The 55173-nt window shown below is 66.9% G+C and carries 55 protein-coding genes, 1 pseudogene and 1 riboswitch (1 of these 57 only partly in view); of the genes and pseudogenes, 27 read left to right on the forward strand and 29 right to left on the reverse strand.

Going from position 1 to position 55173, the window contains the following annotated elements; all coding sequences use genetic code 11:
• Both WBB14_RS05330 and ubiE read right to left on the reverse strand, forming a co-directional pair.
• Positions 1 to 207 (reverse strand): annotated as a pseudogene (locus WBB14_RS05330) (Tim44 domain-containing protein); the annotation flags it as partial.
• A 179-nt stretch (positions 208 to 386) separates the two neighbouring features.
• Positions 387 to 1163 carry a bifunctional demethylmenaquinone methyltransferase/2-methoxy-6-polyprenyl-1,4-benzoquinol methylase UbiE gene (gene ubiE / locus WBB14_RS05335; protein WP_424238894.1) on the reverse strand — a complete coding sequence of 259 codons (777 nt, stop codon included), beginning with the start codon at positions 1161 to 1163 and terminating at the stop codon, positions 387 to 389.
• 161 nt (positions 1164 to 1324) lie between these two features.
• On the opposite strand from ubiE, the gene phoB reads away from it, so the two are divergent.
• The 5 genes from phoB (at position 1325) to WBB14_RS05360 (ending at position 6038) form a co-directional block, all read left to right on the forward strand.
• Positions 1325 to 2023 carry a phosphate regulon transcriptional regulator PhoB gene (gene phoB, locus WBB14_RS05340; protein WP_006227196.1) on the forward strand — a complete coding sequence of 233 codons (699 nt, stop codon included), beginning with the start codon at positions 1325 to 1327 and terminating at the stop codon, positions 2021 to 2023.
• Between the two features lie 12 nt (positions 2024 to 2035).
• Positions 2036 to 3343: a phosphate regulon sensor histidine kinase PhoR gene (phoR, locus tag WBB14_RS05345; RefSeq protein WP_424238895.1), complete on the forward strand. Its 1308-nt coding sequence runs from the start codon at positions 2036 to 2038 to the stop codon at positions 3341 to 3343.
• Positions 3344 to 3417: 74 nt separating this feature from the next.
• Complete coding sequence (locus tag WBB14_RS05350; protein WP_424238896.1) at positions 3418 to 4107, forward strand: heavy metal response regulator transcription factor; 690 nt, start codon at positions 3418 to 3420, stop codon at positions 4105 to 4107.
• Positions 4104 to 5504: a heavy metal sensor histidine kinase gene (locus WBB14_RS05355; protein WP_424238897.1), complete on the forward strand. Its 1401-nt coding sequence runs from the start codon at positions 4104 to 4106 to the stop codon at positions 5502 to 5504. Before WBB14_RS05350 ends, WBB14_RS05355 begins: the two co-directional genes overlap by 4 nt.
• 75 nt (positions 5505 to 5579) lie before the next feature.
• On the forward strand, positions 5580 to 6038 hold the full coding sequence (locus tag WBB14_RS05360) for a DUF411 domain-containing protein (RefSeq protein ID WP_013391247.1): 459 nt from the start codon (positions 5580 to 5582) through the stop codon (positions 6036 to 6038).
• 58 nt (positions 6039 to 6096) lie between these two features.
• On the opposite strand, the gene WBB14_RS05365 is transcribed toward WBB14_RS05360, so the two are convergent.
• From WBB14_RS05365 to WBB14_RS05375, 3 genes are all read right to left on the reverse strand, one after another.
• The gene (locus WBB14_RS05365; RefSeq protein WP_424238964.1) at positions 6097 to 8508 is read right to left on the reverse strand and encodes a TonB-dependent siderophore receptor; all 2412 of its coding nucleotides are present in this window, start codon (positions 8506 to 8508) and stop codon (positions 6097 to 6099) included.
• A 191-nt stretch (positions 8509 to 8699) separates the two neighbouring features.
• On the reverse strand, positions 8700 to 9716 hold the full coding sequence (locus tag WBB14_RS05370; protein WP_424238898.1) for a FecR domain-containing protein: 1017 nt from the start codon (positions 9714 to 9716) through the stop codon (positions 8700 to 8702).
• Positions 9703 to 10221 (reverse strand): sigma-70 family RNA polymerase sigma factor, encoded by a 519-nt coding sequence (locus WBB14_RS05375; RefSeq protein WP_424238899.1) that lies wholly within the window; start codon positions 10219 to 10221, stop codon positions 9703 to 9705. The genes WBB14_RS05370 and WBB14_RS05375 overlap by 14 nt, the downstream gene beginning before the upstream one ends.
• A 231-nt stretch (positions 10222 to 10452) precedes the next feature.
• On the opposite strand from WBB14_RS05375, the gene serA reads away from it, so the two are divergent.
• The 5 genes from serA (at position 10453) to WBB14_RS05400 (ending at position 17164) form a co-directional block, all read left to right on the forward strand.
• Positions 10453 to 11652 (forward strand): phosphoglycerate dehydrogenase, encoded by a 1200-nt coding sequence (gene serA / locus WBB14_RS05380; RefSeq protein ID WP_424238900.1) that lies wholly within the window; start codon positions 10453 to 10455, stop codon positions 11650 to 11652.
• A gap of 176 nt (positions 11653 to 11828) precedes the next feature.
• Complete coding sequence (locus WBB14_RS05385) at positions 11829 to 12374, forward strand: sigma-70 family RNA polymerase sigma factor (RefSeq protein WP_424238901.1); 546 nt, start codon at positions 11829 to 11831, stop codon at positions 12372 to 12374.
• Between the two features lie 2 nt (positions 12375 to 12376).
• Positions 12377 to 13387 (forward strand): FecR domain-containing protein, encoded by a 1011-nt coding sequence (locus WBB14_RS05390; protein ID WP_424238902.1) that lies wholly within the window; start codon positions 12377 to 12379, stop codon positions 13385 to 13387.
• A 190-nt stretch (positions 13388 to 13577) separates the two neighbouring features.
• Positions 13578 to 16022, forward strand: a complete 2445-nt coding sequence (locus tag WBB14_RS05395; RefSeq protein WP_424238903.1) for a TonB-dependent siderophore receptor — start codon at positions 13578 to 13580, stop codon at positions 16020 to 16022.
• On the forward strand, positions 16022 to 17164 hold the full coding sequence (locus tag WBB14_RS05400) for a PepSY-associated TM helix domain-containing protein (protein ID WP_424238904.1): 1143 nt from the start codon (positions 16022 to 16024) through the stop codon (positions 17162 to 17164). Before WBB14_RS05395 ends, WBB14_RS05400 begins: the two co-directional genes overlap by 1 nt.
• On the opposite strand, the gene WBB14_RS05405 is transcribed toward WBB14_RS05400, so the two are convergent.
• Complete coding sequence (locus tag WBB14_RS05405; RefSeq protein WP_424238905.1) at positions 17161 to 18051, reverse strand: LysR substrate-binding domain-containing protein; 891 nt, start codon at positions 18049 to 18051, stop codon at positions 17161 to 17163. The two genes, WBB14_RS05400 and WBB14_RS05405, sit on opposite strands and share 4 nt — an antisense overlap.
• 152 nt (positions 18052 to 18203) lie before the next feature.
• Between WBB14_RS05405 and WBB14_RS05410 the strand changes: the two genes are divergently transcribed.
• The 4 genes from WBB14_RS05410 to WBB14_RS05425 are packed head-to-tail and all read left to right on the forward strand — an operon-like array spanning position 18204 to position 21164.
• Complete coding sequence (locus WBB14_RS05410) at positions 18204 to 18635, forward strand: VOC family protein (RefSeq protein WP_207468932.1); 432 nt, start codon at positions 18204 to 18206, stop codon at positions 18633 to 18635.
• Between the two features lie 24 nt (positions 18636 to 18659).
• A complete protein-coding gene (gene pxpB, locus WBB14_RS05415; RefSeq protein ID WP_424238906.1) occupies positions 18660 to 19391 on the forward strand; it encodes a 5-oxoprolinase subunit PxpB in 732 nt (243 codons plus the stop codon).
• Positions 19388 to 20383, forward strand: a complete 996-nt coding sequence (locus WBB14_RS05420; protein ID WP_424238907.1) for a biotin-dependent carboxyltransferase family protein — start codon at positions 19388 to 19390, stop codon at positions 20381 to 20383. The genes pxpB and WBB14_RS05420 overlap by 4 nt, the downstream gene beginning before the upstream one ends.
• Before the next feature lie 13 nt (positions 20384 to 20396).
• Positions 20397 to 21164: a LamB/YcsF family protein gene (locus WBB14_RS05425; RefSeq protein ID WP_424238908.1), complete on the forward strand. Its 768-nt coding sequence runs from the start codon at positions 20397 to 20399 to the stop codon at positions 21162 to 21164.
• 55 nt (positions 21165 to 21219) lie between these two features.
• On the opposite strand, the gene WBB14_RS05430 is transcribed toward WBB14_RS05425, so the two are convergent.
• Positions 21220 to 21921 (reverse strand): GntR family transcriptional regulator, encoded by a 702-nt coding sequence (locus tag WBB14_RS05430; RefSeq protein ID WP_424238909.1) that lies wholly within the window; start codon positions 21919 to 21921, stop codon positions 21220 to 21222.
• A 111-nt stretch (positions 21922 to 22032) separates the two neighbouring features.
• Entirely contained in the window at positions 22033 to 22671 is a 639-nt protein-coding gene (locus WBB14_RS05435; protein WP_424238910.1) for a trimeric intracellular cation channel family protein, read from the reverse strand.
• A gap of 222 nt (positions 22672 to 22893) precedes the next feature.
• Between WBB14_RS05435 and WBB14_RS05440 the strand changes: the two genes are divergently transcribed.
• Entirely contained in the window at positions 22894 to 23763 is an 870-nt protein-coding gene (locus tag WBB14_RS05440) for a universal stress protein (RefSeq protein WP_424238911.1), read from the forward strand.
• A gap of 86 nt (positions 23764 to 23849) precedes the next feature.
• On the opposite strand, the gene WBB14_RS05445 is transcribed toward WBB14_RS05440, so the two are convergent.
• From WBB14_RS05445 to WBB14_RS05460, 4 genes are all read right to left on the reverse strand, one after another.
• Positions 23850 to 25100: a muropeptide transporter gene (locus tag WBB14_RS05445; RefSeq protein ID WP_424238965.1), complete on the reverse strand. Its 1251-nt coding sequence runs from the start codon at positions 25098 to 25100 to the stop codon at positions 23850 to 23852.
• A 101-nt stretch (positions 25101 to 25201) separates the two neighbouring features.
• Positions 25202 to 25816, reverse strand: a complete 615-nt coding sequence (metW, locus tag WBB14_RS05450) for a methionine biosynthesis protein MetW (RefSeq protein WP_424238912.1) — start codon at positions 25814 to 25816, stop codon at positions 25202 to 25204.
• On the reverse strand, positions 25813 to 27072 hold the full coding sequence (metX, locus tag WBB14_RS05455; RefSeq protein ID WP_424238913.1) for a homoserine O-succinyltransferase MetX: 1260 nt from the start codon (positions 27070 to 27072) through the stop codon (positions 25813 to 25815). The genes metW and metX overlap by 4 nt, the downstream gene beginning before the upstream one ends.
• Positions 27062 to 27143: riboswitch (SAM riboswitch) on the reverse strand. It overlaps the preceding gene by 11 nt.
• 87 nt (positions 27144 to 27230) lie before the next feature.
• Positions 27231 to 27986: a GntR family transcriptional regulator gene (locus tag WBB14_RS05460; protein ID WP_424238914.1), complete on the reverse strand. Its 756-nt coding sequence runs from the start codon at positions 27984 to 27986 to the stop codon at positions 27231 to 27233.
• A gap of 168 nt (positions 27987 to 28154) precedes the next feature.
• Between WBB14_RS05460 and WBB14_RS05465 the strand changes: the two genes are divergently transcribed.
• The 5 genes from WBB14_RS05465 to WBB14_RS05485 all read left to right on the forward strand — a co-directional run bounded on the left by WBB14_RS05465 (position 28155) and on the right by WBB14_RS05485 (position 32831).
• Positions 28155 to 28436, forward strand: a complete 282-nt coding sequence (locus tag WBB14_RS05465) for a UxaA family hydrolase (protein ID WP_013391229.1) — start codon at positions 28155 to 28157, stop codon at positions 28434 to 28436.
• Positions 28437 to 28463: 27 nt separating this feature from the next.
• The gene (locus WBB14_RS05470; protein WP_424238915.1) at positions 28464 to 29639 is read left to right on the forward strand and encodes a UxaA family hydrolase; all 1176 of its coding nucleotides are present in this window, start codon (positions 28464 to 28466) and stop codon (positions 29637 to 29639) included.
• 179 nt (positions 29640 to 29818) lie between these two features.
• Positions 29819 to 30829 (forward strand): Bug family tripartite tricarboxylate transporter substrate binding protein, encoded by a 1011-nt coding sequence (locus tag WBB14_RS05475; RefSeq protein WP_424238916.1) that lies wholly within the window; start codon positions 29819 to 29821, stop codon positions 30827 to 30829.
• Between the two features lie 20 nt (positions 30830 to 30849).
• A complete protein-coding gene (locus WBB14_RS05480; protein ID WP_424238917.1) occupies positions 30850 to 31785 on the forward strand; it encodes a hydroxyacid dehydrogenase in 936 nt (311 codons plus the stop codon).
• Positions 31786 to 31823: 38 nt separating this feature from the next.
• Entirely contained in the window at positions 31824 to 32831 is a 1008-nt protein-coding gene (locus WBB14_RS05485) for an Ldh family oxidoreductase (RefSeq protein ID WP_424238918.1), read from the forward strand.
• 67 nt (positions 32832 to 32898) lie between these two features.
• Here WBB14_RS05485 and WBB14_RS05490 read toward each other — a convergent pair whose 3' ends face one another.
• The gene (locus tag WBB14_RS05490) at positions 32899 to 33795 is read right to left on the reverse strand and encodes an AEC family transporter (RefSeq protein WP_424238919.1); all 897 of its coding nucleotides are present in this window, start codon (positions 33793 to 33795) and stop codon (positions 32899 to 32901) included.
• A 181-nt stretch (positions 33796 to 33976) separates the two neighbouring features.
• Here WBB14_RS05490 and WBB14_RS05495 point away from each other — a divergent pair, with 181 nt between their 5' ends.
• Positions 33977 to 34228 (forward strand): helix-turn-helix domain-containing protein, encoded by a 252-nt coding sequence (locus WBB14_RS05495; protein ID WP_424238966.1) that lies wholly within the window; start codon positions 33977 to 33979, stop codon positions 34226 to 34228.
• Here the strand turns inward: WBB14_RS05495 and WBB14_RS05500 are convergent.
• Positions 34218 to 34757, reverse strand: coding sequence for a hypothetical protein (locus tag WBB14_RS05500; RefSeq protein ID WP_424238920.1), 540 nt, complete (start codon positions 34755 to 34757; stop codon positions 34218 to 34220). The two genes, WBB14_RS05495 and WBB14_RS05500, sit on opposite strands and share 11 nt — an antisense overlap.
• Positions 34758 to 34813: 56 nt before the next feature.
• Between WBB14_RS05500 and WBB14_RS05505 the strand changes: the two genes are divergently transcribed.
• The 3 genes from WBB14_RS05505 (at position 34814) to WBB14_RS05515 (ending at position 37914) form a co-directional block, all read left to right on the forward strand.
• Positions 34814 to 35707, forward strand: a complete 894-nt coding sequence (locus WBB14_RS05505) for a lysophospholipase (RefSeq protein WP_424238921.1) — start codon at positions 34814 to 34816, stop codon at positions 35705 to 35707.
• Positions 35708 to 35739: 32 nt separating this feature from the next.
• Positions 35740 to 37311 carry a glutamate--cysteine ligase gene (gene gshA / locus WBB14_RS05510; RefSeq protein ID WP_424238922.1) on the forward strand — a complete coding sequence of 524 codons (1572 nt, stop codon included), beginning with the start codon at positions 35740 to 35742 and terminating at the stop codon, positions 37309 to 37311.
• A gap of 81 nt (positions 37312 to 37392) precedes the next feature.
• Complete coding sequence (locus WBB14_RS05515; RefSeq protein ID WP_013391219.1) at positions 37393 to 37914, forward strand: lipocalin family protein; 522 nt, start codon at positions 37393 to 37395, stop codon at positions 37912 to 37914.
• Positions 37915 to 37929: 15 nt separating this feature from the next.
• Here WBB14_RS05515 and WBB14_RS05520 read toward each other — a convergent pair whose 3' ends face one another.
• The 12 genes from WBB14_RS05520 to WBB14_RS05575 form a co-directional block, all read right to left on the reverse strand.
• Positions 37930 to 38874: a succinylglutamate desuccinylase gene (locus WBB14_RS05520; protein WP_424238923.1), complete on the reverse strand. Its 945-nt coding sequence runs from the start codon at positions 38872 to 38874 to the stop codon at positions 37930 to 37932.
• 49 nt (positions 38875 to 38923) lie between these two features.
• Positions 38924 to 39913: a Bug family tripartite tricarboxylate transporter substrate binding protein gene (locus tag WBB14_RS05525; RefSeq protein ID WP_424238924.1), complete on the reverse strand. Its 990-nt coding sequence runs from the start codon at positions 39911 to 39913 to the stop codon at positions 38924 to 38926.
• Positions 39914 to 40063: 150 nt separating this feature from the next.
• Entirely contained in the window at positions 40064 to 40978 is a 915-nt protein-coding gene (locus WBB14_RS05530; protein WP_424238925.1) for a LysR family transcriptional regulator, read from the reverse strand.
• A gap of 31 nt (positions 40979 to 41009) precedes the next feature.
• Entirely contained in the window at positions 41010 to 41894 is an 885-nt protein-coding gene (locus WBB14_RS05535) for an alpha/beta hydrolase (protein ID WP_424238926.1), read from the reverse strand.
• On the reverse strand, positions 41887 to 42648 hold the full coding sequence (locus WBB14_RS05540; protein WP_424238927.1) for a GntR family transcriptional regulator: 762 nt from the start codon (positions 42646 to 42648) through the stop codon (positions 41887 to 41889). The genes WBB14_RS05535 and WBB14_RS05540 overlap by 8 nt, the downstream gene beginning before the upstream one ends.
• 143 nt (positions 42649 to 42791) lie before the next feature.
• On the reverse strand, positions 42792 to 43484 hold the full coding sequence (locus WBB14_RS05545) for an ABC transporter ATP-binding protein (RefSeq protein WP_424238928.1): 693 nt from the start codon (positions 43482 to 43484) through the stop codon (positions 42792 to 42794).
• Positions 43471 to 44241, reverse strand: coding sequence for an ABC transporter ATP-binding protein (locus WBB14_RS05550; RefSeq protein WP_424238929.1), 771 nt, complete (start codon positions 44239 to 44241; stop codon positions 43471 to 43473). Before WBB14_RS05550 ends, WBB14_RS05545 begins: the two co-directional genes overlap by 14 nt.
• The gene (locus WBB14_RS05555) at positions 44231 to 45217 is read right to left on the reverse strand and encodes a branched-chain amino acid ABC transporter permease (protein WP_424238930.1); all 987 of its coding nucleotides are present in this window, start codon (positions 45215 to 45217) and stop codon (positions 44231 to 44233) included. The genes WBB14_RS05550 and WBB14_RS05555 overlap by 11 nt, the downstream gene beginning before the upstream one ends.
• Positions 45214 to 46128 carry a branched-chain amino acid ABC transporter permease gene (locus WBB14_RS05560; RefSeq protein ID WP_424238931.1) on the reverse strand — a complete coding sequence of 305 codons (915 nt, stop codon included), beginning with the start codon at positions 46126 to 46128 and terminating at the stop codon, positions 45214 to 45216. The genes WBB14_RS05555 and WBB14_RS05560 overlap by 4 nt, the downstream gene beginning before the upstream one ends.
• On the reverse strand, positions 46125 to 47309 hold the full coding sequence (locus WBB14_RS05565) for an ABC transporter substrate-binding protein (RefSeq protein ID WP_424238932.1): 1185 nt from the start codon (positions 47307 to 47309) through the stop codon (positions 46125 to 46127). The genes WBB14_RS05560 and WBB14_RS05565 overlap by 4 nt, the downstream gene beginning before the upstream one ends.
• Positions 47310 to 47358: 49 nt before the next feature.
• A complete protein-coding gene (locus tag WBB14_RS05570) occupies positions 47359 to 48270 on the reverse strand; it encodes a fumarylacetoacetate hydrolase family protein (RefSeq protein WP_013391208.1) in 912 nt (303 codons plus the stop codon).
• Positions 48271 to 48358: 88 nt separating this feature from the next.
• Positions 48359 to 49483, reverse strand: a complete 1125-nt coding sequence (locus tag WBB14_RS05575) for a cupin domain-containing protein (RefSeq protein WP_424238933.1) — start codon at positions 49481 to 49483, stop codon at positions 48359 to 48361.
• A 197-nt stretch (positions 49484 to 49680) separates the two neighbouring features.
• On the opposite strand from WBB14_RS05575, the gene WBB14_RS05580 reads away from it, so the two are divergent.
• Together WBB14_RS05580 and WBB14_RS05585 are read left to right on the forward strand one after the other, a co-directional pair.
• On the forward strand, positions 49681 to 49926 hold the full coding sequence (locus tag WBB14_RS05580; RefSeq protein ID WP_013391206.1) for a hypothetical protein: 246 nt from the start codon (positions 49681 to 49683) through the stop codon (positions 49924 to 49926).
• A gap of 240 nt (positions 49927 to 50166) precedes the next feature.
• Positions 50167 to 51114, forward strand: a complete 948-nt coding sequence (locus tag WBB14_RS05585) for a Bug family tripartite tricarboxylate transporter substrate binding protein (protein WP_424238934.1) — start codon at positions 50167 to 50169, stop codon at positions 51112 to 51114.
• Between the two features lie 33 nt (positions 51115 to 51147).
• Here WBB14_RS05585 and WBB14_RS05590 read toward each other — a convergent pair whose 3' ends face one another.
• The 3 genes from WBB14_RS05590 to WBB14_RS05600 form a co-directional block, all read right to left on the reverse strand.
• Positions 51148 to 52068, reverse strand: a complete 921-nt coding sequence (locus WBB14_RS05590; RefSeq protein ID WP_424238935.1) for a LysR family transcriptional regulator — start codon at positions 52066 to 52068, stop codon at positions 51148 to 51150.
• 773 nt (positions 52069 to 52841) lie between these two features.
• On the reverse strand, positions 52842 to 53741 hold the full coding sequence (locus WBB14_RS05595; protein ID WP_424238936.1) for an MBL fold metallo-hydrolase: 900 nt from the start codon (positions 53739 to 53741) through the stop codon (positions 52842 to 52844).
• A 27-nt stretch (positions 53742 to 53768) separates the two neighbouring features.
• Complete coding sequence (locus WBB14_RS05600; RefSeq protein ID WP_424238937.1) at positions 53769 to 54149, reverse strand: alpha/beta fold hydrolase; 381 nt, start codon at positions 54147 to 54149, stop codon at positions 53769 to 53771.
• Between the two features lie 368 nt (positions 54150 to 54517).
• On the opposite strand from WBB14_RS05600, the gene WBB14_RS05605 reads away from it, so the two are divergent.
• A protein-coding gene (locus WBB14_RS05605) for a bestrophin family protein (RefSeq protein WP_424238938.1) crosses the window boundary here: on the forward strand, positions 54518 to 55173 show its 5' portion. The gene runs 346 nt beyond the window's last position; 656 of the gene's 1002 nt are visible here — the first part of the coding sequence; it begins with the start codon at positions 54518 to 54520; its stop codon lies beyond the right edge, outside the window.

Consider the following 55173-nt stretch of genomic DNA (forward strand, 5'->3'; position numbering starts at 1 on the left):
GGCGGCGGTGGCGCCAGCCGTGTTGTTGGCGGCGGCCGGAGGCGTGGTCGCCTGGCGCTGCTGGGTCACGTTGGAGGATTGGCGGCCGACGCTGCTGCCGCCACCGGCACGGCGGGCTTCGGCGTCAAACGACGCCGTCACCAGTGCCGCGCCGGAGATGGCGATCAGCGCCGCGGCGACAAACCGCGAAAGACAGAATTTGGACATAGGTTTGCTCCCTCGTACTCGCGCCCCTGCCGCCCCGTAGCAGCAGGATGTCCCGCGGACCGCGGGACCTTAGTCGCGACTTTTCTTACATTAATCTGAATACCGTAAGAATAACGGACAAGACGCCGCCCCACAAGTTCCCGCAGGGACGGTGAAAATATCCAGATGGCGGGCGCGGATCAGCCCAGCTTCACGCCTTCGTGCAGGGCGGCAATACCGGCGGTCAGGTTGAAGTACTGCACCCGGTCCAGCCCGGCCGTGCGCAGCATGTCGGCCAGGGTTTCCTGGTCGGGGTGCATGCGGATGGATTCCGCCAGGTAGCGGTAGCTGGCCTCATCCTTGGCGACCTTCTTGCCCAGCCAGGGCAGCACATTGAAGGAATACCAGTCGTAGGCCGGCGCCAGCGGCTTGGCCACGCGCGCGAACTCCAGCACCAGCAGCTTGCCGCCCGGCTTCAGCACCCGGGTCATTTCGGCCAGGGCGCGGTCCTTGTGGGTCATGTTGCGCAGGCCGAAGGCCACGCTGACGCGGTCGAAGTAGCCCGTGGGGAACGGCAGGCGCTCGGCATCGCATACGGCGGTGGGCACCAGCAGGCCGGCGTCCGTCAGGCGGTCGCGGCCCACCCGCAGCATGGAGTCGTTGATGTCGGTGAGCCAGACCTCGCCCGTGGGGCCGGCGCGCTTGGCGAAGGCGCGGGCCAGGTCGCCCGTGCCGCCGGCGATGTCCAGCACTTTCATGCCCGGGCGGATGGCGGCGCGGCCGATGGTAAAGGCCTTCCAGACGCGGTGCAGCCCGGCCGACATGAAATCGTTCATGACGTCGTAGCGCTGCGCAACGGAATGGAAGACTTCGGCGACTTTGCGGGCCTTGTCGCCTTCCGCCACGGTCTGGAAACCGAAATGGGTCGATTGCGAGGCGGAATCCGCGGATTGTTGCGATTCGGAGGGGTTTTGCATGATGAATTCCCGATATATCGTTCAATGGTAGCCTATCGGGCTCCCCGCGACGGCAGGCGGATGCCGCCAATCACGCCTGACGGTCACATACCTGAAATATTGCGGCCATACTATCGCAATGTTCGCGCCGCGCCGGCGCTCAGAAGTGTGCCCAATTCGCCATGTCCAGCACCATCCTCGTCGTCGAAGACGAACCCGCCATCCAGGAACTGATCGCCGTCAACCTGTCCTTCGCCGGACACAAGGTGCTGCGCGCCTTCGACGCCGACCAGGCCCAAACCCTGATCCGCGCCGAATTGCCCGACCTGATCCTGCTCGACTGGATGCTGCCCGGCACGTCCGGCCTGGCCATGGCGCGCAAGCTGCGCAACGACGAGCGCACCCGCGCCGTCCCGGTCATCATGCTGACCGCCAAGGGCTCCGAACAGGACAAGGTGGACGGCCTGGAGGCCGGCGCCGACGACTACATCACCAAGCCCTTCTCGCCCAAGGAGCTGATGGCGCGCATCAAGGCAGTGCTGCGCCGCCGCGCGCCCCAGCTGACCGACGACGTGATCGACGTGGGCGGCCTGAAGCTGGATCCGGTAACGCATCGCCTGTCCGGCAACAGCCAGTCGCTGCAGATCGGCCCCACCGAGTTCCGCCTGCTGCACTTCTTCATGACCCACCCGGAACGCGTGTTCTCGCGCTCGCAGCTGCTGGACCAGGTCTGGGGCGACCACGTCTTCGTGGAAGAGCGCACCGTCGACGTGCACATCCGCCGCCTGCGCAAGGCGCTGGAACCCAGCGGCCATGACGCGCACGTGGAAACGGTCCGCGGCAGCGGCTACCGGTTTACGGCCCAACTCCCCACGCGGTAAAACTCCCGCACGATGATCTGGCTGCGCACTCTTTTTCTGGTCGCCCTGTGGGCGGTCGCCGCATTATTGGCCCAATGGCTCATAGGAGATCCGGCGGGCTGGATACTGTTCTCCGTCGCGCTGGCCGCCATGCTGCTCTGGCGCAGCTGGCGCCTGCACCTGGTGTCCCACTGGGCCAACCACCCGGACACCTCGCCGCCCGCCTCGGTCGGCCCCTGGGACGACATCCTCGCCCCGCTGTACCGCTACACCCGCGCCCGCGCCCGTGAACTGAACGAAACCCAGAACACCATGCAGGGCATGCTGGCCGCCGCGCAAGCGCTGCCGGACGGCGCGGTGACCCTGAACGAGGATTTCCAGATCGACTGGTGCAACCGCATGGCGCGCCAGCATCTGGGCCTGCGCCTGCCGGCCGACCGCGGCCACAATCTGCTGAACCTGCTGCGCGCGCCCGAATTCGTGGAGTACGCGCACCGCCCGTCCTGGCCCGATCCCATCCTGGTACGCCTGGGCCAGCAGGGCCAGGAGCGGCTGATGATGATGCAGCTGACGGCCTACGCCAGCAATCAGCGCCTGCTGATCACGCGCGACGTCACCCAGATAGAACGCCTGGAAACCACCCGCCGCGACTTCGTAGCCAACGTCTCGCACGAGCTGCGCACGCCGCTGACGGTGCTGGCGGGCTTCCTGGAAACGTTGCGCGACATGCCCGCCGACGCCCTGCCCGCCGAACAGCGCGAGCAGTACATCGACATGATGCACGAGCAGGCCCAGCGCATGCAGGCCATCGTCGAAGACCTGCTGACCCTGTCCACGCTGGAGTCGTCGCCGGGCAGCGACCCGCGCGCCGTCAACATGGGCGCGCTGCTGCAGAAGGCGCGCCAGCAGATCGAGGCGCTGTCGGGCGGCCGTCACGTGCTGGAATGGCACATCGACGAATCCCTGGACCTGCTAGGCGCCGAAACCGAGTTGGCCTCGGCCCTGTCCAACCTGCTGACCAACGCCGTGCGCTACACGCCCGACGGCGGCACCATCACCGTGCGCTGGGTGCGCGAGGAAGACGGCGGCGCGCGCTACAGCGTGCAGGACACCGGCATCGGCATTCCCGCGCGCCACCTGCCGCGCCTGACCGAACGCTTCTACCGCGTGGACCGCGGCCGTTCGCGCGCGGTGGGCGGCACCGGCCTGGGGCTGGCGATCACCAAGCACATCGCCATGCGCCACGACGCCGAACTGCTGATCACCAGCGAACCCGGCAAGGGCAGCGTGTTCGCCCTGCGTTTTCCGCCCGACCGCGTTGCCATCGACGGTCCGGCCTGAGCCTCCCGGGCCTGTCCACGGCAAAAGAAACCTGGCACAGGCCCCTGCCCGGCGCGGATGGTAAATTTCCGGCCATGCGCATCCTGGTAATCGAAGACGAACCCAAACTGGCCGACTACCTCAAGAAGGGCTTGTCGGAGCAAAGCCACGTCGTGGACCTGGCCCGCGACGGCGTGGACGGCCTGCATCTGGCGCTCGAAGGCGCCTACGACCTGATCGTGCTGGACGTGATGCTGCCGGGCGTGGACGGCTTCGGCGTGCTGGCCGCGGTGCGCGAACAGAAAGACACCCCCATCCTGATGCTGACCGCGCGCGACGCGGTCGAGGACCGCGTGCGCGGCCTGGAAGGCGGCGCCGACGACTACCTGGTCAAGCCCTTCGCCTTTTCGGAACTGCTGGCACGGGTGCAGGCGCTGCTGCGCCGCGGACGCTCGCAGGAACCCACCCTGCTGCGCCTGGCCGACCTGGAACTGGACCTGGCCCGCCGTCGCGCCCAGCGCGGCGGCCGCCGCCTGGACCTGACCGCCAAGGAATTCAATCTGCTGGCCCTGCTGCTGCGCCGCCAGGGCCAGGTGCTGTCGCGCACCACCCTGGCCGAGCAGGTCTGGGACATGAACTTCGACAGCGACACCAACGTCATCGACGTGGCGGTGCGGCGGCTGCGCAGCAAGCTGGACGACCCCTACGACACCAAATTGCTGCACACCGTGCGCGGCATGGGCTACGTGCTGGAATCGCGCCCCGCGGGCGGCCGCCCCGCATGAAACCGCTGCGCATGCGCTCCATGCAGGCGCGCCTGACCCTGCTGCTGGGCGCCATCGCCCTGCTGGTGTCCAGCCTGGCGGGAGCCACGCTGTTCTGGGCGCTCAAGCGCGAGGTGGAGCGCCAGGAAATCACCGAGGTCAGCGGCAAGCTGGAATTGATCGATCATCTGATCGACATGCAGAACAACGCCCGCGGCCTGCAGGACCTGGCCGCCACCTTCGACGAGATGCGCGCGGGAGAAGGCCAACTGGGCATCTGGATCGTGGATGCGCACGGCCGCTCCGTGTACGGCGGCCCCGCCCCCGAGACGCTGGCGACCGGGGACGGCAGGCAGGTCGTGCTGCAGACCGCCGACGGCGGCCGCATGCGCGGCCTGCGGGTCGCCATGAACGACCGCATCCTGCCCGGCGCGCAGTTGACCGTGGCGGTCAGCACGCGCACCAGCTCGCAGTTCCTGTATGCCTACGGCACCGCGCTGGTGCTGATCTGCGCGCTGTGGGTGGGCGCCACGGTGGTGCTGGCGGCCTGGGCCGTGCGCCGCAGCATGGCGCCGGCGCGCAGGCTGTCCGAACAGGCCGCCAGCATCCAACCCGACAACCTGGCGCGGCGCCTGCCGCTGGAACACACGGACCGCGAACTGCATGAGCTGGTGCGGTCCTTCAACCGCACGCTGGAACGGCTGCAGGCCGCCTATCAGCAGATGGAAGGCTTCAACGCCGACGTGGCGCACGAGCTGCGCACGCCGCTGGCCACGCTCATCAACGGCACGCAGGTCATGTTGTCGTCGCCGCGCGATGCGGCCGAACTGCGCGATGCGCTGGAATCCAACCTCGAGGAACTGGAAGACCTGAAGACCCTGGTCAACGACATGCTGTTCCTGGCGCGCGCGGACCGCGGCGAACGGGCCGCGGACCTGGCACAGGTGTCGCTGGCCGCCGAAGCGCGGCGCGTGGCCGAATACTACGAAGCCATGTTGGAAGAAAGCGGCGTGCACCTGCGCTGCGAAGGCGACGCGACCCTGGCCGCCAACGCGGGACTGGTGCGACGCGCCCTGGCCAACCTGATCTCCAACGCCATCAAGGCCACGCCCCGGGGCGGCGAAATCGTGCTGGCCTGCTCGGCCTCGCCCGCAGGCGCACGGGTCGAAGTGCGCAACCCCGGCCCGCCCATTCCGTCCGCCGACCTGCCCCGCATCTTCGACCGCTTCTTCCGCTCCAGCCAGGCGCGCGCGCCGCGCAGCGAGGGCCACGGCCTGGGCCTGGCCATCGTGCGCGCCATCGCGCGCATGCACGGCGGCGAGGTCGATGCGGCCTCGGGCGCGCACGGCACCGTCGTCGGCATCACGCTGCGCGCGCCGGACGGCCATGCATCGGCGGCCAACATTACAAAAACGTAATGTGCAGGACAGAATGGGGTCACTCCCGTTCTTCTACAGTACGCTTGCACTCACATCGTCCCGCAACGGAGCATCATGAATCTTTCCCGTCTTACGCGCCGCCTGGCCCTTGCCGCTGCCCTGTGCGCGCCCGCTTTCGCCACCGCCCAGACGCCCGTCAAGGTAGAGGTCTGGAAGACTCCCACCTGCGGCTGCTGTGAAGACTGGGTCAAGCACATGCGCGACAGCGGTTTCGCCGTGACCACCCATGACGTCCAGGACACCGGCCCCATCCGCCGCAACGCCGGCATGGCCAATTACGGCTCCTGCCACACCGCGGCCGTTGAAGGCTACGCCATCGAAGGCCACGTGCCCGCCAGCGACGTGCGCCGCCTGCTGCTGGAAAAACCCGATGCGGCTGGCCTGGCCGCGCCGGGCATGCCGCTGGGCTCGCCCGGCATGGACGGCCCCGAGTACGGCGGCCGCAAGACGCCGCACGACGTGGTTCTGGTGGACAAGCAAGGCGGCGCCAAGGTGTTCCAGGCCTACCGCTAGAAGGACCTGACAAAGGCCTCGTTGAGGCCAGTCCGCCCAGCCTGCCGGGGTTGCGCGGCTACCAGCGATAGGTAGCCGTGGCCAGCACGGTGCGTCCGTCGCCGTAGCGGCAATCGCCATTGCTGCAATTGCTCAGATAGGATTTGTTGGTCAGGTTGCGCACGTTCAAGGCCAGGTTCCAGCGCTGTACCTGATAGCCGATCATCGCGTCGATCAACGTGTAGCCCGGGATCTTTTCAGCTGCGGATTCGGCGTAGCCCCAGTTCGATCCGGTATATCTGGCGCCGGCCCCCACCTTCAGGCCGGACTCGAACCGGTAGTCGGCCCACAAGGCGAACTGGTTGCGGGACACCGCCTGCATCTGCTTGCCGATTTCGCTGGGCGTGCTGCTGGCGGTGACCTCGGCCTTGGGCGTGTACGTGTAGGCGGCCACCACGTTCATCTGGGTCAGCGGCCGGAACGCGGCCTCGAGCTCCAGCCCGCGCACCACGACTTCGCCCGTTTGCTTGGGCAGGAATTCGGGGGTGTAGGTGATGTAGTTGCGACGGCGCAGATCAAAAACCGCGGCGCTGTAGCGGCTGCCGCCGCCGGGCGGCTCGTAGCGGATGCCCAGCTCATACTGCCGTCCCGTCTCGGGTTTCATCGGATTGTTGGTAACCGGGTCTATGGTCGCGGTGGGCGAAAACGATTCGGCATAGCTGAAGTAAGGCGCCACGCCGCTCGGATGCAGGTACACCAGCCCCCCGCGCCCGCTGAAATTGTGCTCGGACACCTTGGTGCGCGAGCCGTCGATGTTGCTGTTCACATCCGCCGAGGCGCGGTCGTAGCGGCCGCCCAGCGTCGCCACCCAGTTGCCCCACTTGATCTGGTCCTGCAGATAGAAACCGGTCTGGGCCAGCTTGGTCGTGGCATCGAACCAGGGAGCCGCGGTTTCAACCGGGCTTCCGTACACCGGGTCATACCCGTCTATCGGATTCACGACGCCGTCGTTGTAGGTGCTCTGGTAGTTGCGCGAATGCTGGTAGTCCAGGCCGAACAGGAAAGTGTGGCTGGTTGCGCCCAGTTGCAGCTTGGCCTGCGCCTGGTTGTCGATGGTGAAGAGCCGCGCGTTCTCCTGGCTGCCGAACGGATAGCGTTCCAGCAAGCGGAAATTGGCCGGGTCGTTCGGATCGTCGGGGTTCACCGTGGCGAAGCCGCCGCGCACATACACCTGCCGGTAGTCCACGCTGGTATAGCCATAGCGCGCATTCTGGCGCACCGTCCAGGTGTCGTTGAAGCGATGCTCCAGCATGTACCCGACCATCCATTGCTCTTGCCGGAACCGGTCGAAATCCGGTTCGCCCACATAGGTATTGCGTGAAAACTTGCCGTTCGGGTTGTATAGCTGCGTGCCAACCTCGGGAAAGCTGCCGTAGGAGCTGCCGTCGCGCACCCGCAGATAATGCGACAGCAAGGTCAGCGTCGTGTCGCTGGACGGCTTCAGCGTCAGCGCGGGCGCGATGAAGAAACGGTCGTTGGGCAGGCCGCTGGCCGGCAGGTCGGCCTCGCGCGCCAACCCGGTGATGCGGTACAGCACCTTGCCCCCCTCATCCAGCGGGCCGGAAAAATCGCCCGCCACTTGGCGGCGGGAATGGTTGCCCACCTGCGCCTCCAGCTCGTGCAGCGGTTCTTCGGTGGGCCGCTTGCTGACAACATTGATCATGCCGCCGGCGCCGTTCTGGCCATACAGCACGGACGTCGGGCCGCGCAGGACTTCGATGCGCTCGGCACCGTAGACTTCCGTCTGCCAGACCGCCCAGCTGTTGTTGTTGCGCAGTTGCAGGCCGTCCAGGTAGTACCCGGGCGTCTGCGCGTCGAAGCCACGGATGACCGTCCAGTCGAACCGCGTGTCGGCGCCCCACGGCGACGTATTGATGCCCGGCGTGTAGGCCAGGCTTTCCTTCAGCCGCGAGGCGCCCGTTTCCTTGATGAAGTCCGCCGTCACGACGGAAATGGACTGCGGTGTCTCCAGGATCGAACTATCGGTCTTGGTGCCGGTGGCGCTGCGCGTGGCCACGTAGCCGTCCACTGCACTCCAGGCCGTCTCCGCGCGGCCGGTGACGGTGACCACGGGCAAGGTAGTGGCGCTGTCCGATTGCGCGGGCGCGGGCCGCAAGGAGTATGCGCCGCCTGCGCCTCGCACCACCCGCAAGCCCTGCCCTTGCAGCAAGCGGAAAAAGCCGTCCTGCACGGCGTAGCGCCCTTGCAGACCTGCCGTGCGCTTGCCTTGCGTCAGCGCCGCATCCACCGACAGCTCCACTCCGGCCTCGCTGGCGTAGCGCGTCAGCGCCTGGTCCAGCGGGCCGGCGGGAATCGCATAGCTGCGCGCCGATGCGGCGGGGTCGGAAGCTACGGACTGGGCCTGCGCCGCGCTGACGGCCAGCGCGTTTGCCCCAAGGCTCAAGACAACGCAAAGCGCCGTCCGCAGCATGGCGGAGGGGCTTGCGGACGCCCGGCCCGCATCGGGCGCGCGGCGGGCATGGATCGGATCAAGATTGTGGCGGCTTGCCATCGGTTGGTCCCTGAAAGTACGGAAGTGGAGGTACGGCTTGGTACGTCTTCCGGACGAACAGACGATTTCCTCAATGACGAGCCTGGAAATTTTGTAACGGCGCGGCCTGACTATCGGCCCGTCTTGGGGCTCACCGTCACCCAGTAGCGGCTGCGGGTGCGCACGGTTACTGGCAATCCCAGTGCCAGCGCATCCAGCGCTCTGTCGGTGTCCCGCAAGGAGAAAACCCCGGTGACCCTCAAGTCCGCCACCGTCGGATCCCAGCGCAAGATGCCGGGCCGATAGCGGCCAAGCTCGGCCAGGAAATCGGCGACCCGCATGTTCTCCGCGACCAGGACACCCCGGCTCCAGGCGGCATCGCTTTCCCGCGCGTCGCGCGCCGCTTCGGCACGATGGCTGTCGAAGGACGTGCGCTGACCAGTCTGCACTCTGATGGCGGCGCTCCCTGCCGGGCCCCCGGGATACACGTCGACCGCCCCTTCGAACACCGCCACGTGCGAAAACCGGCCATCATCGCGCACGGTGAAGCGCGTGCCCAATGCCTGCACCAAGCCTTGCCGGCTCTGCACGCGAAACGGCCGATGCGCCGGGCCGGGGTCGGGCGCGGTCGTCACCAGGATTTCACCGCCCAGCAATTCGACTCTGCGTTCCTGCCCATCGAAACGCACGTCGATAGCGCTACCGGTGTTCAACACCACGTGCGTGCCGTCGGCCAGCGTAATGCCGCGAATCTCGCCGACACCCGTGCGGTAATCGGCGGTCAAGGTGCGCCAGCCGCCGGCCTCTTGCAAGGCGTAGGCTGCGCCCGCGGCCAAGACTCCCAGGCCCAGGGCCCGCACCGCCTTGCGGCGCGACGCGGACGCCAGCGCGCCGGATTCCAGCAGGACATGGCGCCCTGCGGCGCCCGCCACCTGCTCCAGCTTGGAGTCCATGGCTCGCAGGCGGCTCCAGGCCCGCTCGTGGTCGGGATGCGCGGCGCGCCATTGCTCACAGGCAGCGATATCCGCGGCGTCTACACGGTCGGACCACAGCCGCGCCATCCACTCCGACGCGCGGCGCACGATGGCCGGATCGATCGGCCCACGGGGAGCCGCTGGCCGCTGGCGTCGGATATCAGCCTGCGGCATCGCCGAGCGCCTCGTAGCAAGCCAGCAGCGCCGACGCGATGTACTTTTCAACGGAGGATACGGACACGCCCAGCCGCGCCGCGATCTCGGCATAGCTCAACCCGTCCAGCTTGCGCAGCAACAACGCCATGCGCACTTTTGCCGGCATCCCGTGCAAGATCGCATCGATCTCCACCAGCGCTTCGAGCACCAGCGCGCGCGCCTCCTCCGAAGGCGCCTGCGCTTCGGGCAGCACGGCGATCGCATCGCGGTAAGCGGCCTCGATCCGCCGATGGCGGTAAAGATCGATCAGCAAGCCGTTGGCTATCTGAGTCAGGTAGCGGCGTGATTCGCCCGGCTGGGGTACCTGTCCCGTCGTGAGCACGCGCACATAGGTGTCGTGCGCCAGATCCGCGGCATCGCAGGCGTTGCCGCCCAGCCGCTTGCGCAGCCAGCCGCGCAGCCAACCATGATGATCGCCGTAGAACACTTCAATGGGCTGTGCGGGACTACCGGTGGCGGTCATGGGAAGCAGGCGTTGCGTGGATCGCAGTGCATTTCATAAATATGAAATGCGAATTATTCTTAATAATAAGTTATCGGCGATCCCGGCGGCAAGTGACGCGGCATCCCGGCGCGCGCCCCGCCCCGCCTTGGCGGCCTTCACCCACACCGCTCCCATGGCTACTCCTTGCACTGCAGCAAAAATGGGCCACAATCAATAAAACGGATTCCTCACCCACCCCCTCAGGCTGTCATGGCACAAATCGTCCTGTTCGAGAACATCCACCCGAGCGCCCGCGCCGTCTTCGAAGCCGCCGGCTACTCCGACATCGTCACGCATGCCGCCTCCTTGCCGGCGTCGCAACTGAGCGACGCCCTGCGCGGCGCCCAGGTGGCGGGGATCCGTTCTCGTACCCACCTGGATGCCGCCCTGCTTTCCGGCAACCCCGACCTGCGCGTCGTGGGCTGCTTCTGCATCGGCACCAACCAGGTCGACCTGGACGCGGCCATGCAACGCGGCATTCCGGTGTTCAACGCGCCGTTCTCGAATACCCGCTCGGTTGCCGAACTGGTGCTGGGCGAAGCCATCCTGCTGCTGCGCCGCATTCCCGAAAAGAACGCCCGCGTGCATCAGGGCCACTGGGACAAGAGCGCTTCAGGCGCCTTCGAAACCCGCGGCAAGACGCTGGGCATCGTGGGCTACGGCAACATCGGCTCGCAGATCAGCACGCTGGCCGAAAGCCTGGGCATGCGCGTCGTCTACCACGACGTCGAAGCCAAGCTGCCGCTGGGCAATGCCCGGCCCGCCGCCACCTTGAATGACCTGCTGGAGCAGGCCGACGTGGTGACCCTGCACGTGCCGGGCGGCAAGACCACCGAAAAGATCATGAACGCGGAAACCATCGGCCGCATGCGCCGTGGCGCCATCCTGATCAACGCCTCGCGCGGGACGGTGGTGGATATCGACGCGCTGCACGCCGCGCTCAAGTCCGGCCACCTGGCCGGTGCCGCGCTGGACGTGTTCCCGACCGAACCCAAGGGCGCGGACGAACCGTTGGCCAGCCCGCTGATCGGCCTGCCCAACGTGATCCTGACCCCGCACATCGGCGGCAGCACACAGGAATCGCAAGAGAACATCGGTCGCGAAGTAGCCGAGAAGCTGGTGCGCTTCCTGCAGGCCGGCACCACCAAGGGCGCGGTCAACTTCCCCGAACTGCCTTATCTGGAACCGGCCGGTGGCACGCGCATCCTGCACGTGCACCGCAACGCTCCGGGCGCGCTGGGCACACTCGACAATCTGATGGCGCAGCACGGCCTGAACATCGTCAGCCAGACCCTGCAGACCCGCGGCCAGATCGGCTACGTGATCACCGACGTGGAAGGCGAAGTCAACGACATCGTCATGACCACCTTGCGCGACCATCCGATCACGGTCCGCTGCGACCGGCTGTAAGGTTGCCTAGATAGCAAGGGGCCCGCGCACGCGGGCCCTTTTTGCTGCCGCGCCCCAACGCCAACCCGGGTCCCGACGCGTATCGGCATTGCGCAATGCGGCAGACTTCAGTTATAAACGATAACCATTCCCACTCTTGCTAAATAGGGCGCATCTTTCGCGCCTGGGTCCGCCCGATGTCCGCCGCCGATCTCCCCGTGCAGCAAGACCTGCACGCTCTATACAGCGATCATCACGGCTGGCTGCTGGGATGGCTGCGCCGCAGGTTGGGCAACGCCGCTGACGCCGCCGATCTGGCACACGACGCCTTCCTGCGCCTGATCGTCAGGCCGGCGCCCGACGGCTTCGCCACTGCGGGCGCCGCTCGAGCCTATCTGCGCACCATGGCGCAAGGCTTATGCACCGATCTCTGGCGGCGACGGGAAGTGGAGCAAGCCTGGCTGGATAGCCTTGCTGCCCAGCCCATGGCCTACGCGCCGTCTCCGGAACACCAGTCGCTGGTCATCGAAACCCTGATGGAAGTCGGCGAATGGCTGGGACGCCTGCCGGAAAAGGCGCGCACAGCCTTCATCCAGGCTCAGATACATGGGCTTTCCACCCGCGAGATCGCCGACCACATGGGCGTGTCCATGCGCATGGTGCAGAAGTACCTGGCCCAGGCCATGCTGCATCTCGCGCTGATCGACGCTGGGCTGGCGGCCTCAAGTATCCGCAGGCCCTAGCCATGCCTGCGTCGCCCCGGCCGGTCCTGGCAGACGGCCCCCTCCCCGTGCAAGCGGATTATGAAAGCCTGAAAGCGGCGGCCGAGTGGTATGCGGTTTTGCAGGATACCGAAGCCGGCTCCCGGCAGCACGCCGCCTGGCAATGCTGGCTGGATGTGCGGCCGGAACACCGCCGCGCCTGGGCGCATGTCATGGCGGTCAGCCGGCGCTTTGCGCTGCTGCGCAACGACGGCGAACGCGAAGCCGCGGAGAAAGCAGTACAGGTCGCCTCCCGCCGCCCACCGTCGCGGCGCCGGGCCGTCGGCCACGTCCTGGCGCTGGGCGGTGTGGGAATCCTGGCTTGGCTCGCATGGCGGCGCACGCCTTTGCCCGCCGTCGTGACCGCCTGGCGCTCCGACTATGCCACCGGCATCGGCGAGCAACGCAGCATTGTCCTGGCCGACGACACCCGCGTCTGGCTCAATACCCGCAGCGCCATCAACGTCGATTTCAACGAGGATCACCGTCTGCTGACGCTGGCCAACGGCGAAATCCTTATCGAAACCGGCCACGACACGCGACGGCCCTTCTTCGTCGCTACCCGCTATGGCCGCGTGCAGGCCTTGGGGACCCGTTTCACGGTGAGGCAGACGGACGATGATGTCCTGTTGGCGGTCTATGACGGGCAGGTGGGAATCCAGACTCTTGCCGGCCGCAATGCACTCGTCCAGGCTGGGGAACAAAGGCGCTACACCGCGGACGATATTTCCACGGCGGCCCCGGCCGATCCCGCGCGCGAAGCCTGGTCGCGCGGCGTGATCCTGGCGGAGAACCTGTCCCTCGCCGATCTCATCGCGGAACTGGGCCGCTATCACGTCGGGCATGTCGGCGTCGATCCTCGCATCGCCGGCCTGCGCGTCGTCGGCCGCTATCCGGCCAATGACTTGGATCGCACCCTGGCCATGGTCGCACGGGACCTGCCGATACGTATCCAACGCACGTTGCCATGGTGGGTAACGCTAGCCCCCCGGTGAGCACGCCCCCGAAAAATTTTCACAGCGCGGTTCGCTTTTCTCCTGTTCGTTCGATCAACAGGGAAAGAGGACCCCGCCGACCCTTGCCGCATCCCTACGGCAATGCCGGTCCGCGACGGCCGGCCGACGCGCCATGCCCGTAAGCGGTGGACCTCTCCTTGCCCAACTCCATTCCAAGGAAAGCCGTTCCATGCGCCGCCTGCCGCCACCTGCCCACCCCGTATCGCCTGTTTCCCGGTTGCCACGCCCGGCCGCCGCCGCTCGCAAGGCTTTGCTGGGCGCTATCCTGATGACGGGCGCCGGCACGGTCCATGCCCAAGCCGCCGGCCCCGCCGCCGCTACCGCCTCGGTCCGCGCCTACGACGTCCCCGCCGGCCCTCTGGCGGGCGCATTGAGCCGCTACGCCGATCAGGCCAATATTCTTCTCAGCGTGCCGGCAGCCATGACGGCGGGCAAAACCAGCCCCGGGGTACGCGGCACCCATACGGTCGATGGCGCGTTCCGGCTGCTGCTCACCGGCACCGGCCTGCAAGCCCTGCGCCAAGCCGACGGCGGCTACTCGCTGCGGCCCGCTCCCGTATCCACCGAAACCACCCTGCCCGCCGTGTTGGTCACCGGATCCGCCGCTGCGGCGTACAACGAGCCCTACCCGGGCGGCGAGGTCGCGCGCGGCGCCAGGATCGGCCTGCTCGGCGACAGGGATTTCCTCGATACGCCCTTCAGCGTGACCTCGTACACGTCCAAGCTGATCGAAGACCAGCAGGCGCAGAACATCGGCGACGTACTGCTCAACGATCCCTCGGTGCGCAATACCTACTCGCGCGGCGCGGGCCGGGACGAATTCAATGTCCGCGGCTTCACGCTGTTCAATTACGACGTCGCCTACAACGGCCTGTATGGCATTTCGCCCCGCAACTCCACCTCGCTGATAGGAATCGAGCGCGTCGAAGTCCTGCGCGGTCCGAACGCGCTGCTCAACGGCATGGCGCCGTTCGGCTCTGTGGGCGGCTCGATCAACCTGGTGCCTAAGCGCGCCGAGGCCGAGCCGTTGAACCGTGTGACGCTGTCCTATCTTGAGAACAGCCAGTTCGGCCTGCAGGCGGATATCGCCCGCCGTTTCGGCGAAGACCAGCGCACCGGCGCACGCCTGAACGTGCTGCGCAGCGGCGGCGACATGAACATCTCCGGCGCCGGCGAGGACATGGGCGCGATCTCCCTCGGTCTGGACTACCGCGGCAACCGCTTCCGTATCGAAGGCGACATCAACTACCAGAACCGCGTGACCGACGCGCGTAGCGGTCTGCTATTCCCGCCCCCCTCGGGCGAGGACATCGGCCATGCGCCGGACCCGAAACGCAATTTCTTCCCCGACTGGACCTACTGGAAAGCCAAGGAATGGACCGGTGACGTGCGCGCCGAGTACGACCTTTCCGACGACTGGACGGTGTACGGCGCGCTCGGCGCGCGCAAGCACGACTTCGAAAGCCTGCAGACCACCTGGCTGATGCTCGACTCGGCCGGCATGATCGGCTCCGTACCCGCCCGCCTGAACGAAAGGCTGTTGAGCAAGACCGGCGAGGTCGGCATCCGCGGCCGCTTCAATACCGGCCCGATCAAGCATGAACCGGTATTGTCGGCCAGCTTCCTCGATATCGATTACTCGTCGGCGCGGGTGCGTTCCGCCACCACGGTTTTCTCCGACCTGTACGACCCGGCCGACCTGGCCAAGCCGAACATCCCCAAGCCCAACGATCTGGGCAAGACCAGCGAGACACGGTTGTACAGCGTTGCGCTGGCCGACACGCTTTCGGCGATGGACGGTGCGGTGCAGCTGACCGGCGGCCTGCGCCAGCAACGCGTGCAGTCAGTGAACTACAACCCCGCGACCGGCGAGCGCGTATCGGACTATGGCAAATCCGCGCTCACCCCGGCGATTGCGTTGACGGTGAGGCCGACCACGCAACTGGCGCTGTACGGCAACTACATCGAAGGCTTGAGCCAGGGCGGCACCGCCCCAGCCGAGGCCGTGAACGCAGGCGAAACCTTCAAGCCCGACGTATCGAAGCAGTATGAAGTCGGCGTCAAGTACGACTTCGGCACCGTGGCAACCACCTTGAGCGCGTTCCAGATCGAGCAGCCCAGTGCTTACCTGGACCCGGTTAGCTTGCGCTACCAGGCATCCGGCAGGCAGCGCAACCGCGGCGTGGAATTCCTGATCCAGGGCGAGCCGGCACGCCACGTCCGGCTCTTGGGCGGCGTGGCCTACACCGCTGGCGTCCTGACCAAGACGGAAGGCGGCGTCAATGACGGCCACGTCGCGCCTGCGGTGCCGCGCTGGCAGTTCAACGCTTCGGCGGAATGGGACACGCCTTTCGCGCAAGGCCTGACCCTGGTGGCGCGCGTGCTGCGCACCAGCACCCAGTACGTCGATGCGGCAAACACGCAGCAGTTGCCCGCGTGGACCCGCTTCGACGTGGGCGCACGCTACGCGATGAACATCAACCGTACGCCGGTCACCCTGCGGGCGACGGTGGAGAACGTGTTCAACAAGCACTACTGGCAGTCGGCCGCGCGTGAAGGCCTGACGGTGGCCGCGCCACGCACGCTTCTGCTGTCCGTCACCGCGGAGTTCTGATGCGGCTGTTTGCGGGGAGCGCCTCGCCCGCGCGGGCGGTGCGCAGCAAGGCTTGGTATCTGGTCCACAAATGGACCAGCCTGGCCTGTACTCTCTTCATGCTGGTGGTCTGCGTCTCCGGCTTGCCCTTGATCTTCCACGACGAAATCGTGGACTGGCTGGACGCTCCGCCATCCTGGCCCAGCGTCGCGCCGGCCCCGTCCGCGCCCGCCCTCGACGGCCTGATCGCCCAGGCTCTCCAGCGTTATCCGGCGCATCGCGTCGTCGAGGTCGAAGTGGCCGCCCATTCCCCCAGCGTCATCCTGGCGTTGGCCCCCGGCGACGAGGCTCCGTCCGGGACCTCCTCGATCCGGCTGCAATACGATGCTCGCAGCGGCTTGTTGCAACAGTCCGTGGACAGCGCCGACGAAGGCCCGGGCACGCGCGCCATCACCATCATGACGCGCTTGCACATCGATCTCTACGCCCGCCTTCCCGGCCAGCTATTTTTGGGATTCATGGCCCTGCTCTTCTCGTTGGCGGTGATATCCGGCGCTGTCCTCTATCACCCCTACATGAAGAAAACCCCGTTTGGCACCGTCCGCGCGACGCGCGCCAAGCGCCTGAAGTGGCTGGACCTGCACAACCTCCTGGGGATCGTCACGTTGGTCTGGGCGCTGATGATGGGCGTCACAGGCGCCATCCATGAACTGGCGGTGCCGCTCTTCCGCTACTGGTTGTCCCACGACGTCCAGGCCGCCGTGGCGACGGCCGACGGCCATCCGCCCGCCGGCCCGTCACCATTGGCCTCGACGCAACGGGCCTACGCCACCGCGCAGGCTGCCGTCCCCGGCCGCGTGGTGGAGTCCCTGCGCTTCCCGGACGCCGGCCTGGGCCTGCCCCACCACTACCTGCTATGGGCCAAGGGTGAAACGCCGCTGGCCGCCCATCTCTTCGACGGTATCCTGGTGGACGCGCGAACGGGCCGCTTGACGGCGGTGCTCGAGATGCCCTGGTACCTGCGCGTACTGCAGTTCTCGCGGCCGTTGCACTATGGCGACACCGCCGGCCTGCCGCTGAAGCTGATCTGGGCCGCCTTGGACCTGATCACGATCGTGGTCCTGGGCAGCGGCCTCTACCTGTGGCGCAAGCGCAAGAACTAGCGAAGCAGACGATGTGCGCCATCGGCGGCTGACGCCGCACGCACCAGGCATTCCGCCATCTTGCCCCTCACGCTTGCCGCATCGAACGGCAACCGCCCGATGATCCCGATTTCGCGGTAGAAGGTCGCCTCGTCCAGGGAGACCAGGCGCAAGCCGTCCAGGTCCAGCCCCGACAAGCGCGGCAGCAGCGCCACCCCCAGGCCGTGCCGCACCATGTTGGCGATGGCCTCGATCTCGTCGAGTTCCACCGCCTCGTGCACCCTGATGCGTTGCTTCTTCAGGAACAGATCCACCCCCCGTCCGCCGAACGAGGCCCGGTCGTAGCGGATGAACGGCTGCGTGGCCAGCAGCTCGCGCCAAGGCGCCGGCGTCATCGATTCCGGCGTCGCCAGCACCATTTCCTCGCGCAGCAGCGGCTGCCAGCCCAATTCTGGCGGCAAGGCGAACGGAGGCCGGATCAGCAGCGCCATATCCACCTCGCCCGCGTCCACCTGCCCCAATAGCGACAGCGACACGCCAGGCACGATCCGCACGCGCACGTCGGGATAGCCCGCCCGAAACTCTCCCAGCGCCTGCACCAACAGATCCTGCTGCACCGAGGCAATCGCGCCGATGCGCAGCGATCCGCTTACATGTCCTGCGCCGGCCGTGGCCGCCATGCGCTCAGCCATCGCCACCAACTCCTCGGCCTGCGGCAGCATCTCGCGCCCATGGATGTTCAGCACGGCCGCGCGGGCGCTGCGGTCGAACAGCGCCACGCCCAGGTATTCCTCCAGGCGCTTGATCTGGGCGCTGACCGCCGACTGGGTCAGCCCCAATTGAGCGCCGGCGCCGGTGAAGGTGCCGTCCCGCGCCACCGCCAGAAAGGTTTTGAACTCTTTGATCACGATCAATAATTTCGATGCTAAGACACGAAAAATATCGTTTTTCAATCAAAAAAACAATACTTAAACTAAGCGCTGATGCTAAGGCCTGCGCAGTCTTGCGACGGCCCGCAATCTGATCGAACATTTTCCTTTTGCCTGACCCGGAGCCTTCCATGACCGCTCAAACCAACCTGCCGCCGTTCCACCTCGCCTTCCCGGTCCGCGACCTGGCCGAAGCCCGCGCCTTCTACGGCGAAAAACTGGGCTGTCCGGAGGGCCGCAGCTCGCCCGAATGGATCGACTTCAACTTCTACGGCCACCAGATCGTCGCCCACCTGGCGCCCGGCGAATGCGGCCACAAGGCCACCAGCGCGGTGGATTCGCACAATGTGCCGGTGCGCCATTTCGGCGCGGTGCTTTCCATGGAACAATGGGAAGCGATGGCCAAGCGGCTGACCGACGCCGGCACCGAATTCGTCATCGAGCCCTACATCCGCTTCAAGGGTGAAGTGGGCGAACAGGCCACCATGTTCTTCCTGGATCCGTCGGGCAACGCGCTGGAATTCAAGGCGTTCAAGAACATGGATTCGCTGTTCGCCAAGTAATCCGTCTCTACAGGTTTCGTGTCGTTGAACGCAATTTCAGAACCTCCTTCTCCGGCCGAAACCTCCTGGCGCATCCTGCCCCAGGGTGACCGCTGCCTGATCGTTTCCTTTGGCGACCAGATCGACGCAGCCGTGGGCCGGACCTGTCTGGCTGCGGCCGGGAAGCTGCGTGATGCGCGGCTTCCCGGCGTAACCGACGTGGTGCCGTCGTTCGTCGCGGTGGCGGTGCACTACCGCCCCGGCGCCAGCGGCAGCCCCACCTACTCACAGTTGGCCGAACGCATCGGACAGCTGCTCTCCGAAGGCATTGCCGCGGACGCCCTGGGCGGACGCGAGATCGACATTCCGGTCTGCTACGGCGGCGAACACGGCCCCGACCTGGCCGAGGTGGCCGAGGCTGCCGGCCTCACGCCCGAAGCCGTGATCCAGCTGCACAGCCAGCCCCGCAGCATGGTCTTCATGCTGGGCTTCGCGCCCGGCCACGCCTACCTGGGCGTGCACGACGAAAAATTGAATATCCCGCGCCGCGCCTCGCCGCGCACCGCCGTGCCTGCTGGCGCGGTTGCGGTCGCCAACCGGCAGACCGTGATCTACCCGAACCGGCTGCCCGGCGGCTGGAACATCATCGGCGCCACCCCGCTCACCATGTTCGACCCGGCCCGCGAGCCCGCCGCCTTGCTGCAACCCGGCGACTCGGTCCGCTTCGTACCCATCAGCCCCGAGGAATTCGACCGCATCCGGGGAGCCCGACCATGAGCCTGACCGTGATCAAGCCCGGCATGCTGTCCAGCTTCCAGGATCGTGGCCGCGAGGGCTACCAGCACCAGGGCATCCCTGCCGCCGGCGCCATGGACGAGCGCGCGCACCGCCTGGCCAACGCGCTGGCCGGCAACCAGGACGAACACGCCACGCTGGAAATGACCCTGACGGGCCCCACCCTGCGCTTTGACGCGCCGGCCTGTTTCGCGCTGACTGGCGCCGACCTCGGCGCCACCCTCAATGGCCAGGACATTCCGGCCCACCGCCCCTTGGTCGCCCGGGCCGGCGACACGCTGGCCTTCGGCGCCAGGCCGGCCGTGGGCGTGCGCGGCTATCTGGCGGTCCATGGCGGCTTTGCGCTGCCGCGCGTGATGGGCAGCGAAAGCACCTATCTGCGCAGCGGTTTCGGCGGCTTCCAGGGGCGTGCGCTGGTCAAGGGCGACCAGGTGCCGCTGCATGCGCCGCTGGCCGCCGGCCGCGACCTGGACGCCTTGCAGGAAGCGCTATGGAACCAGCGCGTGTATCTGCCGGCGGCGCTGGGCGCCAAGCGCCGCGAGTTCATCCGCTTCCTGCCCGGCATGCACTGGGAGGAATTCTCCGAGGCCACCCGCCAGAACTTCGGCGGCGGCGCGGAGTTCCGCATCAGCCCGCAGTCCGACCGCATGGGCTACCGCCTGCTGGGTCCGGCACTGTCCATGAGCCAGCCGCGCCAGATGCTGTCGGAAGCCGCCTGCTTCGGCACCGTGCAGGTGCCCTCGGGCGGCGAGGCCATCATCCTCATGGCCGACCGCCAGACCACTGGCGGCTACCCCAAGATCGCGCAGATCGCCACCGTGGACCTGCCCGTCCTGGCACAGTGCGCGCCCGGCCAGACGCTGCGCTTCCAGCTGATCGAGCTGGAAGAGGCGCAGCGCCTGGACGGCGAGCGCGAGCGCGCCTTCACGCAATTGCAGGACGCGCTGACGCCGTTGCGCGCGCTCCTGGCCTAGAAAGGAATTTGCCATGACCACCCGCATCGACATGAACTGCGACATGGGCGAAAGCTATGGCGCCTGGACCATGGGCAACGATGCGGCGGTGCTGCAGTTCGTCAGCTCCGCCAACATCGCCTGTGGCTTCCATGGCGGCGACCCGGCCACCATGCGCAAGACCGTGGCGGCCGCGCTGGCGCGCGGCGTGGCGCTGGGCGCCCATCCCAGCCTGCAGGATCTGGCCGGGTTCGGCCGCCGCATCATCCAGATCAGTCCCGACGAAGCCTACGACATCGTGGTCTACCAGATCGGCGCGCTGGCCGGCGTGGCCGCCTCGCAAGGCGCCCGGCTGCACCACGTCAAGGCACACGGCGCCCTCTACAACATGGCCGCCAAGGACGAAGGCCTGGCGCGCGCGATCTGCCAGGCCGTCAAGGACGTGGACGCCTCGCTGATCCTGTACGGGTTGGCCGGCAGCAAGCTGATCGACGCCGCCCGCGCCATCGGCCTGGCCGCCGCCAACGAAGTCTTTGCCGACCGCTCCTACCAGGACGACGGCTCGCTCACGCCGCGCAGCCGCGCGGGCGCCATGATCGAAGACCTGGATCAGGCGGTGGCGCAGGTGGTGCGCATGGTGCGCGAAGGCAAGGTGCGCTCGGTGGACGGCAAGGACGTGCCGGTGCAAGCGGACACGCTCTGCATCCATGGCGACCAGCCAAACGCGCTGATCTTCGCCGACGGCATCCGCAAGGCGCTGGAACAGGCGGGCATCGAAGTCCGCACGCCCCCGAGGGCTTAGGCGAAATCAGACAGGCGCGGCCGGCTTAGGCGCGGCTGGCCTAGGCGCGATCTGCTCAGGCACGGCCGTAGCGTGGCGCGGGCTCTTCCGCGTCCTGCTGCGAGGCGTAGCGATAAGCCTCCAGCACGCCAGGCAGCACGTCCGCCAGATAGCTGCGCGTCATGTTGGCCGCGCGCTCGACATCGCGAGCGGCCAGCGCCTCGATCACGCCGCTGGTGCAGACCTGGATCCCGCTGAAAGGCATCGCTCGCCTGGCCAGCAGGTAGCGCAGCGGCTCGATCTGTTCGTAAAGCTTGCTGAGCATGCTGGCCAGCGGGGTATTGCCCGTGCTGCGGGCCGCGGCCAGATAGAATTCGCACGCCGCCCCGATAGCGGCTTGCGCATCGCCCGCGGCCAGCGCCGCCCCGATGGCGGCATCATGGCCGCGCAGCTCGGCCAGCAGCGGCGCCAGATCGTCGACCTCCGCCGCCTGGCGCAGGCAATAGGCTTCCAGCTCCGCGCGTAACAAGTAAAGGTGGCGGATCTGCGCTTCGGTGTAGAGCGTGACGCGGAAGCCCTTGCGCTGGATATGCGTGACCAGGCCGCTCAACTCCAGCAGGCGCAACGCTTCGCGGATCGGACTGCGGCTGGTGCCGAAACGCTGCTCCAGTTCCTGTTCGCGCAGCGGCTGGCCCGGCCGAATGGTGCCGTCCACGATCAATTCACGAATCTGTTCCTGCAGGAAATACGGAATCGTGGCGGGCGCTTTGATGTCCAATCGGCTCCCCCTTGTACTGCGCAATGCATGGTATGAGACCTAGTAAAGATACTAGAAATCTCTTGAAACATAAATAAGAAAATTGTTGCAGAGCGCCATGCCGCCCTGCTTTCAGTCCCAGTCGTCCCGATAAACGAACTTCGGCATCTGCCAATTGAAGCGCAGAGCCAGCAGGCGCACCGCCAGGCCCGCGGCCAGCGCGATCGGCACCGCGGCGTTGGCCGACAGGCCCAGGGCCTGCGCACCCAGGTACAGCCCGCCGGTCACGAAGGCCACGCTGGCATAGAGTTCCTTGCGGAACAGCAGTGGCACCTCGTTGCACAGCACGTCGCGCAACACCCCGCCGGCGCAGCCGGTGATCATGCCGCTGATCAGCACCACCGTGACCGGCAGCTGCATCAGCTGCGCCACCTGGCAACCGATGACCGTGAACGCCACCAGGCCCAGCGCGTCGGCCAGCAGGAACACGCTGCGCAGGCGCCGCATGACCGGCGCGATCAAGGCGGTGACAATCGCCGCGCCCGCCGTCATCCACAGGTATTCGGGATGGATCACCCAGGTCAAGGGGTAATGCCCCAGCAGCACATCGCGCAGCGAACCGCCGCCCAGCGCCGTCACGCAGGCGATGATGCAGACGCCCATCCAGTCCATGTCGCGGCGGCCGGCGGAAAGCGCCGCAGTCATCGCTTCCGCCACGATGGCGACGAGGTACAGCGTGTGCAGCAGAGTGGGCGACAGATCCGGGAACATGGGGCGGGCAATAGTTGAACTGGCCCCATTGTATTAAGCCCGCGCCGCGGTACACGGCCATTGCCTGCGCGCGCGTCATCCCTTACGCTCGACATTGCGTTGACATCGATCAAATCCCCCTCAGCAAGGCCGCGGGACAATAGGGACATGCCCGTAAGGGCGAATCGGCCGGAGCGCACGCACGCGGGAGTCGGCGGTCTGGCCATCACCGGGAGAGAACGTATGACACAGCAAACTGGCCCCATCCTGCTGGCGACCGACCTGAGCGCGCGCGGCGACCGCGCCCTGGACCGCGCGCTGCAACTGGCCAAGGAACTTGGCACCAAGCTCATCGTCCTGCATGTCATGGAATCCCATGCGACGCCGGCCCGCCTGACCACGCCGGTATGGCGGCGCCTGTCGACCGACCACAAGGCGCTGGCCGAGCGCGAGCTGGCCGAAGACCTGGCGGCGGCCGACGTGCAGACCGAAGTGGTGGTGGTCAGCGGCGACCCGTTGGTCCGCATCATGGAAACCGCCGACAGCTATGGCTGCTCGCTGATCGTCACCGGCACCGCGCGCGATGAAACGCTGGGCCGCCTGTTGCTGGGCACCACGGTGGAAAAGCTGGCCCGCCAGGCGCGCCAGCCGGTGTTGGTCGTCAAGACCCGCCCGCGCCGGCCGTACCGCGACGTGCTGGTCGCCACCGACTTCTCCGCCGGCTCGCGCCAGGCGCTGCGCGCCGCACTGCAGTTGGTGCCGAACGCCGACCTGACGCTGTTCCACTCCTATGACGTGCCGTTCCAGGGCAAGAACGTGCCGGACGACGCCATCACGCGCAGCTTCTATCATGCCGCCGAACAGAGCGCCCAGGAGTTCATCGCCGAAACGCCCGAACTGGCCCAGGTTGCCGCCCCCAAGGTGGTGCTGGAATGCGGCCAGCCGGAAACCGTGCTGTCGGAGTACTCGTTCAACCACCGTTCCGACCTGGTCGTGACCGGCACCCACGGCCGCACCGGCATCCTGCGCACCGCCATCGGCAGCGTGGCCGAACGGCTGCTGGAATCCCTGCCCAGCGACGTGCTGATCGTCCGGTTGCTCGGCGAGGAATAAGTCGATCAGAGCATGAAAAAACGGCGCCTCGGCGCCGTTTTTCTTGCTTGCAGACTTTGTGCGAGGGCGGACGCCGGATGAATATCCTAGGCCTCGTCGCCCTGCTTCTCCATGGTCTCTATCGTGCCGCGCAGCACATGCAGCAGCACCAGTCCGGGCAGTGCGATCACCACCGTCAACAGAAAGAAGCCGGGCCAGCCCATGGCTTCAACCAGCGGCGGCGTGAGCGGCCCTGCCAGGTAGGTGCGGCCCACGGCAGACAGCGCCGACAGCAGCGCGAACTGGGTCGCCGAAAACTGCTGGCGGCACAGCGCCATCAACAGGCCGACGAAGGACGCCGTGCCCAGCCCGCCGCAGAGGTTCTCGATGCCCACGCCCGCGGCCATCAGCCAGAGGCTCTTGGGGCTGACGGCGATCAGCCAGTACGCCAGGTTCGATACCGCCTGCAAGAGGCCGAAAGCCATCAGCGAGCGGTACAGGCCCCAGCGCGACATGAGCGAACCGCCCGCCAGCGCGCCGATGATGGTGGCCGCCAATCCCAGCACCTTGTTCACCGTGCCGACTTCCGTCGGCGTGAAGCCCGCCCCGCGGATCAGGAAGGTGGTGGACAAGGCCCCGGCGAAAGCGTCACCCAGCTTGTACAGCACGATCAGCAGCAGCACGGCCAGCGCCCCGCGCCGCGTGAAGAACTCGCGCAACGGCTCGCCCACGGCTTCGCGCAGCGTGCGCGGCGGGCGTGCGACGTGCTCCGGCTCCGGCGCCCAGAACGTGGCCAGCGCGCATAACAGCATCAGGCCGCCCATCAGCACATAGGTGTTGCCCCAGCCTATCCACTGGTCCGCCAGGATCAGCGCCAGCCCGCCCGACACGATCATGGCCAGCCGGTAGCCCATGACCTTGATGGCGGCGCCGGCGCCGCGCTCGTCCTTGCGCAGCACGTCGGTGCAATAGGCGTCGAAAGCGATGTCCTGCGTGGCCGACAGAAATGCGACCAGCACGGCCAGCAGGGCCAGGCTCTGCAGCGTGGAGGACGGCGACAAGGCGCCCATCGCCATGATGGCCACGGCCAGCAGCAACTGAGTCAGCAGCATCCAGCCGCGGCGCCGGCCCAGCAAGGGCGGCGCATAGCGGTCCACCAGCGGGGCCCAAAGGAACTTGAGGGTATAGGCGCTGCCCACCAGGGTCAGGAAACCGATCTGCTGCAGCGGCACGTTTTCCACCGTGGCCCAGGCCTGCAAGGTGCCGCTGGTCAGGGCCAGCGGCAATCCGCTGGCAAAGCCCAGGACCAGCAAAGGCGCCACGCGGGGGCTGGTGTAGACGTTGGATGCTGCGGAAATAACGGTCTCCTGAAACGCGCCGCCGCGCCGGCCAGGCGCCACGGGCTTGCGGCATTCTAGGGCCTGGCGACCCGCGGTACAAATCGGAAACTTACTAAATTTCAGGGCGAAGCAAAGCGATACACCGCCAGAGTGCTGCGCCAGCTGGGCAGCAGTTTCACCTCGCGCTCTTCGTTGAAGGTGGCGCGTTCAAGGATGCTGAGGCGCACCTCTCCGGCCAATTGCTCGAAGTCCCGCAGCGTGCACAGATGGATGTTCGGCGTGTTGTACCACTGGTAAGGCATCTGGCCCGTCACCGGCATGCGGCCGCGCAGGATGGCCCAGCCATGCGGCCAGTAGCCGAAGTTAGGGAACGACACCACGCCGAAGCGCGCCACCCGCGCCATTTCGCGCAGGATGTGCTCGGTCCGGTGCATGGATTGCAGGGTCTGCGACAGCACCACCGTGTCGAACTGCTGGTCATCGAACAGCGCCAGCCCGTCTTCCAGGTTCTGCTGGATTACTTCGACGCCGCGCCGCACGCAGGCGATGACGCAGTTGTCGTCGAGTTCCACGCCGGCGCCCCGCACCTGCCGGTGGTCGCGCAAATGCGCCAGCAGCGCGCCGTCGCCGCAGCCCAGGTCCAGGACGCGGCTGCCGGGCTCGATCCAGCTGGCGATGCGCGCCAGGTCTGGCCGCAGGATGCTTTGCGCGGGGCGAGGAGTCACGGGAGTCATGCTGCGCGTCCTTCGGTCTGGGCAGCATCGCCGAGGCCGAGCTCGCGCGCGATGCGTTCGTAATAGCCGCGAACCACGGCATGGTAGCGGGCGTCTTCCAGCAGGAAGGCGTCATGGCCATGCGGCGCGTCGATCTCGGCGTAGGTCACCGGGCTGGCGTTCTTAAGCAGCGCGCGCACGATTTCGCGCGAGCGTTCCGGCGGAAAGCGCCAGTCGGTAGAGAACGACACCAGCAGGAAATCTGCCTTGGCCGGAGCCAGCGCGCGGGCCAGGTCGCCGCCGGTGGTACGCGCCGGATCGAAGTAGTCCAGCGCGCGCGTGATCAGCAGATAGGTGTTGGCGTCGAAGTAACGGGTGAATTTCTCGCCCTGGTAGCGCAGGTACGACTCCACCTCGAACTCCACGTCGTAGCCGTAGTGGTAGGCGCCATTCTCGGCAGGAGCGCGCTGGGCGCGGCCGAATTTCTCGGCCATGTCGTCATCGGACAGATAGGTGATGTGGCCGATCATGCGCGCCACCGACAGGCCGCGGCGCGGCACCGTGTCTTGCGCGTAGTAATCGCCGCCGTGGAAATCCGGATCGGTGATGATGGCGCGGCGCGCCACCTCGTTGAAGCCGATGTTCTGCGCCGACAGGCGCGGCGTGCTGGCGATGACCACGCAATTGGCCACGCGGTCCGGCAGCGTGATGGCCCAGCTGAGCGCCTGCATGCCGCCCAGCGATCCGCCCATCACCGCCGCGAAACGTTCGATGCCGAAGTGGTCCGCCACCCGCGCCTGCGCCCGCACCCAGTCCTCCACGGTCAGCACCGGGAAAGCGGCGCCCCAGGGCTTGCCGCTAGCCGGATTGATGCTGGCCGGGCCGGTCGAGCCGAAGCAGGAGCCCAGGTTATTGACGCCGATCACGAAGTAGATATTGGTGTCCACCGGCTTGCCGGGGCCCACCATGTTGTCCCACCAGCCGACATCGCTGGGGTTGTCGGCCGCCTGGCCGGCTACGTGGTGCGAGGCGTTCAGCGCATGGCAGATCAGGACCGCGTTGCTGCGCTGGGCATTGAGCGTGCCGTAGGTTTCCACGGCCAGCTCGTAGGCGGCCAGCGACTGGCCGCTGAGCAAAGGCAGCGGCTCATCGAAACGGATGAAGGTGGGAGCGACGAGGCCGACCGAACCGGGATCAACGGCGTCGGAAGTCGTGACGGGTGCGGGTACGAACCCGCTGGCCGAATCACCGGCCAAATTCTGGGCAGGAGTGGTCATACGGACCTCTTTAGCTGGATTTATTGGAAGGCGCCCGCAAGCGGATCAGGCAAATCGGCGCCGAAAAATTTGGTACTGCGGCAGGAATTCTAGCACTGCTGACGCGCGCCGCAACGGCGGGCGGCATCGCCAGCCCGCCGCCCGCATGCCGCGGCCGTTCAGGCGCCGGCCTCCCAGGGCTCCTGGCCCAGGTACTCGTAGCTCTCGGTATTCACCCGCGATATGCGCCATTCCACCGCCTGCCGCTTGTAGGAAAACGCCACGCGGCGGATCTCCAGCAAGGGGCTGCCTTCGGCCACGCCCAGCGCCCGGGCATGAGCGCGTTCGGCCACGCAGGTGCGCAGGCGCTCGTCGGTCGCGATCACGTTCACGCCGAACACGTCCTGATACAGCGCATACAGCGTGCTGGCGCGGTCGCGCAGGTGCGCTTCGGCCATGCCCGGAAAGCAGGATTCCGGCAGGCAGATCTCGTCCATCATCACTACGTCGCCATTGAGCGACAGCACATTGATGAACTCGAACACCATCGCGCCCACAGGCAGATTCAGCTTCTCGCGCGCGATGGCCGAGGCGCGCACGCGGCGAAAGCGCAGCAGCTCGGTCGCGGGATAGGACTTGTCGCCGTCCTGGCGCACGATGCGGAAGAACTTGAAGAAATGGTGGTTGCGCGTATGCACGGCCACATAGGTGCCGCGGCCCTGATGGCGCACCAGGATGTTTTCGGCCGCCAGCTCGTCGATGGCCTTGCGCAAGGTGCCGATGGATACGCCGAAGCGCTCCGCCAGCAGCTTTTCGGGCGGGATCGCCTCGCCCTGCTTCCATTCGCCCTGCGCCAGCGCGGCCAGCACGGCCTGCTTGACCTGCGCGTACAAGGGACTGCCCAAAGGCACAGTCGAGGACAGGCTGGTATTCATGGGTGCATCGCAAAAATCAGGAGCCCCCAGTGTAGCGGCGGGGACGGACCCTGCTCAAGTCATACAATTCATATATATGATTTAGTTGACATGAGCGAAACCGGGTCCTAAGATTTCCTGGCCGTAGCGATCCGCGCCCCCGCGCCCCAGCCCAAGAGAGGAAGACAAATGATTCACGCCGTATTGCACGATGCCAAGGACACGGTGGCGGTCGCCGTGGTGGAAGGCGTCACCGCCGGAACCGAACTCAACGCCTGGATCATGGATGAAGACAAGATCATCCACGTGCGCGCCTCGCAGGACATCCCCATCGGCCACAAGGTGGCGATGAAGGACATGGCCGTGGGCGACACCGTCTTCAAGTACGGCGTCGACATCGGCCGCGTGGTGGAGCCCATCCAGGCCGGCCAGCACGCCCATGTGCACAACATCAAGACCAAGCGCTGGTAAGCCCCCCACCCCGCACAGGAATCCACCATGTCCATCATCACCGCCTCGACCACCTTCCAGGGCTACCGCCGCGACAATGGCCGCGTCGGCGTCCGCAACCACGTCATCGTCCTGCCGGTGGACGACATCTCCAACGCCGCGGCCGAAGCCGTGGCCAACAACATCAAGGGCACGCTGGCCCTGCCTCACCCCTATGGCCGACTGCAATTCGGCGAGGACCTGGAACTGCACTTCCGCACCCTGATCGGCACCGGCTGCAATCCCAACGTCGCCGCAGTGGTGGTGATCGGCATCGAGGAAGGCTGGACCAAGCGCGTGGTGGACGGCATCGCCGCCACCGGCAAGCCCGTCATGGGCTTCAGCATCGAACTGCACGGCGACCACGACACCATCATGCGCGCCTCGCGCTGCGCCAAGGAGTTCGTGCACTACGCCACGGCCCTGACGCGCACCGAATGTCCCATCGCCGATCTGTGGGTGTCGACCAAATGCGGCGAATCCGACACCACTTCCGGCTGTGGCGCCAACCCCACCGTGGGCAATGCCTTCGACAAGCTCTACGGGCTGGGCTCCACCCTGGTCTTCGGCGAAACCTCGGAACTGACCGGCGGCGAACACATCGTGGCTGAGCGCTGCGCCAACGACGCGGTGCGCGAGCGCTTCATGTTCATGTTCAACCGCTACCAGGCCATGATCGACCGCTGGAAGACCAGCGACCTGTCGGAATCCCAGCCCACCAAGGGCAATATCGCCGGCGGGCTCACCACCATCGAGGAAAAGGCGCTGGGCAACATCCAGAAGATCGGCAAGCAATGCCGCGTGGACGGCGTGATCGACAAGGCCGAGATCCCGGACGGCCCCGGCCTGTGGTTCATGGACTCGTCCTCCGCCGCCGCCGAAATGGTGACCCTGTGCGCGGCCTCGGGCTACGCGGTGCACTTCTTCCCCACCGGCCAGGGCAACGTCATCGGCAACCCGATCCTGCCCGTCATCAAGATCTGCGCCAATCCGCGCACGGTGCGCACCATGTCCGAGCACATAGACGTGGACACCAGCGGCCTGCTGCAGCGCGAAATCGACCTGAACCAGGCCGGCGACAAGTTGCTGGAATGCATGCTGGCCACCGCCAACGGCCGCTGGACCGCGGCCGAAGCGCTGGGCCACCGCGAATTCGTGCTGACCCGCATCTTCGAAAGCGCTTAATCGCGCCTGTCGTCCCCGGCAACGGCGTGTCCGCATGCAGAAGTGCGGACGCGCCGTCCTGCCGCCCAGTATCCCCCTCAGCATCGTCTCAAAACAACACCAGCAGACCCGGGCGGCATCCGCCACGGCAGCACAGGCGGTTGCATTCCTACCCGGGCGCCACCCAAGGAGGAAGACAGATGAACAGCGAATACGATCTCCATCCCGACGCCGCGCAACGCCGGCGCCTGCTCGCCGCCCTGGGCGCCGCCGGCCTCTGTGCCCTGGCGCCATGGCAGCGCGCCCTGGCGCAGAAGGCCTGGCCGGAACGGCCGATCAACTACGTGGTGCCCTTCCCGCCCGGCGGCCTGACCGACGTGGCCGCGCGCCAGGTCGGCAAGGCCCTGAGCGACGCCGAGCGCTGGAACGTAGTGGTGGAAAACAAACCCGGCGGCAGCGCCAACATCGGCGCGGCGCACGTCTCGCACGCGGCGCCCGACGGCTATACCTGGCTGGCGATCACGCTGTCGCACGCGGCCAACGCCACCCTCTTCGCCGGCAAGGCGGGCTACGATCTGACCCGCGACCTGACGCCTCTGGCGGGGCTCGCGTCCTCGCCCATCATGGTGGTGGTCAATGCCAAGAGCGACATCAAGAGCATGGCCGACCTGGCGAAGGCGGCCCGCTCGAAGTCGCTGTCGGCCGGATCCAGCGGCAACGGCACGCCGCCGCACCTGACGCTGGCGCTCTACCAGAAGCTCACCGGCGTGCCGATGATGCACATCCCCTACAAGGGCGGCGCCCCCTCCCTCACCGACCTGATAGGCGGCCACCTCGACGTGGTGTTCTCCAACTATCCAGAGTCGCTTGCGCATGTGAAGAACGGCTCCTTGCGAGCGCTGGCCATCACCACCCGCGAACGCAGCGCCGATCTGCCCGACGTGCCCACCGTGAAGGAGGCTGGCCTGCCCGACCTGATCGTCGAGAACTTCACCGGCGTGCTGGCGCCGGCGGGCACGCCGCCCGAACTGGTGCAACGCATTGGCGACGCCATCGTGCGCCAGGTCTCGCAGCCCGCCATGAAGCAGGCGCTGCTGCAGTTGGGCTTCGTGCCGCAGCCGCGCGGCCCGGCGGAGTTCGGCGCCTACCTGAAATCCGAGGTGGACCGCTGGGCCAAGATCATCCGCGACGCCAACATCCAGATCGCCTGACCACCGTGGAGTCCCTGCCCATGCATATCCTCATCTCCGAGTTCATGGACGCGCCCGCGGTCGACGCGCTGCGCCAGCGGTTCAACGTGCGGTACGCGCCTGAACTGGTGGAACAGCGCGATGCCCTGCTGGCGGCGGCGGCCGAGGCCGACGGCCTCATCGTGCGCAACCGCAGCAAGGTGGACGCAGCCCTGCTGCAGGCGGCTCCACGGCTACGCGCCGTGGGCCGCCTGGGCGTGGGCTTGGACAACATCGACCTGGAGGCCTGCGCCGCGCGCGGCATCGCGGTCATCCCGGCCACCGGCGCCAATGCGCGCGCCGTGGCCGAATACGTCATCGGCACGGTGCTGATGCTGCTGCGCGGCGCCTATGCGTCGACGGCCGAGGTCGCGGCGGGCGCGTGGCCCCGCAACGCGCTGTCGCAGGGCCTGGAAGCGCACGGCCGCACGCTGGGCATCGTCGGCTTCGGCGGCATAGGACGACTGACGGCGCGCCTGGCGCAGGGGCTGGACATGCGCGTGGCCGGCTGCGATGCGGCGCTGCCGCCGGACCATCCCGCCTGGCGGGAAACCGGCGTCACCCCCGCGCCGCTGGATGAGCTGCTGGCCCGGGCCGATGCCGTCACCCTGCATCTGCCCCTCACGCCCGGCACGCGGCGGCTGCTGGACGCCGGCCGCATCGCGCGCATGCGGCCGGGCGCGGTGCTGATCAACACCTCGCGCGGCGGCATCGTGGACGAAGCCGCGCTGGCCCAGGCCCTGCGGACCGGTCATCTGCGCGGCGCCGCGCTGGACGTGTTCGAACAGGAACCGCTGCCTGCGGGCAGCCCGCTGGCGGACGCGCCCAATCTGATCCTGACGCCGCATATCGCCGGCCTGACGCAAGAAGCCAACACCCGCGTTTCCGACATGGTGGCCGCCGGGGTGACAATGGCGCTTACCGGCGGCGACCGATGAAGCCACACGGCCCGGCGCCCGCCCTTGAAGAGAAGGATATGGCTCACATCTATCTGGACGAATTGCAACTCCTGGCGGCGGCAGGCCTGGCCGCCGCCGGCGCCAACGCGCCCATGGCCGACAGCACGGCGCGCGCGCTGGTCTTCGCCGAAAGCCAGGGACTCAGCTCCCATGGCCTGTCGCGCGTGCCTTTCTACGCCGGGCACCTGCGCGCCGGCCGCGCCATCGGTTCGGCCGTGCCGCGCATCGTGCATGAACGCGGCGGCGCGGCGCTGATCGACGCCGGATCCGGACTGGCCTTCCCCGCCTGCGCACTGGCTGTCGAACAGGCCGGCCTGCGCGCCCGGGAGCATGGCGTGGCCTTCATCGGCGTCGGCAACAGCCACCACTTCGGCGAAGCGGGCTATCACCTCGAAGCCCTGGCCGACCTCGGGTTGGTGGGGCTGGCGCTGAGCAACTCGCCCGCCGCCATGCCTGCCTGGGGCGGCAAGCGGCCACTCTTCGGCACCAACCCCATCGCCGCCGTCTTTCCCCGGCGGGGCGGCGCGCGCCTGGTGATCGACCTGTCGCTGTCGCAGGTCGCGCGCGGCAAGCTCATGATCGCGGCCCGCGACAACCAGCCCATCCCGCTGGGCTGGGCGCTGGACGCCGACGGCCAGCCCACCACCGACCCCAAGGCCGGCCTTGCCGGCAGCATGCTACCCGCCGGCGGCGTCAAAGGCGCAATGCTGGCGCTGATCGTCGAACTGCTGGCTTGTGCTTTGACCGGCTCGCACTTCGGCTTCGAGACCGAGTCCTTCTTCGTCGACGCAGGCGGCCCCGCGCGGCTGGGCCAGGCCTTCATGGCGATCGACCCCGGCGCGCTGGCCGGCAACAACACCTACCTGGACCGCGTCGAAACACTGGTCGACGCCATGCTGGAAGACGAAGGCGTGCGTCTGCCCGGCGACCGCCGCCGCAAGCTGCGCGACGAAGCGCTCAAACACGGCGTGGACATTCCCGACGCGTTGATGGCGCAATTGCGCGCGATGGCGGGTACGGCGTAGGCCGTTTCCCGCGACGCTCGCGGGGACACGCAATTGTCGCGGCAGCGTCGCGGCAATCGTCCCGAGCTCAAGCCCCGCGGCTGAACCACAGGATCACCGGCGCCAGCAGCAGAAACGCCACGGTCGACACCAGCACCGCCCCCGCCGCGGTATCGCCCTGCGTCGTGTAGCGCTTGACGTACATGTAGCTGACCACCGCGCAGGGCATGGCCATCTGCAGGCTGAGCGCGCCGGCCAGCACCGGTTCCAGGTCCAGCGCCCATACCACCGCCAGCCCCGCGGCCAGGCCCACAACCAGGCGGATGGCGGCGACCTTGGCGCCGTCGCGCAGGCCGTTGGACGGAATCAGCGCCAGGGCGTGGCCCAGGCTCAGCAGCATTAGCGGCACGGTCACCGCGCCCAGCATGCGCGAGGTCTCGATCACCCACTCGGGCACCGGCACATGCATGAGTCGCAGAGCCACGGCGACCAGGGACGCCAGCAAAATCGGACTCTTCCAGCTGCCCTTGGTGTTCACCCCCGGCAGCAGACGCACCGCGATGGTGTGCATGACGAAGGAGCTGACCGCGAAGAACGCGACCGCCACCGACAGGCCGGCGTCGCCAAAAGCCATCTGCGAAATCGGCAGCCCCAGGTTGCCGGCATTGGGCAGGAACGCCGTGGGCAGCAACGTGCGCACGGGTAGCTTGCTTGCCTTCAGCAGGAGCGCGCATGCCAGCGCGCACAGCAGCAGCGCCAGCAGGGTCGCCACTGCCACGTCGGCCAGCGCGCGATCGTCCAGGTGGGTGGTGACGAAGGTGTGGAACACCAGGGCTGGCGTGGTCACCGAGGTCACCAGCATGGTGATGAAGGAGCCGCCGAACGGCAGATCCCGCTTGCCCCAGTACACCCCTATGCCCGCGCAAAAGAGCAGAGGCAGCATCAGCACGATCGACGAAAAATAGAACTGCACGACGGCGGACATGCGCTTATTCCGTTAGAGATAAGAGGATTGATGCGCGAAGGCATCATCGCTTGCCGGGCGGCCTGTCCGGACGGCAGCATGAGGCAACTCGTCAATCGCCGGGCTTTTGCCCCCCATCGCCATGCCAGCCACCGCCCACTCCGCCACGCCCCCGGCCATGAACCCGGCCACGCCCCCAGCCATGGGTTCAGCCTTGAATCCGGCAACCAGTCCGACCCAGGCCATCAAGCCCCTGTCGGAGCGCCAGGCCAGCTGCCTGCACTGGGCCGCCATGGGCAAGACCAGCTGGGAAACCGCCCGCATCCTGGGCGTCAGCGAAAGCACCGTGAATTTCCACCTGTGCAACGCCTGCGACAAACTCGGCGTGCGCGGCCGGCGCGCCGCGGTGGTCGCGGCACTGAGGTTGGGCCTGATCCAGCCCGTCACGGCTTGATGACGACGGAACGCAGGAACTCTTGCGCCCGCTCGGCCGGCAGGCTTTCCACGGTGCCGGCCGCCACGGCCTCGATCAGCATGGTGTCGGTCACCCAGACCCTGGCGCGCAGCCAGCCCGGCTTGCCCATGGCCTTGCCCTGGACCTCGATGTCCTGCCCATAAGGCGGCCATTCATTGGGCGGCGGCGCCTGCATGTTGGCATAGAGCGAATGCATCAGCGCCATGCCCAGCGCCTGCCTGGCGGCCGGATCCTTCGCGATGTCGGGCGGCAGCGGCGCCGAACCCACGGCAAAGACCGCTTCGCCCACCGTGGCGCTGGCCAGGGTAAAACGCAAGGTATGGGTGTCCAGCTTCAGGTCGCGGGTGTCGGTCGTGACCCGGTCCGGAAACGCCGCGCGCGCGTGGCCGTCGGCCACGTCGACTTCGCGCCAGTTGTAACTGGGCGAGCAGGCCGTGATCAGCAGGGCCAGCGCGGCAATCGCGCCGGCTTTCTTGAACATGAAACGAAACAGCGATGAAATCGTCATTACGGACCTGGACTGTCTATTCATTTCGAGGAAGCCAGAAATTGTCGCCGATTTCAATGACCCCCGCGCCAGACGGCACTCCCTTGGCCAATTATGTCTGGCCCGCCGCCCCCAATGTGGCCCCGCCGGTCGTCGGTCCGGGCACTCCCAGTATCTACCTGCTGCACGGGCTTAGCGAGCATGCCGGACGCTACGACCGGCTGGCGCGCTGGCTGACCGCCCGCGGCTGGACCGTGGGCGCCCATGACCATCGCGGCCACGGCCGTTCCGGCGGGCGGCCCGCCACCCTGAGCCGCGAGGACGACCTGGTCGTCGATGCGGTCGACCGGCTGCGGGCCTGGACCGCCGCGCACGGACGTCCGCCCATCCTGCTGGGCCACAGCCTGGGCGCCCTGGTCGCGGTGCGGATCGCGCTGCGGCGCATGGCCGAGATCGACGGCCTGGTGCTCAGTTCGCCGCCTTTCGTGGTGCACGTGCCTCCCTGGGTGCGGCGCACGCTGACCTGGATGTCCCTGCATGCGCCCGACCTGCGCGTGCCCCACGGCCTGGCGCCCGCCCGCATCTCCCACGATCCTGCCGTGGTGAAGGCCTATCGCAGCGATCCCCTGGTGCGGCGCCAGATGACGGGGCGCCTGGCCCGCTTCGTGGACGAAGGCGGCCGCGAGTCCCTGCGCGAAGCCCCGCTCTTGGCCTGTCGCACCCTGCTGATGGTGGCTGGCGATGACTCCATCGTCGCCGCCGAGGGCAGCCGCCAATTCGCCCAGCGCGCGCCCGCCGAACTGCTGACCCTGCGCTGGTACGACACCGCCTGGCACGAGATTTTCAATGAAACCGCCCCCATCGCCGACCCGGTCTACGCCGACCTCGACGAGTGGCTGGCGCGCACCGCCCAGGCATTGTCCCTGTCCCCAGTATTGACTCCCTCGGCACAGGAGGCCGGCACCCCGTAAAATCCGGCGACAGACCCAAACGAGAAGAACCCGTGACTGATACTGCCGCCAACCGCCTCTCCCGCCTGGAGGCCAACCGATCGCTGCTGACCCAGACCCTGCGGGGCATCGAAAAGGAAGGCCTGCGCGTGGACGAGCAAGGCGTCCTGTCCCGCACGCCGCACCCCGCCGGCCTGGGATCGGCGCTGACCAACGAACACGTCACCACCGACTATTCCGAATCCCTGCTCGAACTCATCACGGGCACGCACACGGACGTCGACGCGCTGCTGGCCGAGCTGACCAACACCCATCGCCACGTCTACAGCGTGCTGGACCATGAACTGATCTGGAATCAGTCCATGCCAGCCACCCTGCCACCCGAAGCCGACATTCCCATCGCCTGGTACGGCAAGTCCAACACCGGCATGCTCAAGCACGTGTATCGCCGCGGCCTGGCCGTGCGCTACGGCAAGACGATGCAGTGCATCGCCGGCGTGCATTACAACTTCTCGCTGGCCGAAGAACTGTGGTCCGTGCTGGACACTCAGCCGGGCAGCATCCAGGACCGCCGCTCGCGCGGCTACATCGGCCTGATCCGCAACTTCACGCGCTATTCCTGGCTGCTGATGTACCTGTTCGGCGCCGCCCCGGCCCTGTCCAGCGATTTCCTGCGCGGGCGCGAACATCCGCTGCAAAAACTGGGCGACAGCACGCTGTACCTGCCCTACGCCACCAGCCTGCGCATGAGCGACCTGGGCTACCAGAACAAGGCCCAGTCGCAGCTCAAGCTCTGCTACAACGACCTGGACACGTTCCTCGGCCGCCTGTACGACGCGGTGACCCAGCCCTGGCCCGATTACCAGAAGATTGGCACCAAGCGCGACGGCGAATGGATCCAGCTCAACACCAACGTGCTGCAGATCGAAAACGAGTACTACTCCAGCATCCGCCCCAAGCGCGCCACCGGCCGCTGCGAACGCCCGATCACGGCGCTGACCGAGCGCGGCGTGCAATACGTTGAAGTCCGCTGCCTGGACATCGACCCGAACTCGCCGGTCGGCATCGACGCCGACACCGGCCGCTTCGTCGATGCGTTCCTGCTGTTCTGCACCACGTCCGACAGTCCCTTCTTCCCCGCCAACGGCTACTGTCAGCGCAGCGCCGACAACTTCTCCACCGTCGTCAAGGAAGGCCGCAAGCCTGGCCTGATGCTGGACCGCGAAGGCCAGTCCATCGGCCTGGCGCAGTGGGGCCACGAACTGCTGGACCAGATCGCGCCCTATGCCGCGCTGTTCGACTCCGCCCTGGGCGGCAGCGCCTATGCCGAAGCCCTGGCGGCCCAGCGCGCCAAGCTCGACCAGCCCGACTCCACGCCATCGGCGCGCCTGCTGGCCTCGCTGACGGAGAGCCGCCTGTCGTTCCATGACTATTCGCTGGACCTCAGCCGCAAGCACGCCGACGCGCTGCGCGCACAGGCCCTGCCGGCCGACCTGGCTGCCGCCTATGAGCTGGCCGCCGCGCAGTCCACGGCGGAGCAGCAGCGCCTGGAGCAATCGGATACCGAGGATTTCGATACCTACGTGGCCCGCTACCACGCGGCGCTGAAGGCCCCGCGCAAATAAGGCGTATCGTTAAGGTTTTGATCCGCGCCGGCCGCCTGCCGGTCGGCGCGGACCGCTCTGACACCTCAGGAGGTTTTCCCCATGCGCCGCACCGCAACATTCCTGCTGGCCTTGGCCGCCAGCGTGGCGGGGATCGTCCATGCCGCGCCGCCGCCCATGCAGACCGTGGAATCGGTGGACCTGAAGCGCTACGCCGGCATGTGGTATGAAATCGCGAATTTCCCCATGTTCTTCCAGCGCGATTGCGTGGGAGACACCACCGCCGAATACACCGCGCATGCCGACGGCACGGTTGGCGTGAACAATCGCTGCCGCACCAAGGACGGCGACATCGACACCGCGTCCGGCACTGCCACGGTGGTGGAAGGCAGCAACAATGCCAAGCTCGAAGTCTCGTTTTTCAAGCCGTTCAAGGGCGACTACTGGGTGATCGGCCTGGATCCCGAATACCGCTGGTCGGTGGTCGGCACCCCGGACAGGAAGTACCTGTGGATCCTGTCGCGCTCGCCGCAGCTGCCCAAGGAAGAACTGGATAAGGCCCTCGACGCCGCCAAGGCCCAGGGCTACCAGCTGGACGAACTGCGGTATACGCCGCAAAAGTAGGACGGGCCGCGGCGCTTACCCTGCGTAATCCCGCGCCAGCCTCACCACCGTCACGCCCGGCTTCAACTGGCGCAAGGACGGCATCACCAAGGTGCACCGGTCGTAGGGCGTGACGATGGGCTGGCCATCGGCCCAGCCCAGGGTCGAACCGGCCTGCTCTAAGGTCTCCAGGCCCGTCCAGGGCTCGGAGAAGCGCAGGTCCATGGACGGCGCGACCACCGCGTCCGTCACTTCCAGCACGCGCTGGCTTTCAGCGTCCGGCAGCAGCCAGCCCGCCGGTACATCCCCGGCATCCGCCACGCCCGACTCCAGCAGCATGCGCGCCACCATGTCGCGCGCCACGTCGCGCGCGGCCGGGTCGCCATGGAAGCCACATTCGATCAGCAAGGCGCAAGCGTCATCACAGGCTAGGTCGCCGAACTGGCCGAAGTCGCGCATGCGCACGCCGTCCTTGTGCCCCGCGTCCACGATCACGTGCTGCGGCGCCTTCAGGCGGCGCGCCAGCGCGATGTTGCGCGGCAGGACGCCCGTCAGCAGCAAGGGCGCGCCCGGCTCATGCATGGAATGCAGGTCCAACAACCAGTCTGCGCGCTCCACCCAGGGGCGCAGTTCGGCGCCGCGCTGGCGATCCGGGGTGGTGGGGTTGTCCAGGCGCTCGGCGCTCCAGACGCGGTTCATGTCCTCGGCGACGAAACGCGACGCATCGTGGCGGGCGTGGTCGAAACGGTCGAACGCCTCCAGGTTGCAGAATGCCAGCGTCAGGCTGCCGCGGCGCGGCCGCAGGCCCGCCGCCAGCAAGTCCTTCAAGGCCCAGGCGCCGCACAGCTCGTTGCCATGCACCAGCGCGGACACCATCAGCGCGCGCCCCGGAAGGCCTGAATCGAAATGCCACACGCCAGGGGTGCCGGTGTTGCCGGCGCGCTCGGCGCTCAGGTCGGGTACGGGAAGCTTGAATTCCATGAATATTGTCCGCTGCGGTGCTCGGGTGTTGCGATGACTGGATTTCGAATCACTGGGCTTCGATCTTGGCGGCCTTGACCAGCGCGCCGTACTTCTTGGTTTCCTCGGCCTGATAGGCCACCGGATCCAGGCCCGGCTGCGACAGCACGCCGCCGGCTTCCTGCATCTTGGCGCGGAACTGCTCCGACTTCAGCGTGTCGGCCAGCGCGCTGCGCAGCTTGGCGGCCACGGGCTCGGGCAGGCCTGCTGGGCCGTAGAGCGCGAACCAGACGCTGATGTCCACGGCTTCGAATCCCGGCGTTTCCGCCAGGGCCGGCAGATCCGGCGCCACCGGCGAACGCTTCTTCTCCGTCACGCCCAGGGCCACGATCTTGTCGCCGCGCACTTGCGGCAGGCCCGAGGACAGCACCAGCATGCCGTAGTCCAGCTGGCCGCTCATCAAGTCCGTCACCAGCGGCGCCACGCCGCGGTACGGCACGTGCTCGGCGCGCGTGGCGGTCGACTGGTTGATCATCTCGCCGGCCAGGTGCAGGGTCGTGCCCACGCCGGAGGAACCGTAGTTGAAGCTGCCGGGCGCGGAGGCGCGCAGCTTCTGCAGATACTCGGCGGCAGTCTTCACGCCGGAGTTCTTGCTGGCGGCCAGCAGCATCGGCTGCGAGGCGATCACTCCCAGCGGCAAGAAGTCCTTCACGCTGTCGTACTTGACGGCGTTGTTGATCATGCTGGCGATCACCATTTCATTGGTCGAGCCCAGCAGCAGCGTGTAGCCGTCGGGTGTGGCTCGCGCCACGCGCTGCGCGCCGATGGTGCCGCCGGCGCCGCCGACGTTCTCGACCACCACGCTCTGGCCCAGGCGCTTGGCCAGCTCTTCGCCGAACAGGCGCGCGGTCAGGTCCACGCTGCCGCCCGCCGGATAACCGACCACCAGCGAGATGGCGCGTTCGGGATATTCGGCGTGCGCGGAAGGCGCCGCGGCAAACGCGGAGACGGCACAGAGCGCGGCTAGCGCGCCGCGCAACGGATGCAGGACGGATTTCATGTTTTCTCCCTGGGGTGCTGTGGCGGACGGCGGCGCCGTCTCATTCGATGTTTCGGGAGCTATTCTCGGACGTACACCAGGGACATCCCGTGCCAAGTCAGCACATCTTGGTGCGGATTCAGCACGCGCCGGCAATGCATCAGACGGATTTCAGGCCTTGCGGCTGGCCGTGGCTTCCCAAGCCGCTTCGGCCAGGTCCGCCAGCCGCGCCCGCGAGCGGTACAGCCGCACCTCGAAGGAAATCTCCTCGCTGCGGCCACCCAGGGCAGCCAGCGCGCCGCGACGGCAATCCGCCGCCACCATGGACCAGGGCAGCCAGGCCACCCCCAGCCCCTTGGCGACCGCGCCGTGCGCGGCATCCAGCGAATCGCTGCGCAAAAAGGGCGCCAGGGCATAGGGCGTGGCCTCCAGGCGGTCGCCGACGATGCGCTCCATCGCCAGGCCGCCCGCGTAGGTGATCAATGGCACGGACGGTCCGCCTTCCTGCAGCGCGTAGCGCGGCCGGCCACGGGAATCCGCCTGGCTGACCGGCACCAGCTTGTCCGTGCCCAGCGTCATGTAGCGGTAGCGTCCGGGACTCAGCTGCACCGACAGAGCCGGATGCTCGTAGCAGCACAGCAGGTCCACGCGGCCCTGCTCCAGCCGGGCCGCCATGTCCTGCATCATGCCGGTGGACAGCTCGACCTGCGTGCCCTCGGTCAGCACCTTGGGCGCGCGGTGGCGCAAGCGCGCGATCCAGTCCGCCACCAGCGTGCGGGCCAGGCTGCGGCCGGTGGCAATGCGCAGCACGGCCTCGCCGCCCGCGCCGAAGCTGCGGATGCGGTGGCGCACCTGCCCCATCTGCTCCACCACCTGGGTCGCTGTCTTCAGCAGAGCCTCGCCCTCTGCGGTCAGGACCACGGGCAGGCGCTGACGCTCGATCAGTGGCGCGCCAGCCCAGGCCTCCAGCGTGCGGATGCGCCGGCCGAAAGCAGGATGCGTGACGTGGCGCAGCTCGGCCGCGCGCACGAAGCTGCCGGTCTGCGCCAGCGCAATCAGGTCTTCAAGAAGTTTCAGGTCGGCCATGGGCGCCAAGCTTACGCCATCGCCCCCCCGCTCACCTTGCGCCCAACCCCATCATCGCCAGGGTGGCGCGGGTCAGGTCGCTGTCCGGGTCTTCCAGTTCATTGACCAGGTCGAAGTGATTGCAATGCGGCGTCGGGATGCGGGTGGACGCCAACCCCGCGGCATTCCAGGCGGCTTCATAGGCCGCCGTCTGGTTCTTGAAGCCCTGGGTCTCCAGCCCGCCCACCGCCAGCAGCATCGCGCCCGCGCGTTCCGGCAGATGGAAGATCGGGCTTTGGTGCGCCGCCTGCTCAGGCGTCAGCTGCAGCCAGGTGTTCGGCAGCACGTCGCACAGGGGTCGCAAATCGAACAGCCCGCTGAGCGCCAGCGTGCCCTTGATCACGTCGTCCGGCACGCCATAGCGCGCCGGCCAGCCGGGCGCGACCAGCATGCCGGCCAGATGGCCGCCCGCCGAGCTGCCGCTGACGTAGATCCGCTCGGGGTCCACGCCATAGGCCGCCACGTTCCGGTACAGCCACGCTACGGCGGAACGCACCTCGCGCACCACCTCGCCCAGGGTGGCCTCGGGCACCAGCGTGTATTCCAGGGTCGCCACGGCGGCGCCCGCGGCGTTGAAAGCTTCGGCCATGACTGGCGCGTCTTCCTTGCGCTGCGCGCGCCAGTAGCCGCCGTGGATGAACACGAACAGCGGCGCGGGCGCCTGCGAGGCGGCGGGCAGAAACAGGTCCAGCCTTTCGTCCTGGCCCATGCCGTAGCGCAGGTCCAGCACGCCGGGGCGGCGGGTGCGCACCCGCGCCGAGGACTCGGCATAGCGGCGCACGCAGGCGTCGAAATCCGGCACCGATTCGCGTGCGTTGTACTGCACCTCGCGCTCGGCGATGGTGGGGAAGAAAAGGTCGATGTCGGAGTTATGCATGCCTGGCCTGCGATTGGGGCTGGGAAATGATGCGTTCGATGAACTGCGCGGTCTTGCGGTAGTGCGCGGCCAGCATGGCGACCGAGCCTTCCACGTCGCGCGAGATGGCGGCGTCCAACAACTGGCGGTGCTCGTCGTCGACGCTGCGCTCCGGCCCGTACGCCGTTGCACCAGCGCGCGCCGGGCGGCGGTAGCGCTCGGTCTGCGCATAGAGCTGGGTCGACAGGTCCAGCAGCCAGTGGGAACGGCACGCGCCGATCAGCGCGTGGTGGAACTCCAGGTGACGCGCCTCCAGCAACTCGTCCAATTCTTCGGAAGGCGCGGTGGCGGCCTCGGCGCGTTGCGCGGCCAGGGTCAGCGCATGGTACGCGCCGACCAGCCGGGTTTCCCAGGCGTCGTCGGCATTGGCCAGCGATCGGCGCAGCGCGTCGCAATCGATCAGGATGCGGGTTTCACAGGCATCCCACATTTCCTCGACCGACAAGGGCGCGATGCTGAAGCCGCGCGAGGTGGTGCTGATGACCATGCGTTCGCTGCGCAAGCGGTTGAGGGCTTCGCGGATGGGGGAAAAGCTGCTGCCGTAGCGCTGCCTGAGCAATTCCAGCCGCAAGGACTGGCCCGGCGCGAAGGCGCCGCGCATGATGTCGCGCCGCAGCAGGCGATAGACCTGCTCGGACAGCGTGATTTCCTCCACGCCGGCGCTCCCGTCCGATCCGGGATCGTCCTGGCGGGAAGCTTTGATTCTAGGCTTCAAGATGGTCTCCAGATGTCAGCGGACAGCCCGCCGATCCGCGCTCAGGCGGCCCATTCTACCCGCGCCCTCCGGCGCTTGCGCCTGCCGGCCGCAGCGTAAGCCGCCGCCGCGCGCGGCGTCGTGTTCCGGGCCGCGGGGCGGGTTCATATGCCGAGGTAACGTTGCGCCAGCTCGGGCTGCGCGGACAGTTCCGCCGGCTGCCCCGACCAGGCCACCCGCCCCTTGTCCACGATGTAGTGGCGGTCCACCAGCGTCGCCATCTCAGGCAGGTTCTTGTCGATGACCAGGATGGTCTGGCCTTCACCCTTCAGCGCCCGCAGGCAGCGCCAGATCTCCTGCCGGATCAGCGGCGCCAACCCCTCGGTGGCTTCGTCCAGAATCAGGAGCTTGGGGTTGGTCATGAGCGCCCGGCCCACCACCAGCATCTGCTGCTCGCCGCCGGACAGGGTCCGCGACGACTGCCCGCGGCGTTCCTTCAGTCTCGGGAACAGCGTGTAGACGCGTTCCAGGTCCCATCCGCCGGGTGCGGCGCGCGAGGTCGCCACCAGGTTCTCCTGCACCGTCAGGGATCCGAACACGCGCCGGCCTTCCGGCACCAGCCCCACGCCCAGCCGCGCCACGCTGCTGGGCGCGGACCGGCCCAGCGTGCGGCCGCGGAACTGCACCGCGCCGCCGGTGGCCGGCAGCATGCCCATCAGGGTCTTGATCGTGGTGGTCTTGCCCATGCCGTTGCGCCCGATCAGCGAGATCACCTCGCCTTCGCTGGCCTCGAACGACATGCCGAACAACACCTTGCTCGAGCCGTAGCCGCCGGTCAGCCCTTCAACCTTCAACATGTTCTTCTCCCAGATAGGCGGCGCGCACCTCCGGATGGCGGCGCACCTCCTCGGGCGAGCCGCTGAACACCACGCGGCCATAGACCAGCACGCTGATCCGGTCGGCCAGCGCGAAGACCGCGTCCATATCGTGCTCCACCAACAGAATGCCGTAGTCGCCTTTCATGCCCTGCAAGAGCCGCGTCATGCGCGCCGATTCCTCCGGCCCCATGCCGGCCATGGGCTCGTCCAGCAGCAGCAGGCGCGGCGCGCGCGCCAAGGCCACCGCCAATTCCAGCTGCCGCTTCTCGCCATGCGCCAGGTCCGCCGAACGCACATGGCGACGGTCTTCCAGCCCCACGTGCGTGAGCCACTGCATCGCCTCGGTCTTCAATACGGCATCATGGCGCGGGTTGGACCAGGCCTGGAAGGCGCGGCCGCCCTTGAGCATGCGCGACAGAATCACGTTCTCCAGCGCGGTGTACTCCTGGCACAGCTCGGTGATCTGGAACGAACGCCCCAGCCCCAGGCGCGCACGCTCGAAGGCGCGCAGCGCGGTCACGTCCCGGCCGTCCAGGTGGATGGTGCCGGAGTCCGGCCGGATCTCGCCGCAGATCTGCGCGATCAAGGTGGACTTGCCCGCGCCATTGGGACCGATGATGGCGTGGATCTCGCCCGCGCGCACTTCCAGGTCCACGCCATTGGTCGCCACCACTGCGTCGAAGGCCTTGCGCAGCTGCGTCAGGCGCAACAGGCTCGCGCTTGCGTCAGTCGGCATGGCGCGTCTCCAACAGCTTGCCGAACAGGCCTTTCTGGCCCCACAGCACCACCAGCACCAGGATGGGGCCCATGTACAGCAGCCAGTGTTCGGTGAGGGACGACAGCATCTGCTCCAGCCCCAGGAACACCGCCGCTCCCGCAATCGGGCCCAGCAGCGTGCCCACGCCGCCCAGGATCACGATGGCCATGAGTTCGCCGGACTTGGTCCAGGCCGCCATGTCCGGCGTCACCAGCCCGGCATAGTTGGCCCACAGCACGCCGGCCAGGCCCGTGCCCACCGCCGACAGCACGAAGGCGCTGAGCCGGTAAGGCGTGGGCGCCACGCCCAGGTTGATGGCGCGCCGCTCGCTCTGGCGCAGCGCCTGCAGCACCATGCCGAAGCGCGAATTGGTCACGCGGATGCACAGCAGCGTCCACAGGGTCAGCAACGCCAGGCACACGTAGTAGAAAACCATGGGGCTTTCCAGATTGATGCCAGGCAGTTCATTGCGCTGCGGAATCATCAGGCCGTCATCGCCGCCGTAAAACTGCAGCGACACCAGCACGAAGTACACCATCTGGCCGAACGCCAGCGTGATCATGATGAACTGCACGCCGCGCGTGCGCAGCGCCAGATAGCCGAACAGCCAGCCTGCCAGCGCGCACACGGCCAGCGCTATCGGCCACACCACCAGCGCCGCGTTGCTGCCGGCCCAGCCGAAGATGGGGCCGGCCTCGGCCGTGTGGAAGGCGATGATGCCCACCGCGTAGCCGCCCAGCCCGAAAAACATGGCGTGGCCGAAGCTGACCATGGCGCCGTAGCCGATCACCAGGTCCAGGCTGACCGCGGCCAGGCCGTAGATCAGGAAGCGCGTCACCACGCCGATCAGGAAGGGCGAACCCGATGCCAGCGCCGCCGCCGGCAGCAGGATCAGCACCGCCAGGCCGCCCAGGCCCCAGCGGGCGCGGTTCGTAAGTGTGTATGCCATCTTCATCCTCGCGCCGGAAACAGCCCGCCCGGCTTGGCGATCAGCACGATCGCCATCAACACATAGATGCTGGCCGACGCCATGCCCGCGGCCAGCGGGTCCGCCGTGGCCGGCGAGAACATCGTCGACAGCAGCTGCGGCAGGAAAGCGCGCCCCAGGCTGTCCACCATGCCGACCAGCAAGGCGCCGGCCAATGCGCCGCGCACCGAGCCGACGCCGCCGATCACGATCACCACGAAGGTGGTGATCAGGATGCGTTCGCCCATGCCGATCTCCACCGCCAACAGCGGCGCGGCCATCACGCCGGCCAGTCCGCACAGCAAGGCGCCCAGGCCGAACACCAGCGTGTAGAGCTTGCGGATGTCTATGCCCAGCGCATCGACCATTTCGCGGTCGTCGGCGCCCGCGCGGATCAGCATGCCGATCCGCGTGCGGTTGACCAGCCACCACAGGCCCACGGCCACCAGCGCGCCGATGGCAATGAAGGACAGGCGGATGAGCGGATACTGGAACCCCGGCGCCAGCGTCACCGCGCCTTCCAGGAAGGTAGGGATGCCCACCAGCGGCGGCCTCCGGCCGAAGATCAGGCTGACCGCCTCGTTGGAAAACAGCAGCAAGCCGAACGTAGCCAGAACCTGGTACAGGTGATCCCGCTTGTACAGCTTGCGTATCACCAGCACCTCGACCGAGACGCCATACAGGCCCGCGCCCAGCAGCGCCGCCAGCACGCCCGCCAGGAACGAGCCGGTGGTGCCGATGGCGTAGGCCGCGCAGTAGGCGCCCACCATGTAGAAGGAGCCATGCGTCAGGTTGACCACGCCCATGATGCCGAAGATCAGCGTCAATCCGGCCGCCAGCATGAACAGCATGGCGCCGAACTGCAGCCCGTTGAGCAGCTGTTCAAACAGGAGCGTCATGACGGCATCTTGCAGAATTGCGCGTAGGCGTCCTTGTCATCGGATACCAGCTTGCGGACCAGGTGCGGCGACAGGCTGCCGTCGCTGCCCTTCTCGATGCGCATCAAATACAGGTCCTGGATCGGATGCTGATTGGTGTTCATGCTGAACTTCCCGCGCAGCGATGTGAAATCGGGCTGGCGCAGCGCGGCGCGGAACTCCGCCGCCTTTGACAAGTCGCCGCCGGTGGCCTTCAGGCCCGCGCCGATCAACTGCGCGGTGTCGTAGGCTTGCATGGCGTAGTCCGTCGGCACGCGGCCGTAGGCGTCCTTGAACGCCTGCACGAAGGCCTTGGACGGAGCGTTGTCGAAGTCCTGCGACCAGATGCCGGTGATGTAGGCGCCGGCCGAGGCGTCGCCCGTGGCCTTGATCATGCGCGCATCCATCGAGAAGCTGGGCATCAGCATCGGGATGCTCTTGTTCAGCCCGGCCGCCGCATACTGCTTGACGAAGTTGATGCCCGTGCCGCCCGGATGGAACTGGTAGATGGCGTCGGGCGCCAGCGAGCGCAGGCGCGCCAGCTCCACCGAGAAGTCCGACTGGTCCAGCTTGGTGTAGATCTCGGCGACCACCTCGCCCTTGTAGGTGCGCTTGAAGCCTTCGATGGCGTCGCGGCCTGCCTGGTAATTGGGCGCCAACAGCACCACCTTCTTGTAGCCCAGTTCGTTGGCCGCCACGCCACCAGCCGTATGGAAGGCGTCGTTCTGGTAGGACGCCACGAAATAATTGGGATCGCACTTTTCGCCCGCGAAATTCGACGGGCCGGGATTCAGGCTGACGTAGAACGCGCCCGACTTGACCACGCTGGGCACCACCGCCGCCAGCACATTGGAAAAATTCACGCCGGTATAGAGCTTGACGCCGGATTGCAGCAGGCGGTCGGCCGCCTGCTTGGCATTGGCGGGCTTCAGGCCGTCGTCCTCGATCACCAGCTGCACGGGCACGCCGCCCAGCTTGCCGCCGCCCTGCTTGATGGCCAGGTTGAACGCATCGCGCTCGTCTTCGCCGATATAACCCGCTGGCGTGGACAAGGTGGCGATGAAGCCGATCTTGACCGGTTCAGCGGCCTGTGCCGCCCCCACGGACGCCGCGGCGCCCAATGCGACGGACAACGCGCCGCCCAGTATCTGTTTCTTGATCATGTTTTCCCCTTGGAGACTGCGTTGCCCGCCGCCCCGGCGGCCGGGCGTTTTAAACCGCCACCACCGGATGGCGCAGCGTGCCGATGCCTTCCACGCAGGCCACCACCACGTCGCCCGGCCACAGCCATTCCTGCGGCTTGCGGCCCGCGCCCACGCCTTCCGGCGTGCCGGTGGCGATGATGTCGCCCGGCTCCAGGGTGATGCCGGCGCTGATGTCCGAGATCAGGAACGGCACCTTGAACAGCATGTGGCGCGTGTTGGAGCCCTGCTTCTTCTCGCCGTTGACCGTCAGCCACAGGTCCAGCACCTGCGGATCCGGAATCTCGTCGGCGGTCACGATGCAGGGGCCGAAGGGCGCATAGGTGTCCTGGCCCTTGGAATAGATCCACTGGCCGGCGCGGCGGCAATCACGCGCGCTCATGTCCAGCATGACGCTGTAGCCGAACACGTAGGACAGCGCATCGGCTTCGGCCACGCGCGAAGCGCGGCGGCCCATGATCACGGCCAGCTCCACTTCCCAGTCGAGCTGCTGCGTGATCTTGGCGTTGTGCTCGATGGCGTCGCCCGGGCCGATGACGGTGGTGGGCGGCTTGGAAAAGATCACCGGCTGCTTGGGCAAGTCGGCCGAGGTGTCGAGCGTGCGGCTGGATTCCGCCACGTGCTCCACGTAGTTCAGGCCGATGCCGAAGATGTTCTTGCGCGGACGCGGAATCGGCGCCAGCAGCTTGACGTTTTCCTGCGGCAGTGCGCTGCCCACGGGCCAGTTGCCGCGATAGGCTTCCATCAACTTGCTGGCCTGCGCCACGGCCACGGGGCCCAGATCGATGAACGCCAGCATGTCGTCGGGCAGGTCCACGCCGCCGGCGCGGCCCAGCAAGGCCAGGTCGATCACATAGCCTTCGGCCAGCGCGCCCAGGCGGGCAGCGGCGGTGGGATGAGCGCGAAAGGTCACCAAGCGCATAGGAACTCCATTTATTCAGGACGAGTTGAGTCAGGCGCGCGGACAACGCCCGCGCGGCGGATAAAGATTCGAAAGGGAACTGGCGGCGCTAGATCAGCACTTGGTGGCCGTCGTTTTCCTTGACCGCTTCTTCGCGGTAAAGCGCCAGCGCGCGCATCACGGGCAGGTCGTTGAAGCTGAACAGACAGGCGTCATCGTTGGACGAAAGATTGACGTGTTCGTGGATGGCCCAGGAAGGCACGCAGAAAATGTCGCGCTCGGTCCAGTCATAGCGCTTGCCGTCGATGATGGAATAGCCGCTGCCCTTGGCCACCTGGTAGATGAAGCTGCCGGTATGGCGATGGGCCTTGGTGTGTTCGCCGGGCCGCAACAGCTGCATGCTGGCGCCGATGGTGGGCATGACCGGGCCGCCCGTGGCGGGATTGACGTATTCGAGCAGGATGCCGTCGTAAGGGCTGCCGGCGGTGGTGCGCGCGTAGCGGCGCAGCGCTTCGTAGGTGGGCTCCCATTCGTACTTGAAGAGCGGCGAATACGGCTTGGTCCAGCCCGACACCTGCGGCTTGAGCGCCGCGTTGCCCCAGGCGGCGCTGGTGTCGTCGACGGGATAGGTCACGGTCTGGTTCAGGTCGGGATGCACGGCGTAGAAGCCGGCTTCCATCGCGTTGACCAGCGGAATGTCCAGGCCATCCTGCCAGATGCAGGTGGTGCCGTCTTCGGACACGCCGTGCTCGTGCCAGGTGCCGTTGGGCGTCAGCACGAAATCGTTCGCGCCCAGCGTCATCTTGTGCCCGTCCACCACGGTGAACGCGCCTCGCCCTTCCATGATGAAGCGCAGCGCCGAATGGGAATGCTTGTGGGCGGAAGCCAGCTCGCCGGGCTTCATTACCTGCAGGCCGGAATACAGCCAGCCCACCGCGGCGGCCACATCGCGCCTGCCAGGGTTGTTCAGATAGATCACGCGGCGGCCGGCCTCTTCGGGCGAAACCAGCTCGGAGGAACGCAGCACATGGCCGCGCAGGTCCTGGTAGCGCCACACCACCGGCACCGAGGCCGAGCGCGGCGCCCAGGGCTCGATCTTGTTCGCCACCGTCCACAGGGCGCCGGTTTCCAGGCGGGCCAGCTCCTTGTAGTAGGCGACCAGCTCGGGCGAGTCGGCCACATTGGCGCGGCCTATGGTGTCCTCGCGGTAGGCGTCGTAGCGGTTCGCTTCCATCCCTTGCCTCTTTTTATAAAAATATAAATATTTTCGAAAATAATAGAGGCGAGCAAAAAATCGGGCAACGGGCGCACGCTAGGGGTTTTCCCAGGGCGGCTGAAAATTATTGGCGCGGCGCTAAACAATACTGTACAAAAACACAGTACAACGTGATACATTTCGCTCGCCTAAAAACTGTCGTCCAGGAGAACCCTGTGTCAGAAGCTGCCCATCTCGTCCAGTACATCGTCGTTCCCTACCGCGCCGCCGCCAATGGCGTCGCCCCTGGTGAAATCCGTCCCGCCAGCAGCGAGTTCGGCGCCATACGCATCGCCAACTCCATGGCCTCCAAGTTCGCCGGCGTCGCCGCCTACGAAGTGCTGATCGACAAGGAAACCGGCGACATGGAATCGCCGCGCATCCTCATGCAGATCGGGACCGTGCCGGCGCTGGACGATTGAACGCGCAGCGCCCCGCACCGCTGCCCGAGCGTCGCGGGGCGCATCGGCTCACCGCCGAACCCCACTGCCGCGAGCCAAGCTATAACTTTTTCTTGGCACGCGTGAGCTTTTATTCGCTTCACCGGTGGACGGATATCCGGCAGGATTCACGCCTTCGAGCGGTCGTCCTCGCCGTTCTTGCCCCCCAGAAGCAACATGATTCGCCGACTTCCCCCGCGTTGCGCCGTCCTGGCCGCACTGATGTCTGTCTCTTGCGCGCTGACGCCCGTGGCCTGGCCGGCCGAATCATCCAACTGGCCGGCCAAGCCCATAACGCTGGTCGTGCCTTTCCCCCCAGGCGGCGGCAATGACGCCGTGGCGCGCCAGATAGCGGGCCCGGCAGGCCAGGCGCTGGGACAGCCCCTGGTCGTCGACAACCGGCCGGGGGCCGGGGGCACCATAGGTTCCGCGGCCGTCGCCCGCGCCCGCCCCGACGGCCATACCCTGCTGCTCTGCTCCACCAGCAGCCTGGTCGTGGCTACGGCGCTCTACCCCGACTTGCCGTACCGCGTCGACGATCTGGTTCCCGTCGTCCACATTGCCAATACGCCTACGATCTGGGTGGCCGATCCCGGCGTGCCCGCTTCCAGCCTCAAGGAGTTCATCGCGGCGGCGAAGCAGGCTCCCGGCAAATACAGCTTCGCCTCGGGCGGCAGGAACACCATGCCCCATCTCGCCGGCTCGACGGTCAAGACGCGCAATGGCCTGGACATGCTGCATGTGCCTTATCGCGGCTCAACGCCCGCTTATGGGGATCTTGCCACGGGGCGCGTGAACCTGATGATGGACAGCATTGTTTCGGCGCTGCCCTTTGTCGAGTCTGGCCGCGTCAAAGGACTGGCCGTCAGCACGGCTCAACGCATGCCCCAGATTCCTTCCGTGCCGACTTTGGCCGAACAGGGCCTGAGTGACTTGGGCTTCGTAGGCTGGGTCGGCATTTGCGCGCCGCGCGACACGCCCCCCAAGATCATCGCCAAGGTCGCCCGCAGCGTGCAGCAGGCCTTGGCCGAACCGCGGCTGCGGGAGACGTTCGCCAGGCAGATCGTGGAACCGGTAGGCGCAGGCCCCGAAGCGTTTGCGCAGACGATAGTGCACGATGCCCTGGCGTGGCGACAGATCATCGCGACGTCTCGCGCGGAACAGGATTAACGCCCTGCGACCACCGATTGCATGACCGATTCGTCATTCGGCGCGCGACGGATCTTCCACCTCGCTGCTCGAGACCTGCCGGGCAACCTCGCAGATGCAATCGGCCATGGCGGCACGCAGCGGAATCGCGGGCTGATCGATGTACGAAGCAAAGTAGGTCTGATTCGGAAACGGCCTGGAGAATGGAATCGGCGCCAGCGTGCCCGAATCGAGCTCATCGCGGATGAGTTCGGCAGGCAAGACCGCGTATCCGGCGCCCGCGCGGACCAGACGCAACATGACCGACAGCGACCTCACCACGATCAGCTTGAAGCCTTGCATCTGTGGCGATGCGAAATAGGCGCCAATGGCGGAGTACACCAGCGAATCCACCGGATAGCACAGCAGGGGCAGTTGCTTCAACCGGTCCAACGACGGTTCGACGCCACCGGCCATCAGGCTTGGACTGCAAACCCAGATGTACTCCAGCTCGAGCAATTTCCGGTTGACCACGGTCGGCTCTTCGATGCTGCCCAACAACAACCCTATGTCGAGCGCCCCTTCAAGCAGTTGCTGGCGTATGTCGGTGCTGGTCAGCGACTGCAAATGCACCGTGACGTTCGGCCATTGCTTGGCCAGCGTCGCGGCCATGGGCTCGAGAATCGCTTGCGCGACTGTCCCGCTGAGGCCGATGCTGATCTGAGAAAGCCTGGCGTCAGTTGTCGCGAACCTGCTGGTGAATGCTCTCGCGTGGGCCAGCAGTTCTTCCGCGGGTGCCAGCATTTCCGAGCCGACAGGCGTCAAGCTCAGTTGCTTGCCTTTTTCCCGCACGAAAACTCTGACCCCCAGCTCTTCCTCGAAGGCCGCTATACGGGCAGAGACAGCCGCCTGGGACGCATGGAGTTCTTCCGCGGCCAATGTCATTTTCTTGAGCCTGGCGGCGCGGACAAAAGTTTCAAGAAACCGGAGATTCATGCGTGGATATCCTAAGCCTGAGACACAACCAATCCCGCGGCCTGCGCCCGGACTATCCCGGCCTGACCCGGGAAGGGTTGTCAGAATCTGAAAGGGGGCTGGGTTTCCCTGCTGCGATGCGTCACCACGCCGCCGGATTATCGAGCGAAGGCTGACTCAGGAAGAAAAAGTAGGGCCGTTAGCCCCGTTTTTCTCATGGCCCGCAGACGCTGGTACTGGCCTGCAGGTCTGAATGCAAAGCGGGAGACGAGGCTCCCGCTCATAATCCCAAGCGATTGATTTTAACGAATTTTCCCGACTTTCCGCAGTAATGGACCCTATCAGAACTTCGTGTTTTTCCAGCGTGATTCGATGTTGCGCAACTGCGCCAACCCACCCGGCGCTATCAGAATTGATAGGCGAAACATTCCGCATGTTTCGGTGCAACAAAATGCGCCGTTATTACTAGCGTCCGCCAAGCTCATGCCTTGCTGAATCATGCATTTTTCTCGCATCAACCCGCATGATTGCCTGAGCCAATCAGACCGGGAATCGTTGTCCAGATTTTTAATAATCGGCAATAAACAATCGCGACCATGATTGAAAATTCGTCACGCGCACAGGCAAGCAAACGTATCCGAAGCGGCGCCCGCCGTTGCCCAAACCGCGCACTGCGTGACCCCGATGCGCCCGGCCAAGTCAGCGCGATGCCGCCATCGACACGCCCGAGCGGAAAGAAAATGCCGGACGACACGGCATGACGCATCGTCCGGCATAGGCGCGTGTCGACGCGCTCAGAAATCCCAGATGACCGGCACCCAGCGAAACGCGTCGCCGTCGACCGCCACCCGGCCCACCGACGGAAACGGCAGGTGCGCAGCGACCAGCAGCCCGCGGTTCTGCGCCAGTTCCTGGAACAGGCCGATACGGACGCGGGCCGATTCCTCGGGGTCGTGCTCGAAACCGTTCTGCCATTCGGGATGGTCGAATGCGACCGGGAACATGGCATCGCCAGCAAACGTCAGCCGTTCGCCGCCAGAGACCAGATCGACCACGCTGTGCCCCGGCGTATGGCCGCCGGTCATGCGCACGACGACCCCCGGCGCCACCTCGTGCCGGTCCTCGAAGAGGCGCAGCCGGTCGCGGTACTCGTTGTAGAAACTGGTGGCCGTCGACTTCAGCACCGCGGGCACCGGCTTGGGCATGACGGTGTGCGAGAAATCCGGCGAGGTCCAGAACGCCACTTCGGTCGCGCACACGTGGATGCGCACGTCGGGGCGCAGGCGTTCCTTGACGCCGGGGACGAGCAGCCCGCCCACGTGGTCCATGTGCATGTGGGTAATGATCACATCGGTCACGGATTCCAGCGCAATGCCGGCGGACTCCAGCCGCTGGGGAAATTGCCCGGCGCGCGGAAAGCCGGCGAACTGCCCGCCCAGTCCCGCATCGATAAGAATGGTCTGGTCTCCGCTGCGGGCCACCATCACGTTCAGCGGCCAATCGAAGGCATCGGGAGGCATGAACATGTGCTCCAGCCAGGCCGCGAGATCGGCGGGATCGGCATTGGTAGCCATCGTCGAGGTCGGCAGTGGCAGCACGCCGTCGCTCACGACCAGCGCGTCGATGTCGCCGATCTGCAGCGCGTAGCGCGACGGGACCAGATCGATGGATTCGGTGTTTTCTATGGCAAACATGGCGGTATCTCCAGGAAAGTGCGCCGCTCAGGCGGTAGCGCGGATGAAGGCGAGCAGGTCGGCGTTGATACGGTCCTGCATGGTGGCGGTGCGGCCGTAAGGCGCGCCGGGGTAATAGATTTCCCTGGCATGCCTCACCAGGCGCGCGGCCTTCTTCGCCGAATCGTGCACTGGCACGGTCTGGCCGTCTTCGCCGTGCAGGGTCGGCACGTCTATCTTCTTCAGGTCCAGCGCCTCGATCCGTTGCGCCATGTCATCGGCGTAGCCGTTCATGTCATTGCCGGACGACGGCTGCGAGGAACGTCCGTGGCCGCGGCGGTCGCGCGAGAAGGTCACAACGGGGCCGTCGCTCCAATCCTTGTAATAGATCTGCGTACCGTCATTGGTGATGTAGGTGTTGCTGGTCATGGTGGTGCTCCGGTTGGGTTGAGCGTTGCGCGGCGGCTTCGGCATGGGTGACGAAGTAAGGGCATCCTAGGTCTGGGGCCAGGCGTGCGGTAGGCACGCGAGCGGAAGCACGCTGTTGTGTGACGCGCACCAATGCACCTAGCTGCGCGGCAGTGCGCGCCACGCAGGCATGGCCGCGCCATCGGCGCCGCGCCGGCGTTGCGCTCCGAGTAGCCTGCAAGCGGATTGGTGTCGCGCGGACAACACCATGCGTCCTTGCATGGCCCTACCGCCTCTTGAACGGCGCGCTTAGCATCGCTACACCACACATCGCTGGACGTGCGGCTGCGCCCCTGACGCACAGCCGCGCGCCGACGGGGGCCGACATCATGCATCTGGGAAAATCCTATCGCCTGGGCGAGTTCGTCATCTGGACCCGCAGGAAAATCTACGTATTGCTCATGCTGAGCGTCGCGCCCGTGCTGCTCTACCAGGTGGCCGGCCTGAAATGGCTGACGCTGCCCTTGTCGGTGGTCTCGCTGCTAGGCACCGCCACCACCTTTGTGGTCGGCTTCAAGAACGTGCAGACCTATGCGCGTACGGTCGAAGCACAGAAGATCTGGATGAGCATCGTCAGCGCCAGCCGCTACTGGGGCGTGATCAGCCGCAACTATGCCGGCGACGCGGAGCGCGGCGCGGCTCTGGTGCAACGGCATCTGGCCTGGTTGACGGCGCTACGCTACCAATTGCGCGAGCCGCGCGTATGGGAGACCGTGGCCAGCCGTCCCAATGCCGAGTACCGCAAGCAGTATGTGATTCCGGAACGCGCCGAGCCTTTGGAATCCGCGCTGTCGCGCTACCTGCCGGCGCAGGAAGTCCCGGCGTTGATGCAGACCGATGACAGGGCCGCGCAGTTGCTTGCCATGCAGGGCCGGGCGGCCCGCGGCCTGCTGGATGCAGGCGCCATCACCGCAGCGGAATATGCCGATCTCAACAGCCGCATCCGGGAGCTCCTCGATCTGCAGGGGCAAGCAGAGCGCATCAA

Source organism: Achromobacter sp., assembly GCF_049647645.1.
GTDB lineage: Bacteria > Pseudomonadota > Gammaproteobacteria > Burkholderiales > Burkholderiaceae_B > Achromobacter.

Bases quoted from the DNA above. Each gene is read 5' to 3' on its own strand.
- WBB14_RS05500 (WP_424238920.1), bottom strand. From the start codon at position 34,757: ATGACGATTTCATCGCTGTTTCGTTTCATGTTCAAGAAAGCCGGCGCG.
- WBB14_RS05475 (WP_424238916.1), top strand. From the start codon at position 29,819: ATGAACAGCGAATACGATCTCCATCCCGACGCCGCGCAACGCCGGCGC.
- WBB14_RS05410 (WP_207468932.1), top strand. From the start codon at position 18,204: ATGACCGCTCAAACCAACCTGCCGCCGTTCCACCTCGCCTTCCCGGTC.
- WBB14_RS05460 (WP_424238914.1), bottom strand. From the start codon at position 27,986: ATGAATACCAGCCTGTCCTCGACTGTGCCTTTGGGCAGTCCCTTGTAC.
- WBB14_RS05565 (WP_424238932.1), bottom strand. From the start codon at position 47,309: ATGATCAAGAAACAGATACTGGGCGGCGCGTTGTCCGTCGCATTGGGC.
- WBB14_RS05395 (WP_424238903.1), top strand. From the start codon at position 13,578: ATGCGCCGCCTGCCGCCACCTGCCCACCCCGTATCGCCTGTTTCCCGG.
- WBB14_RS05525 (WP_424238924.1), bottom strand. From the start codon at position 39,913: ATGAAATCCGTCCTGCATCCGTTGCGCGGCGCGCTAGCCGCGCTCTGT.
- WBB14_RS05555 (WP_424238930.1), bottom strand. From the start codon at position 45,217: ATGAAGATGGCATACACACTTACGAACCGCGCCCGCTGGGGCCTGGGC.
- WBB14_RS05530 (WP_424238925.1), bottom strand. From the start codon at position 40,978: ATGGCCGACCTGAAACTTCTTGAAGACCTGATTGCGCTGGCGCAGACC.
- WBB14_RS05490 (WP_424238919.1), bottom strand. From the start codon at position 33,795: ATGTCCGCCGTCGTGCAGTTCTATTTTTCGTCGATCGTGCTGATGCTG.
- WBB14_RS05515 (WP_013391219.1), top strand. From the start codon at position 37,393: ATGCGCCGCACCGCAACATTCCTGCTGGCCTTGGCCGCCAGCGTGGCG.
- WBB14_RS05400 (WP_424238904.1), top strand. From the start codon at position 16,022: ATGCGGCTGTTTGCGGGGAGCGCCTCGCCCGCGCGGGCGGTGCGCAGC.
- WBB14_RS05575 (WP_424238933.1), bottom strand. From the start codon at position 49,483: ATGGAAGCGAACCGCTACGACGCCTACCGCGAGGACACCATAGGCCGC.
- WBB14_RS05390 (WP_424238902.1), top strand. From the start codon at position 12,377: ATGCCTGCGTCGCCCCGGCCGGTCCTGGCAGACGGCCCCCTCCCCGTG.
- serA (WP_424238900.1), top strand. From the start codon at position 10,453: ATGGCACAAATCGTCCTGTTCGAGAACATCCACCCGAGCGCCCGCGCC.
- WBB14_RS05465 (WP_013391229.1), top strand. From the start codon at position 28,155: ATGATTCACGCCGTATTGCACGATGCCAAGGACACGGTGGCGGTCGCC.
- WBB14_RS05360 (WP_013391247.1), top strand. From the start codon at position 5,580: ATGAATCTTTCCCGTCTTACGCGCCGCCTGGCCCTTGCCGCTGCCCTG.
- WBB14_RS05545 (WP_424238928.1), bottom strand. From the start codon at position 43,484: ATGTTGAAGGTTGAAGGGCTGACCGGCGGCTACGGCTCGAGCAAGGTG.
- WBB14_RS05350 (WP_424238896.1), top strand. From the start codon at position 3,418: ATGCGCATCCTGGTAATCGAAGACGAACCCAAACTGGCCGACTACCTC.
- WBB14_RS05600 (WP_424238937.1), bottom strand. From the start codon at position 54,149: ATGACCAGCAACACCTACATCACCAATGACGGTACGCAGATCTATTAC.
- phoR (WP_424238895.1), top strand. From the start codon at position 2,036: ATGATCTGGCTGCGCACTCTTTTTCTGGTCGCCCTGTGGGCGGTCGCC.
- WBB14_RS05585 (WP_424238934.1), top strand. From the start codon at position 50,167: ATGTCTGTCTCTTGCGCGCTGACGCCCGTGGCCTGGCCGGCCGAATCA.
- WBB14_RS05435 (WP_424238910.1), bottom strand. From the start codon at position 22,671: ATGTTCCCGGATCTGTCGCCCACTCTGCTGCACACGCTGTACCTCGTC.
- ubiE (WP_424238894.1), bottom strand. From the start codon at position 1,163: ATGCAAAACCCCTCCGAATCGCAACAATCCGCGGATTCCGCCTCGCAA.
- WBB14_RS05550 (WP_424238929.1), bottom strand. From the start codon at position 44,241: ATGCCGACTGACGCAAGCGCGAGCCTGTTGCGCCTGACGCAGCTGCGC.
- WBB14_RS05470 (WP_424238915.1), top strand. From the start codon at position 28,464: ATGTCCATCATCACCGCCTCGACCACCTTCCAGGGCTACCGCCGCGAC.
- WBB14_RS05480 (WP_424238917.1), top strand. From the start codon at position 30,850: ATGCATATCCTCATCTCCGAGTTCATGGACGCGCCCGCGGTCGACGCG.
- metW (WP_424238912.1), bottom strand. From the start codon at position 25,816: ATGACTCCCGTGACTCCTCGCCCCGCGCAAAGCATCCTGCGGCCAGAC.
- WBB14_RS05590 (WP_424238935.1), bottom strand. From the start codon at position 52,068: ATGAATCTCCGGTTTCTTGAAACTTTTGTCCGCGCCGCCAGGCTCAAG.
- phoB (WP_006227196.1), top strand. From the start codon at position 1,325: ATGTCCAGCACCATCCTCGTCGTCGAAGACGAACCCGCCATCCAGGAA.
- WBB14_RS05375 (WP_424238899.1), bottom strand. From the start codon at position 10,221: ATGACCGCCACCGGTAGTCCCGCACAGCCCATTGAAGTGTTCTACGGC.
- WBB14_RS05560 (WP_424238931.1), bottom strand. From the start codon at position 46,128: ATGACGCTCCTGTTTGAACAGCTGCTCAACGGGCTGCAGTTCGGCGCC.
- WBB14_RS05365 (WP_424238964.1), bottom strand. From the start codon at position 8,508: ATGCTGCGGACGGCGCTTTGCGTTGTCTTGAGCCTTGGGGCAAACGCG.
- WBB14_RS05495 (WP_424238966.1), top strand. From the start codon at position 33,977: ATGGGTTCAGCCTTGAATCCGGCAACCAGTCCGACCCAGGCCATCAAG.
- WBB14_RS05370 (WP_424238898.1), bottom strand. From the start codon at position 9,716: ATGCCGCAGGCTGATATCCGACGCCAGCGGCCAGCGGCTCCCCGTGGG.
- WBB14_RS05570 (WP_013391208.1), bottom strand. From the start codon at position 48,270: ATGCGCTTGGTGACCTTTCGCGCTCATCCCACCGCCGCTGCCCGCCTG.
- WBB14_RS05420 (WP_424238907.1), top strand. From the start codon at position 19,388: ATGAGCCTGACCGTGATCAAGCCCGGCATGCTGTCCAGCTTCCAGGAT.
- WBB14_RS05485 (WP_424238918.1), top strand. From the start codon at position 31,824: ATGGCTCACATCTATCTGGACGAATTGCAACTCCTGGCGGCGGCAGGC.
- WBB14_RS05440 (WP_424238911.1), top strand. From the start codon at position 22,894: ATGACACAGCAAACTGGCCCCATCCTGCTGGCGACCGACCTGAGCGCG.
- WBB14_RS05355 (WP_424238897.1), top strand. From the start codon at position 4,104: ATGAAACCGCTGCGCATGCGCTCCATGCAGGCGCGCCTGACCCTGCTG.
- WBB14_RS05595 (WP_424238936.1), bottom strand. From the start codon at position 53,741: ATGTTTGCCATAGAAAACACCGAATCCATCGATCTGGTCCCGTCGCGC.
- WBB14_RS05385 (WP_424238901.1), top strand. From the start codon at position 11,829: ATGTCCGCCGCCGATCTCCCCGTGCAGCAAGACCTGCACGCTCTATAC.
- WBB14_RS05505 (WP_424238921.1), top strand. From the start codon at position 34,814: ATGACCCCCGCGCCAGACGGCACTCCCTTGGCCAATTATGTCTGGCCC.
- WBB14_RS05535 (WP_424238926.1), bottom strand. From the start codon at position 41,894: ATGCATAACTCCGACATCGACCTTTTCTTCCCCACCATCGCCGAGCGC.
- WBB14_RS05520 (WP_424238923.1), bottom strand. From the start codon at position 38,874: ATGGAATTCAAGCTTCCCGTACCCGACCTGAGCGCCGAGCGCGCCGGC.
- metX (WP_424238913.1), bottom strand. From the start codon at position 27,072: ATGACCACTCCTGCCCAGAATTTGGCCGGTGATTCGGCCAGCGGGTTC.
- WBB14_RS05425 (WP_424238908.1), top strand. From the start codon at position 20,397: ATGACCACCCGCATCGACATGAACTGCGACATGGGCGAAAGCTATGGC.